Origin of the sequence: Flavobacterium sp. RSB2_4_14 (genome assembly GCF_051547085.1) — a bacterium.
Classification (GTDB): Bacteria; Bacteroidota; Bacteroidia; order Flavobacteriales; family Flavobacteriaceae; genus Flavobacterium.
Genome location: NZ_JBPTTL010000001.1, coordinates 346,030 through 403,700, shown reverse-complemented (window position 1 = coordinate 403,700; position 57,671 = coordinate 346,030). Strand labels below are relative to the sequence as shown.

The 57,671-nt window shown below is 33.5% G+C and carries 48 protein-coding genes (2 of these 48 only partly in view); 17 read left to right on the top strand and 31 right to left on the bottom strand.

Annotation, left to right across the window (positions count from 1 at the left end):
* Both rbfA and ACSVH2_RS01790 read left to right on the top strand, forming a co-directional pair.
* A protein-coding gene (rbfA, locus tag ACSVH2_RS01795) for a 30S ribosome-binding factor RbfA (RefSeq protein WP_438091451.1) crosses the window boundary here: on the top strand, positions 1–92 show its 3' end. Its footprint begins 301 nt before the window's first position; only the last 92 of its 393 coding nucleotides appear in the window; its start codon lies off the left edge, out of view; its stop codon occupies positions 90–92.
* 1 nt (position 93) lies between these two features.
* Entirely contained in the window at positions 94–1,296 is a 1,203-nt protein-coding gene (locus ACSVH2_RS01790; RefSeq protein WP_438091450.1) for an ABC transporter permease, read from the top strand.
* Here ACSVH2_RS01790 and dusB read toward each other — a convergent pair.
* The gene (gene dusB, locus ACSVH2_RS01785) at positions 1,293–2,285 is read right to left on the bottom strand and encodes a tRNA dihydrouridine synthase DusB (RefSeq protein WP_438091449.1); all 993 of its coding nucleotides are present in this window, start codon (positions 2,283–2,285) and stop codon (positions 1,293–1,295) included. The genes ACSVH2_RS01790 and dusB overlap by 4 nt on opposite strands.
* 179 nt (positions 2,286–2,464) lie before the next feature.
* Between dusB and ACSVH2_RS01780 the strand changes: the two genes are divergently transcribed.
* From ACSVH2_RS01780 to ACSVH2_RS01765, 4 genes are all read left to right on the top strand, one after another.
* Positions 2,465–3,445: a YihY/virulence factor BrkB family protein gene (locus ACSVH2_RS01780; protein WP_438091448.1), complete on the top strand. Its 981-nt coding sequence runs from the start codon at positions 2,465–2,467 to the stop codon at positions 3,443–3,445.
* A gap of 145 nt (positions 3,446–3,590) precedes the next feature.
* Complete coding sequence (gene lepA / locus ACSVH2_RS01775; RefSeq protein WP_438091447.1) at positions 3,591–5,387, top strand: translation elongation factor 4; 1,797 nt, start codon at positions 3,591–3,593, stop codon at positions 5,385–5,387.
* A 97-nt stretch (positions 5,388–5,484) separates the two neighbouring features.
* A complete protein-coding gene (locus ACSVH2_RS01770) occupies positions 5,485–5,706 on the top strand; it encodes a hypothetical protein (RefSeq protein WP_438091446.1) in 222 nt (73 codons plus the stop codon).
* 2 nt (positions 5,707–5,708) lie between these two features.
* The gene (locus ACSVH2_RS01765; protein WP_438091445.1) at positions 5,709–6,014 is read left to right on the top strand and encodes a type II toxin-antitoxin system RelE/ParE family toxin; all 306 of its coding nucleotides are present in this window, start codon (positions 5,709–5,711) and stop codon (positions 6,012–6,014) included.
* A 15-nt stretch (positions 6,015–6,029) separates the two neighbouring features.
* Here ACSVH2_RS01765 and ACSVH2_RS01760 read toward each other — a convergent pair whose 3' ends face one another.
* The 3 genes from ACSVH2_RS01760 to ACSVH2_RS01750 all read right to left on the bottom strand — a co-directional run bounded on the left by ACSVH2_RS01760 (position 6,030) and on the right by ACSVH2_RS01750 (position 11,571).
* On the bottom strand, positions 6,030–6,959 hold the full coding sequence (locus ACSVH2_RS01760; RefSeq protein WP_438091444.1) for a 1-phosphofructokinase family hexose kinase: 930 nt from the start codon (positions 6,957–6,959) through the stop codon (positions 6,030–6,032).
* Between the two features lie 87 nt (positions 6,960–7,046).
* Positions 7,047–10,694 carry a M1 family aminopeptidase gene (locus ACSVH2_RS01755; protein ID WP_438091443.1) on the bottom strand — a complete coding sequence of 1,216 codons (3,648 nt, stop codon included), beginning with the start codon at positions 10,692–10,694 and terminating at the stop codon, positions 7,047–7,049.
* Between the two features lies 1 nt (position 10,695).
* Complete coding sequence (locus tag ACSVH2_RS01750; RefSeq protein WP_438091442.1) at positions 10,696–11,571, bottom strand: ABC transporter ATP-binding protein; 876 nt, start codon at positions 11,569–11,571, stop codon at positions 10,696–10,698.
* A gap of 166 nt (positions 11,572–11,737) precedes the next feature.
* Between ACSVH2_RS01750 and thiL the strand changes: the two genes are divergently transcribed.
* Both thiL and ACSVH2_RS01740 read left to right on the top strand, forming a co-directional pair.
* Positions 11,738–12,784, top strand: a complete 1,047-nt coding sequence (gene thiL, locus ACSVH2_RS01745; RefSeq protein WP_438091441.1) for a thiamine-phosphate kinase — start codon at positions 11,738–11,740, stop codon at positions 12,782–12,784.
* Between the two features lie 69 nt (positions 12,785–12,853).
* The gene (locus tag ACSVH2_RS01740) at positions 12,854–13,381 is read left to right on the top strand and encodes a DUF3575 domain-containing protein (RefSeq protein WP_438091440.1); all 528 of its coding nucleotides are present in this window, start codon (positions 12,854–12,856) and stop codon (positions 13,379–13,381) included.
* A 202-nt stretch (positions 13,382–13,583) separates the two neighbouring features.
* Here the strand turns inward: ACSVH2_RS01740 and ACSVH2_RS01735 are convergent, their stop codons facing one another.
* The 5 genes from ACSVH2_RS01735 to ACSVH2_RS01715 form a co-directional block, all read right to left on the bottom strand.
* Entirely contained in the window at positions 13,584–14,249 is a 666-nt protein-coding gene (locus tag ACSVH2_RS01735; protein ID WP_438091439.1) for a response regulator, read from the bottom strand.
* Entirely contained in the window at positions 14,246–16,195 is a 1,950-nt protein-coding gene (locus tag ACSVH2_RS01730; RefSeq protein ID WP_438091438.1) for a tetratricopeptide repeat protein, read from the bottom strand. The genes ACSVH2_RS01735 and ACSVH2_RS01730 overlap by 4 nt, the downstream gene beginning before the upstream one ends.
* 191 nt (positions 16,196–16,386) lie before the next feature.
* Positions 16,387–16,653, bottom strand: coding sequence for a hypothetical protein (locus ACSVH2_RS01725; protein ID WP_438091437.1), 267 nt, complete (start codon positions 16,651–16,653; stop codon positions 16,387–16,389).
* Between the two features lie 249 nt (positions 16,654–16,902).
* Positions 16,903–17,781, bottom strand: coding sequence for a LytR/AlgR family response regulator transcription factor (locus ACSVH2_RS01720; RefSeq protein WP_438091436.1), 879 nt, complete (start codon positions 17,779–17,781; stop codon positions 16,903–16,905).
* A gap of 255 nt (positions 17,782–18,036) precedes the next feature.
* Positions 18,037–19,578 (bottom strand): glycine--tRNA ligase, encoded by a 1,542-nt coding sequence (locus ACSVH2_RS01715; protein ID WP_438091435.1) that lies wholly within the window; start codon positions 19,576–19,578, stop codon positions 18,037–18,039.
* A gap of 97 nt (positions 19,579–19,675) precedes the next feature.
* Between ACSVH2_RS01715 and ACSVH2_RS01710 the strand changes: the two genes are divergently transcribed.
* On the top strand, positions 19,676–20,359 hold the full coding sequence (locus ACSVH2_RS01710; protein WP_438091434.1) for a ComF family protein: 684 nt from the start codon (positions 19,676–19,678) through the stop codon (positions 20,357–20,359).
* Positions 20,360–20,434: 75 nt separating this feature from the next.
* Positions 20,435–22,033 carry an Ig-like domain-containing protein gene (locus ACSVH2_RS01705; RefSeq protein WP_438091433.1) on the top strand — a complete coding sequence of 533 codons (1,599 nt, stop codon included), beginning with the start codon at positions 20,435–20,437 and terminating at the stop codon, positions 22,031–22,033.
* Between the two features lie 25 nt (positions 22,034–22,058).
* Here the strand turns inward: ACSVH2_RS01705 and ACSVH2_RS01700 are convergent, their stop codons facing one another.
* The 9 genes from ACSVH2_RS01700 to ACSVH2_RS01660 form a co-directional block, all read right to left on the bottom strand.
* A complete protein-coding gene (locus tag ACSVH2_RS01700; RefSeq protein WP_438091432.1) occupies positions 22,059–22,823 on the bottom strand; it encodes a nitrilase family protein in 765 nt (254 codons plus the stop codon).
* A 52-nt stretch (positions 22,824–22,875) separates the two neighbouring features.
* Positions 22,876–25,644: a GH92 family glycosyl hydrolase gene (locus ACSVH2_RS01695; protein ID WP_438091431.1), complete on the bottom strand. Its 2,769-nt coding sequence runs from the start codon at positions 25,642–25,644 to the stop codon at positions 22,876–22,878.
* Positions 25,645–25,681: 37 nt separating this feature from the next.
* Positions 25,682–26,521: an endonuclease/exonuclease/phosphatase family protein gene (locus ACSVH2_RS01690; RefSeq protein WP_438091430.1), complete on the bottom strand. Its 840-nt coding sequence runs from the start codon at positions 26,519–26,521 to the stop codon at positions 25,682–25,684.
* A gap of 99 nt (positions 26,522–26,620) precedes the next feature.
* Complete coding sequence (locus tag ACSVH2_RS01685) at positions 26,621–27,385, bottom strand: succinate dehydrogenase/fumarate reductase iron-sulfur subunit (protein ID WP_438091429.1); 765 nt, start codon at positions 27,383–27,385, stop codon at positions 26,621–26,623.
* A 50-nt stretch (positions 27,386–27,435) separates the two neighbouring features.
* The gene (locus ACSVH2_RS01680) at positions 27,436–27,807 is read right to left on the bottom strand and encodes a four helix bundle protein (RefSeq protein WP_438091428.1); all 372 of its coding nucleotides are present in this window, start codon (positions 27,805–27,807) and stop codon (positions 27,436–27,438) included.
* A 26-nt stretch (positions 27,808–27,833) separates the two neighbouring features.
* Positions 27,834–29,843, bottom strand: coding sequence for a fumarate reductase/succinate dehydrogenase flavoprotein subunit (locus ACSVH2_RS01675; protein ID WP_438091427.1), 2,010 nt, complete (start codon positions 29,841–29,843; stop codon positions 27,834–27,836).
* 13 nt (positions 29,844–29,856) lie between these two features.
* Positions 29,857–30,522: a succinate dehydrogenase cytochrome b subunit gene (locus ACSVH2_RS01670; RefSeq protein WP_438091426.1), complete on the bottom strand. Its 666-nt coding sequence runs from the start codon at positions 30,520–30,522 to the stop codon at positions 29,857–29,859.
* Positions 30,523–30,683: 161 nt separating this feature from the next.
* Positions 30,684–31,556 carry a hypothetical protein gene (locus ACSVH2_RS01665; protein WP_438091425.1) on the bottom strand — a complete coding sequence of 291 codons (873 nt, stop codon included), beginning with the start codon at positions 31,554–31,556 and terminating at the stop codon, positions 30,684–30,686.
* A gap of 29 nt (positions 31,557–31,585) precedes the next feature.
* On the bottom strand, positions 31,586–32,440 hold the full coding sequence (locus tag ACSVH2_RS01660; RefSeq protein ID WP_438091424.1) for a ChaN family lipoprotein: 855 nt from the start codon (positions 32,438–32,440) through the stop codon (positions 31,586–31,588).
* Positions 32,441–32,501: 61 nt separating this feature from the next.
* Between ACSVH2_RS01660 and ACSVH2_RS01655 the strand changes: the two genes are divergently transcribed.
* Positions 32,502–33,794, top strand: a complete 1,293-nt coding sequence (locus ACSVH2_RS01655) for an aminopeptidase P family protein (RefSeq protein WP_438091423.1) — start codon at positions 32,502–32,504, stop codon at positions 33,792–33,794.
* A 168-nt stretch (positions 33,795–33,962) separates the two neighbouring features.
* Here the strand turns inward: ACSVH2_RS01655 and ACSVH2_RS01650 are convergent, their stop codons facing one another.
* On the bottom strand, positions 33,963–34,295 hold the full coding sequence (locus ACSVH2_RS01650) for a hypothetical protein (RefSeq protein WP_438091422.1): 333 nt from the start codon (positions 34,293–34,295) through the stop codon (positions 33,963–33,965).
* A gap of 391 nt (positions 34,296–34,686) precedes the next feature.
* On the opposite strand from ACSVH2_RS01650, the gene ACSVH2_RS01645 reads away from it, so the two are divergent.
* Genes ACSVH2_RS01645 through ACSVH2_RS01635 form a run of 3 tightly spaced genes read left to right on the top strand, consistent with a single transcriptional unit; the run spans position 34,687 to position 38,023 of the window.
* Entirely contained in the window at positions 34,687–35,808 is a 1,122-nt protein-coding gene (locus ACSVH2_RS01645; RefSeq protein ID WP_438091421.1) for a hypothetical protein, read from the top strand.
* Positions 35,809–35,824: 16 nt separating this feature from the next.
* Positions 35,825–37,195: an NYN domain-containing protein gene (locus ACSVH2_RS01640; RefSeq protein ID WP_438091420.1), complete on the top strand. Its 1,371-nt coding sequence runs from the start codon at positions 35,825–35,827 to the stop codon at positions 37,193–37,195.
* 45 nt (positions 37,196–37,240) lie between these two features.
* Positions 37,241–38,023: an alpha/beta fold hydrolase gene (locus ACSVH2_RS01635; RefSeq protein WP_438091419.1), complete on the top strand. Its 783-nt coding sequence runs from the start codon at positions 37,241–37,243 to the stop codon at positions 38,021–38,023.
* Positions 38,024–38,063: 40 nt separating this feature from the next.
* On the opposite strand, the gene ACSVH2_RS01630 is transcribed toward ACSVH2_RS01635, so the two are convergent.
* From ACSVH2_RS01630 to ACSVH2_RS01605, 6 genes are all read right to left on the bottom strand, one after another.
* The gene (locus tag ACSVH2_RS01630) at positions 38,064–38,477 is read right to left on the bottom strand and encodes a GxxExxY protein (protein WP_438091418.1); all 414 of its coding nucleotides are present in this window, start codon (positions 38,475–38,477) and stop codon (positions 38,064–38,066) included.
* Positions 38,478–38,554: 77 nt separating this feature from the next.
* Positions 38,555–41,311 carry a PD-(D/E)XK nuclease family protein gene (locus ACSVH2_RS01625; protein WP_438091417.1) on the bottom strand — a complete coding sequence of 919 codons (2,757 nt, stop codon included), beginning with the start codon at positions 41,309–41,311 and terminating at the stop codon, positions 38,555–38,557.
* Between the two features lie 63 nt (positions 41,312–41,374).
* The gene (locus ACSVH2_RS01620) at positions 41,375–42,802 is read right to left on the bottom strand and encodes an OmpA family protein (protein ID WP_438091416.1); all 1,428 of its coding nucleotides are present in this window, start codon (positions 42,800–42,802) and stop codon (positions 41,375–41,377) included.
* Positions 42,803–42,891: 89 nt separating this feature from the next.
* The gene (kbl, locus tag ACSVH2_RS01615) at positions 42,892–44,082 is read right to left on the bottom strand and encodes a glycine C-acetyltransferase (protein WP_438091415.1); all 1,191 of its coding nucleotides are present in this window, start codon (positions 44,080–44,082) and stop codon (positions 42,892–42,894) included.
* Positions 44,083–44,162: 80 nt separating this feature from the next.
* Positions 44,163–47,333: a UvrD-helicase domain-containing protein gene (locus ACSVH2_RS01610; RefSeq protein WP_438091414.1), complete on the bottom strand. Its 3,171-nt coding sequence runs from the start codon at positions 47,331–47,333 to the stop codon at positions 44,163–44,165.
* Positions 47,334–47,370: 37 nt separating this feature from the next.
* Positions 47,371–47,895 carry a GNAT family N-acetyltransferase gene (locus ACSVH2_RS01605; protein WP_438091413.1) on the bottom strand — a complete coding sequence of 175 codons (525 nt, stop codon included), beginning with the start codon at positions 47,893–47,895 and terminating at the stop codon, positions 47,371–47,373.
* A gap of 111 nt (positions 47,896–48,006) precedes the next feature.
* Between ACSVH2_RS01605 and ACSVH2_RS01600 the strand changes: the two genes are divergently transcribed.
* A complete protein-coding gene (locus ACSVH2_RS01600; RefSeq protein ID WP_438091412.1) occupies positions 48,007–48,615 on the top strand; it encodes a superoxide dismutase in 609 nt (202 codons plus the stop codon).
* A gap of 427 nt (positions 48,616–49,042) precedes the next feature.
* Here ACSVH2_RS01600 and ACSVH2_RS01595 read toward each other — a convergent pair whose 3' ends face one another.
* The 6 genes from ACSVH2_RS01595 to purN form a co-directional block, all read right to left on the bottom strand.
* The gene (locus ACSVH2_RS01595; RefSeq protein ID WP_438091411.1) at positions 49,043–50,941 is read right to left on the bottom strand and encodes an amidophosphoribosyltransferase; all 1,899 of its coding nucleotides are present in this window, start codon (positions 50,939–50,941) and stop codon (positions 49,043–49,045) included.
* Positions 50,942–51,019: 78 nt separating this feature from the next.
* Positions 51,020–51,946 (bottom strand): PfkB family carbohydrate kinase, encoded by a 927-nt coding sequence (locus tag ACSVH2_RS01590; protein ID WP_438091410.1) that lies wholly within the window; start codon positions 51,944–51,946, stop codon positions 51,020–51,022.
* Between the two features lie 237 nt (positions 51,947–52,183).
* Positions 52,184–54,247, bottom strand: coding sequence for a BspA family leucine-rich repeat surface protein (locus tag ACSVH2_RS01585; RefSeq protein ID WP_438091409.1), 2,064 nt, complete (start codon positions 54,245–54,247; stop codon positions 52,184–52,186).
* Between the two features lie 240 nt (positions 54,248–54,487).
* The gene (locus tag ACSVH2_RS01580; RefSeq protein WP_438091408.1) at positions 54,488–54,631 is read right to left on the bottom strand and encodes a hypothetical protein; all 144 of its coding nucleotides are present in this window, start codon (positions 54,629–54,631) and stop codon (positions 54,488–54,490) included.
* Positions 54,632–54,811: 180 nt separating this feature from the next.
* Positions 54,812–55,291 (bottom strand): ribonuclease HI, encoded by a 480-nt coding sequence (rnhA, locus tag ACSVH2_RS01575; RefSeq protein ID WP_438091407.1) that lies wholly within the window; start codon positions 55,289–55,291, stop codon positions 54,812–54,814.
* Between the two features lie 2 nt (positions 55,292–55,293).
* A complete protein-coding gene (purN, locus tag ACSVH2_RS01570) occupies positions 55,294–55,863 on the bottom strand; it encodes a phosphoribosylglycinamide formyltransferase (protein ID WP_438091406.1) in 570 nt (189 codons plus the stop codon).
* A 176-nt stretch (positions 55,864–56,039) separates the two neighbouring features.
* Between purN and ACSVH2_RS01565 the strand changes: the two genes are divergently transcribed.
* Positions 56,040–56,276 (top strand): acyl carrier protein, encoded by a 237-nt coding sequence (locus ACSVH2_RS01565; protein WP_007137004.1) that lies wholly within the window; start codon positions 56,040–56,042, stop codon positions 56,274–56,276.
* Between the two features lie 176 nt (positions 56,277–56,452).
* Positions 56,453–57,671, top strand: the 5' portion of a protein-coding gene (fabF, locus tag ACSVH2_RS01560) for a beta-ketoacyl-ACP synthase II (protein WP_438091405.1). It continues 35 nt past the right edge of the window; 1,219 of the gene's 1,254 nt are visible here — the first part of the coding sequence; the start codon lies at positions 56,453–56,455; its stop codon lies off the right edge, out of view.

The window sequence follows — 57,671 nt, the reverse complement described above, 5'->3', positions numbered from 1 at the left end:
TGGATTATATTGAGAAAATCGACAATGCATTAGCCGGTAAAGAAAATCCAATTGAAAACCGCGAACTTTTAGACAAACGCAAGAAATTTTAACTTGAATTTTTCTCTTTACATAGCCAAACGTTATCTTTTTAGCAAGAGTAAAAATAATGCTATAAATATAATAACTGGCATTGCTTCTATGGGAATTATAGTTGGCGCCATGGCATTATTTGTGGTGCTTTCTGTTTTTAGCGGTTTGCGCGATTTTAGTTTGTCTTTTTCTAATGATTTTGACCCCGATTTAAAAATTAATCCAACAACTGGAAAATCTTTTCAGGTTACTCTTGCTCAAGAAAATCAATTAAATAAAATAGAAGGGATTGCTTCTTACAGTAAAGTAGTTGAAGAGCGTGTGCTTTTCTTTTTTGATGGAAAAGAACAAGTAACTTACTTAAAAGGTGTTGACGCAAACTATACCAAAACCAACTTAATTGCTAAAAATAATATTTTTAACGGTAAATGGTTTAAACCAAATACGTATCAAGTTGTTGTGGGTTATGGGATTTCTCAAAAGCTATCTTTAGGACTTTTTGATTTTAATAATCCTTTTGAAGTTTATGTGCCTAGAAAAGGGAAAGGCATAATAGAGAGTGAAGCGGATGCATTTAACAAAACAACCTTAATTCCTATTGGAATATATGCAGTAAGTGAGGATTTAGATAGCAAATATGTTTTTTGTGACTTGACATTGACACAGCAGTTATTAGAACTTAAGGCAACTCAAGTATCAGCAATTGAAATTAAGTTGAAACCCAATGTTGATGAAACAGGTATTAAAGAAAGACTTAATAGTATCTTTGAAAATAAAGTTGAGGTAAAAAACCGAGCCCAACTTAACGCTACACTTTATAAGATGCTGAATACCGAAAACATTGCGGTTTATCTCATATTTACTTTAGTGATTATTATTGCGCTTTTCAACTTAATTGGCGCATTGATTATGATGATTTTGGATAAAAAAAGTAATTTAAAAACACTCTTTAATTTAGGTTCAGAAATCAAAGATTTGAAGAAGATATTTTTGCTTCAAGGAAGTTTATTGAGTGTTTTTGGTGGAATAATTGGGTTGGTTTTAGGAATAATAATTGTATTGATACAGCAACAATTCAATTTAATAATGATTAATGAAACCTTGGCTTATCCTGTAGTTTTTAGTATTCAAAATGTAGCAATTGTTTTTGCAACAATTATTTCTCTTGGAATACTATCTAGCTGGATAGCAAGTAGCCGAGTGAGTAAAAAATTATTGGATTAAACAAACTGATAGTTTGAATATACTTCCTGAATTTCATCCAAAGCTTTGAATAATGATTCAGCAGACTCAAGAGTTACTAATTTTAAACGGTGTTCTTTAAAATTGGAAACACCTTTGAAGTAATTGGTATAATGACGACGCATTTCAACAATGCCAAGACGTTCGCCTTTCCAATCCATCGACCAAGTTAAATGATTTCGTGCCGCTTCAATTCTGTCAGCCATAGTAGGTTGTGCCAAATGTTCTCCGGTTTTAAAATAATGCTTGATTTCATTGAAAATCCAAGGATAGCCAATAGCAGCGCGACCAATCATCATGCCGTCTAAACCAAATTTATTTTTATATTCCAAAGCTTTTTCTGGAGAATCAATATCGCCATTGCCAAAAATGGGCATGGTAATTCGAGGATTATTTTTTACACGTGCAATATGAGACCAATCAGAATGGCCTTTATACATTTGTGCTCGAGTTCTAGCATGAACAGTTAATGCTTGCACACCAATATCTTGTAAACGTTCGGCTACTTCATCAATATTTATCGAATTTTCATCCCAACCCAAACGAGTTTTTACCGTTACCGGAAGATTGGTTCCTTTTATAACTGCTTTGGTCAAACGCACCATCAAATCCACATCTTTCAAAACACCAGCACCAGCACCTTTGCAAACTACTTTTTTCACAGGACAACCAAAATTGATATCAATTAAATCGGGCTGAACGGCATCTACAATTCTTGCTGACATAGCCATAGCTTCTTCGTCACCACCAAAAATTTGTATACCTACAGGTCTTTCGTAATCAAAAATATCCAGTTTCATTCGGCTTTTTATCGCATCCCGAATTAATCCTTCGGATGAAATAAATTCAGAGTACATCAAGTCGGCACCATGTAATTTACACAGGCGACGAAATGGTGGATCGCTCACGTCTTCCATTGGCGCAAGTAATAATGGAAAATCTGGTAATTCGATGTTGCCAATTTTTGGCATAGTTCTATTTTTTATTTTGAAAAATTCAAACCTATTGGTTTTGGTCGACAAAATTACAATTTTTTATATTAACTAGAAATCATGATGCCGTTACTCTAAATTATATAACAATATCAAGAAATAGTATAATTTCTTTCTGCCTTAACTAAGTAGCTTTGTTATTGAATAATTATGCACTGATGGAAATAAGAATTACAATCAAGACCGCTCTGAGAATATTGAAAGACACTTTTCAAAGTTTTATAGACGATCGTGCATTGAAATTTAGTGCATCTCTTTCATATTATACGGTTTTCTCATTAGCGCCACTTTTGTTATTAATGATTTCATTAGCCAGTATTTTTTTTGGACGAGAAGCCATTCAAGGGAAAATTTTTGGCGAAATAAATGGTCTTATCGGTAATGAAGCAGCAGCCCAAATTCAGGATATTATCAAGAATATGGAGCTTTCAGGAAAAACAACTACAGCCATTATTATTGGTTCGGTAACATTGTTTATTGGTGCTACAAGCATTTTTGTTGAAATTCAAGACTCCATAAATAGTATTTGGAGAGTAAAAGCAAAACCAAAAAGAGGTTGGCTGAAACTAATCAAAGACAGATTACTTTCTTCTTCCTTAATTGTAGGACTTGGTTTCTTACTAATTGTATCTTTAATGGTAAACGGAGCTTTGCTTGCGCTAAGTGAGTGGCTGAAAAATTATTTCCCCGATGTCACGCTGATTATTTTCCAAATTGCCAATATCATTCTTAGTTTTATAGTAATTACAACACTGTTTGGAGTGATTTTTAAAGTGCTTCCCGACGCTAAAATTGCTTGGAAAGATGTTAGATCTGGTGCTTTTTTTACAGCTTGTCTTTTTATGCTTGGTCGTTTATTGATTGGGATTTATATCATTTTTACAAGCACAGGCTCAGCTTATGGCTCAGCGGGATCGTTGATTGTGATATTGGTTTGGGTGTATTACACTGCGGCAATATTATATTTTGGAGCAGAGTTTACAAGAGTTTATGCCGAGTATACTGGAGCAAGGATTGAACCGGCTGATTATGCGGTATATGTGGAACAATTTGAAAGAGAAAAAGAAGTAAACATTCTTCCAGATACAGCAAAACCAGATGCAAGTGTTGTCGTAAAACCAGATACAAAATCAGGTTAGAAAACTTCAACAAAATCTTAAAACAACAACAAAAAATTGCTTTACATGGAATTTACTTGCTTATCCTTTTAAATCAAAACTTTGCCTTATATTTGCCGATTAAATGCGTTAGCATTTTGCCCAAAAAATTGACAGATTTACGAAGATGAAGCATATTAGAAATTTTTGCATTATTGCACATATTGACCACGGAAAAAGTACGCTTGCCGATAGACTTCTTGGTGCGACACAAACCGTTACAGCTCGTGAAGAAAAAGCACAATTGCTAGACAACATGGACTTGGAGCGCGAACGTGGGATTACCATAAAAAGTCACGCTATTCAAATGGAATATAAATACAAAGGCGAAGATTATATTCTGAACCTAATTGATACTCCAGGACACGTTGATTTCTCTTATGAAGTTTCCCGATCTATTGCAGCTTGTGAAGGCGCTTTGTTAATTGTAGATGCAGCGCAAAGTATTCAGGCACAAACGATTTCAAATTTATACTTAGCTTTAGAAAACGACTTGGAAATTATTCCGGTTTTGAATAAAGTGGATTTACTAAGCGCTAATCCAGAAGAAGTTAGTGATGACATTATCGATTTATTAGGATGTAAATTAGAAGATATTATTCATGCTTCGGGTAAAACTGGTTTTGGGGTTGAAAATATTTTGGCAGCTATTATTGAAAAAATACCACCACCAAAAGGAGTTAAAGACGAACCGCTTCAAGCCTTGATTTTTGATTCGCATTACAATCCTTTTAGAGGAATTGAAGTTATTTTTCGTATAAAAAATGGTGAGATTCGCAAAGGCCAAAAAATCAAATTCATGGCAACGGGCAAAGAATATTTTGCCGATGAAGTAGGAACTTTGAAGTTAAATCAAGTGCCAAAAGATGTTATTTCTACTGGCGATGTTGGCTATTTGATTTCAGGAATAAAAGAGGCAAAAGAAGTAAAAGTAGGTGATACCTTGACAGATGCCAAAACACCAACGACTAATATGATTGTGGGTTTTGAAGATGTAAAACCAATGGTTTTCGCTGGAATTTATCCTGTTGATACCGAAGATTATGAAGAATTGCGAAATTCGATGGAAAAATTACAATTGAACGATGCTTCCTTAGTTTTTCTTCCAGAAAGTTCAGCTGCTTTGGGCTTTGGTTTCCGTTGTGGATTCTTAGGAATGTTGCACATGGAAATTATCCAAGAACGATTGGAACGTGAGTTTGATATGACTGTAATTACTACAGTTCCCAACGTTTCCTACATGGCTTACACCAAAAAAGATCCCGAGACACCTTTTGTCGTTAATAATCCATCTGATTTGCCAGAACCATCTCGATTAGACCGAGTTGAAGAACCATATATAAAAGCAACCATCATTACCAAAGCAGATTATGTAGGAAATGTGATGAGTTTGTGTATTGAAAAACGAGGTGTGATTACCAATCAAACCTATTTAACTACAGAAAGAGTAGAACTAAATTTTGACATGCCTTTGGCAGAAATTGTATTCGATTTTTATGACAGATTGAAAACAGTTTCCAAAGGATATGCTTCGTTTGATTATTCACCTATTGGAATGCGAACATCAAAATTAGTAAAACTAGATGTGTTGTTAAACGGGCAATCTGTTGATGCGCTTTCTGCTTTAATTCATGAAAGTAATGCGTATCACATTGGAAAAAAAATGTGTGAAAAACTACGAGAGTTAATTCCAAGACAACAATTTGATATTCCGATTCAAGCGGCAATTGGTGCTAAAATCATAGCTCGTGAAACTATAAAAGCATTGCGTAAAGACGTTACTGCCAAATGTTATGGTGGTGATATTTCGCGTAAACGTAAACTTTTGGAAAAACAGAAAAAAGGAAAAAAACGTATGCGTTTAGTAGGAAATGTTGAAATTCCACAAGAAGCGTTTATGGCAGTTTTGAAGTTGAATGATTAAGAAGTATTAAGATAAAAGTATTAAGTATTAAGACTGAACCCAATTACGAAAGTTGTTGGGTTTTTTGATTAGAAATAATTTTAGTAAATTTGTTACTATGGAAGCAATAAAACTAAATATCAACCTGAATATAAATCAGTTGGTTGAAGCAGTAAAACAATTATCTCCAAAAGATAGATTGAAAATTAACGACGCTATATGGAATGATGAAATCGAAATTCCAATAGAGCATCAAAAGATAGTTTTAAGCCGTGTTGCTAAAGCAGAATCAGACACGAACAGACTTTTGGATTGGGATAAAGTTTCTAAAAATTTATAATCTTGAGTTATAAATTAAAAATTGATATTGATGCTTTTGCGGATATTCAACAAGCACAAGATTGGTATGAACTTCAATTGAAAGGATTAGGAAAACGTTATACCAATCAGGTAAAAAAGCAAATTAATGCTCTGAAAAAAGATCCCTATATCTTCTCTATAAAATACAAAGAAATTCGCTGCAAGAAAATTGACAAATTTCCTTTTTTGATACATTATAAAATTAATGAAGAATTAAAAACGGTAAATATTTTTGCAATTTTTCATACTTCAAGAAATCCTGAGATTTGGAATAGAAATAATAAATAAAAGACTTGACGGAGTTTATCCCTTCATTTCCTCAAACAATCGCATCACATCTTCCACTTTAAAAAGCTGCGTTCCTTCGTTCATGGTAGCAGCAGTTCCACAACAAACGCCCATTTGAATTACTTCTTTCAGTGTTTTGTTTTGAGATAAAGCCCAAACCATGCCGCCAACCATACTATCACCAGCGCCAACGGTACTTTTCTTTTCAGCTTTTGGAGCTGCTACAAATTCGGTGATGTCTTTTGAAACTAAAATGGCACCTTCCGCTCCAAGGGAAACCACTACAATTTCGGCACTTCCTTTTTCGATTAAGGTTTGTGCTGCTTTTTCTACTTCGGGTAATGTTAATCGCTCAACACCAATTAGTTTTGCGAGTTCACCAATGTTTGGTTTGATTAAATAAACTCCCGTTTCTAGAATTTTTTGTAAAGGTTCTCCAGAAGTATCTACAATTACTTTTATATTGGAAGCTTTAGCGGTTTTTGCTATTTTTTGATAAAAATCTGTTGGTAATCCTTCATTCAAACTGCCACTTATGACTAAATATTCCGCATGTAAATTTGATATTACTTCGAGTATTTTAACTGCTTCATCTTCCAAAATTTCATTACCGGGAAATCCAAAACGATATTGCGATTTAGTCGAGTTTTCAAAAGCAATGAAGTTTTCTCTTGTCCAATTTTTGGTTTTTATAACGATGCTTTCTATTCCTTCCTTGTTGATTAATTCTTCTAACAATTCACCTGGAGAACCACCAGAAGTAAACACACAAGTGGATTTTCCACCGAGTTTTGAAATCGCTTTTGAAACATTAATGCCACCGCCACCAGCATCATATCTTGGTTTTTCGCAACGTATTTTTTGTTCGGATACTAGTAAAGGAAAATGAGTGCTTTTGTCCAAAGATGGATTAATGGTGAGTGTAACAATTGAAGTAGGTTTCATTTAAAGTTAAATTTTTAATTTATGGTTGAAGATGTTTTTCATTATAAAGATAAAAAAAGGTGAAGCTAAAACTCCACCTTTCTTACTTTATAATTCTCTTCTGTTGTCATCAGAATTGGTGTCAATCAATTTATTGTAGGGATCAACACCAACTTCAGTAGGTTTTTCGTTTACAATTATAGAAATAGAATTGTTGATTTTGTTGATTTTAATTTTCTTTAAGTACAATTCTTTATCTCTTTTTTCTCCTTTCACGGTTTGTTTACAGAAAACACCAATTTCAGTATAATCGTTTAACGGATAAGATTCTGAGGCAAACTTATCTCCTTTTTTGGTGTATGTTAACGTTTTGCCTTTTTTATCTTTAAAAATTCGTTTTCCAGTATCGTCTGCTTTGTATTTGGTTACTTCAAATTCGATGTCAACTTGGTATTTACCGTTAGGCAATTTTTTAGAAGTGGCTTTGCTTACTCTATTGTCATACAAAGTTATGGTTTCAAACATGTCATTTATTAGATATTGTAAACTATCGGGAGTTGCTGCTTTCAGTTCGTTTACAAGCTCAATAGAATTGGTATATGGCGCTTCTTGATAGGCTACTTTTTTAATATATCCTTTGAGCGCATCATTCATTTTTTTCTCTCCAATAAAATCACTCAAAGCATATAAAACTAACGAACCTTTATTGTAATGAATGTATTGTTGGTTTTCATTAAACATCAAGGGTTGTTCTTTTTTACTTTCAAAAGTTCTTCCTTGAAGGTAACTGTCCAAAGCATCTTTCAAGAATTTGCGCATTTGGGATTTTCCGTAAGTATGTTCTAAAACTTTTAGCGAACTGTATTCTGATAAACTCTCGGATAAAAGCGTTGCACCTTGCACATTGGCTCCAATTACTTGATGCGCCCACCATTGGTGCGCTACTTCGTGTGAAGTAACCGCAAAAGGATAATCAACTGCATCTGGGTTTTCATCGTCAACAGCAGCAATAAATCCTATAGCTTCAGAAAACGGAATGGTATTGGCAAATGACTGTGCAAATCCACCACCCGTTTTTGGAAATTCTATGATTCGAACTTGTTTGTGTTGGTATGGACTAAAATTGGTTGTGTAATAATCCAACGATTTTTTAACAGCAGCAATCATTCTGCCTACATTGTATTCATGTCCTTTGTGGTAATAAATTTCGATGTTTACATTTTTCCATTTGTCTTTTTTAACCTCATATTTAGCCGAATTGAAAGCATAAAAATTCAGCATTTTTCTATCCATTTTGTAATGAAAATAGTTTCTGCCGTCTTTTGTCCATTTTTTAGTCAAATAACCTGGCGCAATGGCTGTTTGATCTCCAGCCGTGCTCACAGTGGTTTCAAACGTAATCCAATCGGCATCACTACTTATATAAGTGTTTCTTCTCGCGATACTATCCATTGGAGTTGCCATTCTGTCTTTTGGTTTTAATCCATATTTTTTTCTAACATCATCATCAGTTAGTTCACCTTGGTCTGAATAACCAATGGAAGGAAACATTGAATTGTTCAAGAACGTTCCGTTGTAAATAACCGGAGAATTGTCATTGAAAAAATCATTAGGTTTATTTTTTACCGTAAAACTCATTTGAATAGAATCACCTGGCATTAAAGGTTGTTCTAGTCGATACATATCAAAATTCATAACGGTGTCTTTTGAAACTAATTTTGTTTTTACTTTAAAAGCTACTTTTGTGTATTTTCCATGGTTTACAAAAATGGTATCAATGGTTTGGGATGTTTTATTTTTTAAAGTATAAGTACCATTGGCAACAAAATTCCGCTCTTCTGGGAACAAATCCATGTCTACTTTTACATCCGTAATTCTTGGCTGGGCTTTGTTTTCATACTTTTTGTATTTCTTTTCCCATTGTGCCATTTCTTCTTCTTGCTCTTTTCCAGTCTTACTTTCGTTTACAATATTGTTTTCATAATAAATAGCACTTCCAATTCCTAAAAACACTAAAAAGGAAAGCGTCATTGGAATTACGACTTGTTTTTTCATTCGGTTGATAGCATCAGCAAAACGAAGTTTTACTGATTGACCCAAACCTCTTGTCCAAAATAATAACGACAAAGCAAAGAACACTAGGCCTAATGCTAACCAATAAAATTTATACAAATAGTAATATTTTAGGCCATGTCCGTAACCATTCATATCGGAATAATCAAAGCCAGGATCACTATTGAATTGGTAAATTTGTTGTTCTACACCAATAGCAGGCAAAAAGCTTAATCCTATTGATAGCAATAACAGCACAAAGAAACCTAACAAATAATTTTTGAAAAGTGTTTGAATAAAAATGGCCAAAAGTGCCCAAATGATGCAATGAATTAATTCGATACCATACAATTCAAACAAATAATGACCGATTTCGAAATTATAATACCCTTTATAAATTTGGAATAAAATCCCTGATATCATAATGACTGATAACAGAACGATTTGCATTTTTACAATGGCAATAAATTTTGAAGACAATAAAACCCAATTAGGTGTTGGTGTTACATCTATCAAATGATTCATTCTGGCAGTGGCACTGCGATGAATTAAAATTCCAGAAAAAAGGAAAGTCAATAAATTAATAAACAAACTAAATGTCGCACCAGGAATTTCTAACATTTGCCAGGTTACAGGATAGGTTTCGGTACCAAAAAATTGTCCTGCTGACAAGGAAGTGATCAGTATGAAAAGCATTCCAACAATAACAATACTGATGAAAACCCAATTCCTAACAATAAATTTAAAATCAACGTTTGATAAACTCCAAGCTGTTTTTAGGTTTTGTTTAGTGGAAAAATCGAAACTAATGTTGGGAAGATTTATTTTGGTAATGCCACCAAAGTTATTTTTGGTTACTCGTTCATTATTTCTGCTTCGTCCTAGCGTTAAAGCCGTTTGTGTAAACGAAAAATAACGATACATTAACCCTAAAATTAAAGTTGAAATTCCCAACCAAATAAGACGATTGTAGAGCACCACACCAGTGTAAGGAAGCAAATTTTCATTTTTTTCATACACTGTCCAATATTTTGTGTAATAATCCAAAGCATCGGAACCAAAAGGCTCTAAAAGTGCCACTATGTATCGATTATCTGCATCTTGCGTAAAGCTACTGATGATGCTTTGAATAAATAAAAGTAAAATAACCGTAATAAAACCTACCGAGATATTTCGGGTGATGGTTACCATTGAAAATACAATGACACCATAAAAAATTAAATTAGGAATTATGAAAATCAAATAACTTTGGATGTAAGCAATAAAACGATGTGGTCCAAGCAAATCCGGATTAACGCCAGGTAAAAAAGACGCTAAAAAAGCACCCAATCCCACAAACAAAGTAATGATAATAACAACCAATAACGAGCTTAAAAACTTGCTCATTAAATAATCCCATTTCGAAAACGGATAGGAAAATAAAATGGTGTGCATGTTGTATTTAAAATCACGGTAAACCGAAGCACCAACAATGGATGGCAATAAGAAATAAATGAAAACCGATAATCCGTTCAACATTCCGTTTAAAGCAATAGGCGAGTTGGCCATTGCATTTGAAGAAGTGGTGGTTTTAAAATTATCAAAAATCCCCAAACTACTTCCCATTAATAATAAAGAAAGACCAAAAAAGATGGCAACATAGATATAAAAAGATGGATTTTTCAACCACCTTTTTAATTCGAAGGTAAAAATGGTTCCAAACATGTTATTGATCGTTTTTTAGTGCAACAAAATAAACATCTTCCAGTTGAGGTTCGGCGGCAGCAAAACTGTCATTCGGTTTTTCATTTTGAAATACTCTAATGTTTAACGTGTTATCTTGATTGTAATTGGATGAAATGATATTGAATTCTTTCTCGTTTTCTTCAAGTGTTTCTCTCGTAATAACTTTAGTCCAAATTTGTCCTTTTAGAGCTTCTGTAGCTTCTTTTGGAGTACTATGGCTTAAAATTTTCCCTCCGTTTAAGATGGCCATTTCATGACACAATTCTTTCACATCATCAACAATGTGTGTTGAAAAAATAACGGTATGATTGGTTCCTATTTCACGCAAAACATTCAAAAAACGATGTCTTTCTGCTGGATCTAAACCTGCTGTTGGTTCATCAACAATAATTAATTTTGGATTGTTTAAAAGTAATTGCGCAATACCAAAACGTTGTTTCATTCCACCTGAATAACCATTTACATTTTTCGTTCTCACATCATACAAATTGGTTACTTCTAAAACCTGTTTCACAATTTCTTTTCGGTCATTTTTGGATGAAATACCTTTTAGTCTTGCGAAATAATCTAATAAATTTTCAGCTGACATGTTTGGATAAACACCAAATTCTTGTGGCAAATAACCCAAAACCTTTCTTAAATCCATTTGATTTTCTAGCACATTGATACCATCAAATTCAATAGAACCAGAATCTGGTTTTTGCAAAGTGGCAATCGTTCTCATTAAACTTGATTTTCCTGCACCATTTGGACCTAAAAGCCCAAACATTCCCGAACCAATTTCAAGATTTAAATTGTCTAGCGCTTTTACGCCATTACTATACGTTTTGCTTAAATTGTTTATTTTCAATTTCATAATGTGCTTTTTATAAATTTTACAGATGTCTATTTGTAGCTTTTACGATTGTTTGTTACAAATAATTACTTTTTTTTAAAAGTACTACATGAGAATTTAAAAAGCAAAAAAACATAAATTAAAAACATTGTACCTTTGCCACCTTAAACTTTGGAAAACAATAATCATGTTAGAAGATAAAACTCCACAACGAACACCGTTATCACAATTGGGCGAATTTGCCTTAATTAATCATTTGACCAAAAACTTTGATGTAAAACAACCCTCAACACTAAAAAGTATGGGCGATGATGCTGCAGTTCTAGATTTCAAAGACAAAAAAGTAGTTGTTTCAACTGATTTGTTGATTGAAGGCGTTCATTTTGATTTGTCCTATATGCCTTTGCGTCATTTGGGCTACAAAGCGGTTGTGGTCAATGTTTCAGACATTTGTGCTATGAATGCCACTCCAACCCAAATTACAGTCTCAGTAGCGGTTTCTAATCGTTTTCCGCTAGAAGCTTTGGAAGAGTTGTTTGACGGAATTGCATTGGCGGCTAAATTTTATAATGTAGATGTTATTGGTGGCGATACTACTTCTTCCCAAAAAGGTTTGGTTATTTCTATTACGGCTATAGGCGAAGCCAATGAAGACGAAATTGTGTATAGAAACGGCGCAAAAGATGGTGATTTGTTAGTGGTTACAGGCGATTTAGGTTCGGCTTACATGGGCTTACAAGTTTTGGAACGCGAAAAACAAGTGTTTCAGGTAAATCCCAATAATCAGCCCGATTTAGATGCCTATACCTATTTAATTGAACGCCAATTAAAACCAGAAGCGCGTCACGATATTCGAATTTTATTAGAAAAACTAGAAGTAAAACCCACTTCTATGATTGATATTTCGGACGGATTGTCTTCGGAAATTATTCATATTTGCAAACAAAGCAAAGTGGGTTGTAATTTATATGAAGAAAAAATTCCGGTTGACCCACAGTTTATCAATGTATGTGAAGAATTTAATATCGACAGTACCACTGTTGCTATTAATGGAGGCGAAGATTATGAATTGCTTTTTACCATTGCTTTAGATGATTTCAACAAGATAAAAGCCAATCCTAATTTCACGGTAATTGGACACATGGTTCAAGAAAGCGAAGGAACACATTTAATAACAAGAGCTAATACCAAAATTCCTTTGAAAGCTAGAGGTTGGGATGCATTACAAGAATAATAAACTTTGAAAAGAAGTGTTAAAATATTTTTTATCACCATTTGAATTGATACTTTTAAAGAAAAAAACATGAGAAAATTAATAGTACTTTCATTTTTGCTTTGTTCACTATTTGCGTTTAGTCAAGAAACACAGAGTCAAGATTTTAAAAGAAACGAATTAAAAGGCAATGCCTTATTTTTAGTTTTAGGAAGCTTTGAATTTTCCTATGAAAGAATTTTAAATGAAGAATCGGGTGTTGGAATTGCTGTTAATTTGCCTTTTGACAGTGATAATTGGGATATCAATTACACTTTTACAGGATACTATCGATATTATTTTGGCAAGAAACCTGCATCAGGATTTTTTGGAGAAGCTTTTGGAATGTTGAATAATGTTGATGATTATGTTACTGATGAACCTGATTATTATTATGAACAAAAAACACTCACCGATTTTGCTCTTGGAATAGGTTTAGGAGGAAAATGGGTTACCAAAAAAGGATTGCTTTTGGAAATAAATACTGGTATTGGCCGAAATTTGTTCAACAATCAATATGATGATAGAGATTATGAGCTAATTGGAAGAGCTGGCATTACAGTAGGTTACCGATTTTAAAAGACACAAAATAAAAAGCCGCCTCAAATTTTGAGACGGCTTTCCCCCTTTTTTTAAGCTTCGTAAACGAATAGAATTTTTTCAAATTACTACTCTTGCATCTACAAAACTAACCCTGTAATCATAGCGCTAAAGTAGTCAGTGTGGGTTATTAGTTTGTTACGGTTTCCCGCATATTTCATTACGGTTTCCCGTATAATCGTTAAATGACACCTTTATGCTTGGCTTCGCGAATTAAATCAATATCACTTCCACCTTTTACCTCCAATATTTCACGAATATTCAACTTGCGTTTCTCAATGGCACTAAGCGATAGCGGAATATATTGTGGTAAATCTTTAGTTTTTACTCCTTTTGATAAATGAAATAAGATTTGTTTATCAAAAACATCCAATTCGATGTTATTGTATTGTGCTTGACCAACCAATTTTATTACAGTTTGACTATAATAACTCTCGTTTTTGATGATTTTATCAAAGGCAAAAAGCAATTCGTCAAAGGTTAAATCGTTTTTGATAATTAAACCGCTTGGATTGATGTTTTTGATGATATTGTTTATTTTCAATAATTCCGTGTGCATGGTCAAAAGTATAATTTTACACTCGGGCATTTCCGTTTTCATAAGCATAGCCAAATCTTCTCCCGAATAAATCCCTTTTTCGGCATATTCGGGCATACTGATGTCAAAAAATGCAATGTCAAAAGGTTCTGTTGCTTCAACTATGTATTCATAACCCGCTTTGCAGTTGCCTGCTTGCGTTATCATAAACTCTTGTCCTTGCTGACTGTATTTGTTGATGGCATTTTTGTAGGCTTCAATTATAAATGGATGATCATCTACAATTAAAATATTCATTAGTTTTTTCATGCTTCTTCTACAATTAGTTGTTTAGTTTGTAATGGAATAGTTATCACTATTTGGGTTCCGTTATCTTTTTTAGAATTGATGTCAATAATTCCCTGGCAATCATGTGTTCTAGAAATCATATTTTGCATTCCAATACCTTTGCTTTTTTTGTTGACATCAAAACCAATTCCGTCGTCTTTAATTTTTAAATATAAATTTTCTTTATCGCCTTTTATCTCAACCGAAATATTGCTTGCATTCGCATATTTATTAATGTTCTGCAAACCTTCTTGCAAGATACGGTACATATTGATTTTTATAGCGTTATTGACTTTGTCCCAATTAACATGGTTGTCAATCGTATATTTCAAATTGGCCTGATAAGAAGCGCGTTGTTCTTCTAATAAATTATGAACGATGGAAACAAAGTTATTAATTAAAACTTGTTTTTCTCTGTTTAAATCATGCGAAATTTCACGAATGTCTTGTTCTATGGTTTTTAATTCGTTTAACAATTCAAATCTTCGTTTGACAGTTTCATCATCGTTATTATTGTTTAAACTATCCAAATTTAAACGCAAACCAAACATTCTTCCCAAAACACCATCATGTAAATCCTGCGCTAATCGTTTCTTTTCTTTATCTCTGCTCTCGTCAATAATGGATTGTTGGGACATCATCAAATTAAAAATATCTTCATTGGCTTTTTGTTGCGCTTGTTTGTATAATAATTCTCGAGTTCTAGCCCTTTGTGCTCTTACTACAAATAATAATGATGTTAAAATAATAGTGGTTACAAAAATGTAGAGGAGTTTGCGGTTGCGGTCTTCGAGGACGTCTTTTTCTTGAATTATTTCATCAGTTTCTAGAGAAATTCTGGCAAATTTTTCTTGAGATTTTCGTTCTTTTTGTTGTAAACTGTCATTAATTCGGATGTAATCTTGAGAATATTTTTTAGCTTCATCCGATGGAAAAACCAAGGAACTTTGTTTCAACGCACTTAAGATATCAACGGGTAATTTTGTGATTTCAGCAAGTTTCATGGCTCGTTCTGAGCATTTTCGGGCGTTTTCTAAATCATTTTTCTCGGCATAAAACTCAGATAGGTGATTTAAACTATAAATAGAATTGGAATACAATTTAAGACTGTCACTAATTTTTAAGGACTCTAGAAACATTCCAGGCAAACTGCTATAGTCTTTTATTTTTAATTTACAATAGGCAAGATTGTCTAAGAGCAAAACGTATAAATCGGGAGTATCGTTTACTAATTTTTTGTTTTCTAACGCCAGATTGAAATAGTTTATCGCTTCTTTGTAATTTTTTTGAAGTTTATAGGTGTGACCAATGTTGTTAAGCGCAGTGGCTCTTGGATGTTGGTCATTATCAACATCATATTTATCTATGATTTCTAATGCTTTTTTGTGGTAGTCAAGTGCCTTGTCATAGTCACTAAGTTCATTATTTATATTACCTAGAATTGTGAGAATAATGTAAATTTTGTATTTATCATCAAGATTTTTAAGAATATTGTATGCTCGTACTCCAGTTACATCCGCTCTTAAAAAGTCATTGGCAAAATATTGTGTTGTACTTTTGTTGAGTAATACATTACCATAGCCTTCATCATCATTAAGATTTTTATAAAGTTCTTCAGATTTGCCATAAAAGTAAAACGCGCTGTCATATACTGCATTATTTTTTAAATAGCTCGCTTTATAACGATAAGCATTCGCAATATTTAAGGAATCTTTTGCCGAAATAGCATTTTCAAGTAAGGTTTTGTAGGCATAATCAAACCGATAATAGTCTTGATTAAGCACTTGAAAAGTAATCACATTAAGAAGGGCATCTCTTTTAGCTTGACTATTTTCTTTTTTTTCTGCAAGTTCTATAGTTTTTTTTGAAGCAGCTGTTTTGAGTTCAAAGCTTTTTTTATCATCAGATAATAGCTTACTATATAACACTAGACTATCATTAGATTTTAAAATATCTGAATTAGAAGTCTTTTTTTGATTGCAACTAAAAAAAAGAAATGCCAGCAGTATAAACGAACTTTGTTTCAAAGTAAATATTTTTCTTAAAAAGGTAAATATATACAATAAAAAAAAAGCTATCAAAATTTTGATAGCTTTTGTGTGATGAAATATTTTATGTATTAGTTAGTAGCAGGCATTATTGAACCTCTTTCAAGGTTAAAACCAAAACCACCTGGAGTTCTTCCTCCTGTTTCAGAAGCTATACCGAAACCACCTGGAGTTCTTCCTCCTGTTTCAGAAGCTATTCCAAAACCACCTGGAGTTCTTCCACCTGTTTCAGAAGCTATACCGAAACCACCTGGGGTTCTTCCTCCTGTAGGAGTTGTAAATGACGTCACTACAAGCATTAAAGCTAATAATCCGAAAGTTGTTGCTAATTTTTTCATAATTTGAGACTTTTTATTGTTTATGTTTTTGTTTCGTTATAATGTGTATACCCTAAACTTGATTTGAGGCTTGTGGTACTTTCACGATGTAAAACTAAAAAGGATGTCTTTGTAAATCCCCATGAATAAAGGGGTTTATGGTAGAATGCTATCGTTTGATAGTGAATGATAGCCAAATCGGGGTGAATGGTTTTTGCGTTTTTGCCATTTTTTGTTGATAATTGGCAATACTTGTGGATAACTAAGGTTTTAAATCTCTAAATAGTTGCCTCCAGCAATACGGCTGATGATTAAATCAACATTCTCTTTATAGGATTTAGAGAATGGAAGTTTGGTAGTAGAATTTTTAATATAACAAACAGTGTTTCCGGTATGAATTCTGGAAACTTGATTTACATTAATAATGTAACTATTATGAATGCGTAAAAATTGTAGTTGTGGTAAAACCGTTTCAAAATGTTTTAAGGTTTTAAACGCGGTAATCATTTCGCCATTGTTCAAATGAATATCAGTGGAGTTATTATCGGCTTCAAAATAAAGTATGTCAGTTGAGTCAATGTAGCGATAATCGCCATAGGATTTAACACAAATGATGAGCGATTGTTCTTTTTGAACTACAATTGGTTTTTCAGAAGTTGGAACCGTTTTTATTTCCACCTCGTTTTCTGTTTCCAAATCTTCCACTAAAGTTTCGTCTAACACTTCAAAAGTAGCCACGGGATTTTTAACTTCTGAATGTGGTAAGTTGGATTTTATAGCTCTGTCAAATTTTAGAATGGCTTTTCTAAAATCATTTACGTCTAATGGTTTTAGCAAATAATCAATGACTTCATATTTCAGCGCATCATAAGCCAACTCTTTTTTACTGGAAGTAATGATGATTTTTGGAACTACCGGCAGAAAGCGATACAATTCATTAATTAAGCTTAAGGAAAGATTACTCTTTTTATCAGAAGGATCAATTTCGAGGAAAACAAGCTGAGGTTGGTGTTCAAGGATTAGATTTACACCATCGTCATAATTATTGGCGGAAGCCAAGAAAGACAAATTGTGAAAACGCTCAGCAATGGCCTGAGTTTTCGTGACATCGTCTTGATTGTCATCAATAATTATAAAAGTGTGACTCATGTAGCTTTCCTTATAATCCTGGAAAGCATCAATAGGTGAAAACAGGTAGTTTTGGGGGAAACTTTTGTGTTTTTCGTTAGAACGAAAATAGAAGTTGGAATGTTATTTTGTAAAAATTGTTGACAGAAATGGCAATACTGTTAATATGTGCTTATTTATTGTTATAAATACTTACAAAAAATAAAAATCCCAAATTCATTCGAGACTTCGGGATGAATTTGGGATTGAGTTGTTTCCTTTCGCTAAGAATATTTTTTAGATTTTCATCAACCAATTTTTCATAGAAACTTCGTTTCCTATAATAGTTTTTAAATCTGCTATTTTAACACGGTCTTGAGCCATAGAATCTCGATGACGAATGGTTACGGTTTGGTCTTCCAAAGTTTGGTGGTCAACCGTGATGCAAAATGGTGTTCCCAATGCATCTTGTCTTCTATAACGTCTTCCTACAGCATCTTTTTCATCATAGGCAACATTGAAATCCCATTTTAAATCGTCAATTATGCTTTGAGCGACTTCTGGCAAACCATCTTTTTTAACTAATGGTAAAACAGCTGCTTTTGTTGGTGCTAAAACACTTGGTAAACGTAAAACTGTACGTGTTGAACCATCTTCCAAGGTTTCTTCTTGCAATGATGTAGCAAAAACCGCCAAGAACATTCTGTCCAAACCAACCGATGTTTCCACTACATAAGGAACGTAGCTTGAGTTGGTATCATTATCAAAATACTGTAATTTTTTACCAGAATATTGTTCGTGTGCTTTTAAATCGAAGTCGGTTCTGGAGTGAATTCCTTCTAATTCTTTGAAACCAAAAGGGAAATTAAATTCAATATCAGCAGCAGCATTAGCATAATGCGCTAATTTTTCATGATCGTGAAAACGGTAATTTTCCTTTCCTAAACCTAATGATAAATGCCAGTTTAAACGAGTGGTTTTCCAGTATTCATACCATTTCATTTCTTCGCCTGGTTTTACAAAGAATTGCATTTCCATTTGTTCAAACTCGCGCATGCGGAAAATAAATTGGCGCGCTACGATTTCGTTTCTAAATGCTTTTCCGGTTTGTGCAATTCCAAAAGGAATTTTCATTCTACCAGTTTTTTGCACGTTTAAGAAATTGACAAAAATTCCTTGAGCAGTTTCTGGGCGCAAATATAAATCCATGGCAGTATCTGCAGAAGCTCCTAATTTTGTTCCAAACATTAAGTTGAATTGGCGTACTTCAGTCCAGTTTCTAGAACCCGTTTCTGGGTCGGCTATTTCTAGTTCTTCGATTAATGCTTTTACATCTTCTAAATCACCATTTCCCAATGAACGTCCCATTCTTTCTAGAATTTCTCTTTCTTTCGAAAGATATTCCATCACGCGAGGATTGGTGGTTTTGTATTGTTCTTCGTCAAAAGAAGCGCCAAAACGTTCTCTTGCTTTTTCGATTTTCTTTTTGGCTTTTAGGTTTAATTTTTCGGCATAATCCTCAATTAAAACATCGGCTCGGTATCTTTTTTTAGAGTCTTTGTTGTCTATCAATGGGTCGTTAAACGCATCAACGTGACCTGAAGCTTTCCATGTGGTTGGATGCATTAGGATTGCGGCATCAAGGCCAACAATGTTTTCGTGCATTTGCACCATAGCTTTCCACCAATATTCTCTAATATTCTTTTTTAGTTCTACTCCGTTTTGCGCATAATCATAGACTGCGCTCAATCCATCATAGATTTCGCTTGACGGAAAAATAAATCCGTACTCTTTTGCATGCGAAACTACATTCTTAAATAAATCTTCTTGTTTTGCCATAATGGTGCAAAAATATAAAAAGGGAATGTAAAAAAATGTATTTAAAGCGATTAGAATGGAATTTTTTTATAATTTTATGTAAGAAAATCTCTTTTTTATGTTGCAACATCTTGTAAATTTATTTTTTCCAAAGTCTTGTGCTGGTTGTCATTCCTTTTTATTGCGTGATGAAATGGTGATTTGTACACTATGTCGTCACGAAATCCCTTTGACCCATCATCATACAATGGAGAATAACGAAGTGGTTCAAAAGTTTTATGGTAGAATTCCGTTGGAGTTTGGTTCCTCATTATTTTATTTTCATAAAAAAGGGATTGTTCAGGAAATGATGCACAAGTTAAAATATAAAGGACATGAAGAAATCAGCGATATGGTTGGTCATTGGTATGCCGAAGAGTTACAGCATTTGGCACAAATAAAAGCTGTTGATTACATCATTCCTGTTCCGTTGCACAAGCGTCGATTGCGCGAACGAGGTTATAATCAAGCGGAAGGATTTGGGAAAGCATTGTCTGAAAAACTTAAAATTCCTTATGAAGACACCATTTTACATCGGAAAGTGTATACTAAAACACAAACCAAAAAAAATCTTTTGGGAAGAACGGAAATTGGTGAAACCATTTTTGATGTTACATTCTCTGAAAACCATCACGGAAAACATTTTTTATTGATTGACGATGTGATTACCACAGGTTCTACACTTGAAGTTTGTAGCAGAGCATTGCTTAAAATTCCTGATGCCAAAATTAGTATCGTTTGCATGGCCATGTCACACAGCTAATATGTTAAGTTTCCTCAAAAAGATTTCATTCGCACTAAATATAATTGTTATTTTGTGCTTAGAAAAAACAGCGCTATGCCAAAATCTATTTTCAAGTTACTTTCTTTCGTTTTTGTTTTAGCATTGGTAAGTTGTGCCAAGCGCGGTTCTATTACTGGTGGCGATAAAGACACGATTGCGCCAGTTTTAATGGCTAGTTTTCCTAAAAACTTTTCGACCAATTTTAACGGAAAGGAAATCAAATTGGTTTTTAACGAATATGTGAAGTTGAAAAACCTGAACAAACAACTGATTGTTTCGCCACCATTCAAAAAACAGCCCGAAGTTTTACCATTGAATGCAAGTAAAACACTTACCATCAAACTAAAAGATACTTTGTTGCCAAACACCACGTATAGTTTCAATTTTGGACAAAGTATTGAAGATAATAATGAAGGAAATCCGTATTCGCAATTCAAATATGTTTTTTCCACCGGAAGTTATATTGATTCTTTGGCATTGAATGTCAAAATAAAAGATGCTTTGGAAAAGAAAGTAGACAATTTTGTTTCGGTGATGTTATATGAAATCAACGAAAAATTTAATGATTCTACTATTTATAAGGAATCACCTCGATATGTGACTAATACTTTGGATAGTTTGCAACTAGTTAAAATAGAAAATATCAAAGCGGGGAAATACCTTTTGGTAGCTTTGAAAGACAATGGGAATAATAAATTTGATCCAAAATCGGATAAAATTGGGTTTCAAAAAAATTATATTTCCGTTCCAAACGATACTATTTTTGAAGTAGAATTATTCAAGGAAGAATTGCCTCTCAAAATAGTAAAACCAACTCAAGCTTCTAAAAACAGACTGTTAATGGGTTATGAGGGAAAACCAAAAAACGTAAAAGTTTCGGTTAAAAATGGTTCCGAAATCATTCCTTCGGTGATTACACAAATGCCAAAAAAGGATTCGCTTCAAATTTGGTTTAAACCTATAAAAGTCGATTCGCTAAACGTTTCGGTTCAAAAAGAAAGTTATAACAAGGAGTTTACCGTAAAAATTAAAGACCAAAAAAAAGATACCCTTTCCATAAATACCGATTTTAATGGTAATCTTCCATTGCGTGAAAAATTTGCGTTGAATAGTTCCATTCCTTTGGTAAAGGTGGATAAATCTAAAATTAGTATCAGAAACAAAGACTCTCTTGTGGTAGATTTCACTACAGCATATGATGATTTTAATCAAAAGTTATACTTGGATTTTAAAAGAGAACCTTTAGAAAAATATACTATAAGTTTATTGCCAAGTGCTTTAACCGATTTTTATGAAAACGTGAATGATACTTTAAATTATGCTGTAGCTACTAAAAACAGTTCGGATTATGGGAATTTAAAAGTTATTTTAGAAAACGTAAAAAAGTTCCCCATTATTGTTGAACTCACTGATAAAGACGGAAAAGTGAAAGCAACGGAATACTCAGAAAAAAATAATGTTATAGAATTTTTAGCATTGGAACCTAATAAATATACACTGCGAATTATTTATGATGACAATAAAAATGGTGTCTGGGACACGGGAAGTTTTATGGAAAAACGCCAAACGGAAGAAGTCATTTATTTTCCAAAAGAAATTGATGTTCGGTCTAATTGGGATGTGGAACAACCATTTAATTTAGGTACAAAGTAAAAAGTACGAGATACGAGGAATGAACTTAGATTATTTCAAAATTATCTTTATCATTTAGAAATGCCAATTTGCTTCTGGTTTCAAGCAGTTGTTTTTTATCAACATTTACTATAAAAACACCTTCACTTTGTTGCGGTTTTAGCACATAATTCCCAAGAAAATCAACCGCTTGAGAATGTCCAACATAGTCATGATTGTTATTATCGGTTCCTGTTCTGTTTACGCCAATAGTGTAACACATATTCTCTACAGATCGTGCTTTGAGTAAAATGTCCCATGCGTTAATGCGCGGTTTAGGCCAATTGGCAACATAAAGTAATACATCATATTCTTCTAAATTTCTAGAAAAAACAGGGAAACGCAAGTCATAACAAATGAGCGGACAGATTTTGTACCCTTTATATTCTACGATTAATTTTTCTTTTCCAGCAGTATAAACTTTGTCTTCGCCAGCCAACGTAAACAAATGGCGTTTGTCATAATGCTGAATTTTACCATCAGGAAAAATAAAAACCAAACGGTTGTATAAATTTCCTTTTTCTTCAATGACCAAACTTCCTGTAATCGCACAGTTTTTGGCTTTCGCCAAATGTTGTAACCAAGAAATTGTTTCGCCTTGCATGGTTTCGGCAACGGTTTTTGGGTTCATTGTAAATCCAGAGGAAAACATTTCGGGCAAGACAATCAAATCGACGTCTTCCATAAAACCGGTAATTTTTTGTGCCAATTGGCTTCGGTTTTCTGTTGGGTTTTCCCAGATTAGGGAAGTTTGGATTAGGGCTATTTTCATTTTTTAGATTAGTCTAACCCTAACAGGGTTTCAAACCCTGTTAGGGTTGGGTTTACTTAATAGTTATTTCATCAATAAAAATAAACGCATCGCCACCAAAACCTTGATGCCATTCAGGCAATTTGCCGAAGTTATATGCCTTGACTTTTACGTATCGAGCATTTATGGGTTTTGAAGTGAAGCTGAAATCTTTAATACTATTTTCTTCTTGTTTTGGGTTTACATCATTACTAATCGAAGCCACTAAAGTAAAAGTCACATTATCTATCGAAGTATAATAGTCAACTTTGGTTGGCATTAAAATCCATGAACGACTGTCTTGCAAATAATTGGAATGCAATTCAGAAAAAGTTTTTGGTTCTTGTAAATCGACAATCGCCTCAAAATCCTGACTTTGATAGCCTTGCCAATCGCCTTTTCGCCAATTGGTCGTGCCAAAAATGCCATCTAGCAAACCATCATTTCCGCCTGCATGATATTGCGGATTGTATTTTGATTTGATGTCGATGCTGTAATTGTTTGGTTTTTTGAAGAAGGTTGCGGAAACAACATTCGTTTTTCTAACAGCATCATTGCAATAAGCAAAAATTTGACATGATTTATCAATTTCTATAGGTTGATTGTATTTCTGAAAACTCTTATTATCAAACGAATAAAAAATTTCATAAGCTGAATTTGATTTAATTATCTCAACTTTCATTTTATCTCTGAACGATTTACTTTCTGCTTGAATTATTGGAACGGGAATGATTTTTTCATATACAATATCGTTATCTGATATTTCGGGGATTTCAAATCCGAAATACTCTCTTTGTTCTATACTACTTTTAACAGTAATTTCTTGAGATTTTTCATTTTCTAAATTTATTTTTATTCTTTCAAAAGATGGTTTAGTTAATGTCCATTCTGGATATCCGGGCGTATCTGCATAAATCCCCATCGAACTCAACACATACCAAGCGCTCATCTGTCCGCAGTCTTCGTTTCCTATTAAACCATCGGGTGTGTTTTTGTAAAAATTGTTTAAAATATAATGAACTTTTTCAGTGGTTTTTTCTGGTTTTCCAATGTAGTTGTACAAATACGCCATGTGGTGACTGGGTTCGTTGCCGTGAGCATATTGTCCAATTAATCCGGTAACATCTACTTGTTCTCTTCCTGTAGTTTTACTTTCGGAGTTGAACATTTCGTCTAGTTTGGCTTCAAATCTATCGTTTCCGCCATAGGCATGAATCATTTCTTCAATATCTTGTGGTACAAAAAACGAATATTGCCATGAATTTCCTTCGGTGAAATTATTATTGATTTCTCGAGGATCAAAAGGTTTGTCCCAACCTCCATTTTTCTTTGGTCGCATGAAACCAGTATTCCAATCGAAGACATTTTTCCAATTTTGGGAACGTTTCATGAAGTATTCGTAATCTTCTTTTTTATTTAAAATCATTGCCATTTGAGCAATACACCAATCATCGTAAGCATATTCTAAGGTTTTGGAAACGCTTTCGTGTTCGTCATCCATGGATATAAATCCGTTTTTCTTGTAAGCTCCCAATCCCAAATGGTCTAACATAGCCGAATGTTTGGCAGCTTCGAAACATTTTTCATAATCAAAACCGGTAATTCCTTTTGCCATAGCATCAGCCATTACAGAAACCGAATGATAGCCAATCATACAATCAGTTTCATTGGACGCTAATTCCCAAACGGGTAATCTTCCGCCTTGTTCGTATTGTTTTAGAAAGGTGTTGATAAAATCGGCAGTGCGTTTCTTTTCAATCAACGTATACAAAGGATGTGCTGCTCGAAACGTGTCCCAAAGCGAGAAAACGGAATAATAATCAAATCCTTCGGCTTGGTGAATTTTATTGTCTCTTCCACGATATTTCCCATCAACATCTTGTGCGACATTGGGTTGCACCATGGTGTGGTATAGTGCTGTGTAGAAAATTAACAATTTATCCTTATCAGCTTCTGTTACTTCAATTTTAGATAATTGTTTGTCCCAAAGTTGTTCGGCCTCAGTTTTAACCTTATTGAAATCCCAGTGTTTGATTTCGGAACTGTTTAATTTTGCTCCTTCGTAACTGGTTGGCGAAAGCGACACTTTAACCAATATTTTTTCTTCTTTTTTGACTTTTTTTGAGAAACTCATTCCGGTAATTTCAGTTGTTTTTGAATTTGATTTGTTCGTTTTTGAAATTTTCATAGGAACATTAAATTCAATTCGAGCATATACATATTGGTTTCTTGCCCAACCTTCACTTCTTCGTAAAACCTCAATAGTTTTATCATCAATAACTCGAATGCTTCCTTCCAACAATTTATCTCGATGATTTAAATCTAAAATGATATTGGCCAAACCGCTTTCGTTAAACTTATATTCATGAAAACCAACTCGAGTTGAAGTTGTTAAACGCACATCAATATTATGTTTATCTAACTTCACGCTATAAAATCCTGCTGAAGCTTTTTCATTAGTATGAGAAAATGTAGAAGAATATACTTTATTGTCAAACGATGGTTCGCCCATGGTTGGCATCAGCATAATATCTCCATAATCCGAAACGCCTGTACCGTTAAGATGTGTATGTGAAAATCCGTAAATTATAGAATCTGAATAATGATAACCTGAACAACCGTCCCAACTTCCATCAATTCTAGTATCGGGAGAAAGTTGAACCATTCCAAACGGAACTGTGGCTCCAGGATACGTATGACCATGACCACCAGTTCCAATCATAGGATTGACATGCTGATGATAACTTTGACTGAAAGCAATGAGAGAAATGTGTAATAGTATTATAGAAAATAGTTTTTTCATGGAGTTATTTTGTTTACATCAAAGATAAAAAATGCAATTAATTAAAAGTCAATTCAACATAAACCGGCAAATGGTCTGAAGGGTATTTCAAGTCTTTGGAATCACTTAAAACAGCATATTTTTTTACTTTAAAATGATTTTCTTTTGACAAAAAGATATAATCAATTCTTTTGGTTACGGCTTCATTATGCTTAAACCCATTGAAAGTTCCGGTTAGACCAAAAGGCTTTTGTTCTGAAATCTCTTGACTGTCAATCATTATTTTTTTCAAATTAACAATACGTTCTTCTGTAGGTTCTGAATTGAAATCTCCCATAAAAATCACCGGATAATTTTTGGTGTTTAGCGTTTTGATTTTAAAGAGAATTACATCTATTCCTTTGGTTCTGGCTATTTCGCCTTGATGATCTAAATGAGTGTTGAAAACCCAGAAGGATTGCTTTGTTTTTTTGTCTTTTAATAGGACGTAAGTACAAATCCTATTGAGTGCTGCATCCCAACCTTTTGAAATAATTTCTGGAGTTTCAGATAGCCAAAAGGTATTTTCTGTTAGTAATTCAAATCGTTCTTTATTGAAAAAAATAGTGGACGACTCTCCTTTTTCTATTCCATCTCGACCAATTCCAACACAGTTATATATTGGCAAAGCCGATTTAATATCGATAACTTGATTGGGCAACGCTTCTTGAATTCCGAAAATATCAGGTTCATAAAAAGCCAATTGTGCACAAAGAAATTCATTTCGATTTACCCAAGTATTTTCTCCATCATTGGGATTGTCAAATCGAATATTATAGCTCATTACTTTAATGGTTTGAGCATTTATTGTTGAAATAGATACTAAATTTATTAGAATGAGTAAGACTTTTGTTTTCATTTTTAAAACCTATTTTGATAAGTAAAGATAGTATATAAAACAAAAAACGCATCCAAATTAATGAATGCGTTTAGATTGCTTCGTTCCTCGCAATGACTTTTATCCTTTTAAACTTGCTGATAAATACTCTCTGTTCATACGAGCAATATTTTCCAAAGAAATTCCTTTTGGACATTCTACTTCGCAAGCACCAGTATTGGTACAGTTACCAAATCCTTCTTCATCCATTTGACGAACCATGTTTAATACACGCTCGGTAGCTTCTACTTTTCCTTGTGGTAACAATGCGTATTGCGACACTTTAGCACCAACAAACAACATAGCAGATCCATTTTTACAACTGGCGACACACGCACCACAACCTATACAAGCAGCAGCCATGAATGCTTTATCAGCATCATCTTTTGGTATTGGAGTAGCATTAGCATCGATTGTTCTTCCTGAAGTATTTACAGAAACAAAACCTCCAGCTTGTTGAATTCTATCAAAAGCAGAACGATCAACAACTAAATCTTTTACTACTGGAAATGCTTTGCTTCTCCAAGGTTCGATAAAGATTGTATCACCATCATTAAATTTACGCATGTGCAATTGACAAGTTGTTGTGCCTGTTTCTGGACCATGTGCTCTTCCGTTTATATACAAAGAACACATGCCGCAAATTCCTTCACGACAATCGTGATCAAAGGCTACAGGTTCTTTTTTATCATTGATTAATTGTTCATTTAATTGGTCTAACATTTCCAAAAATGAACTCGCAGTAGAAACATTATCTAATTTATACGTTTCTATGTTTCCTTTGGCTTTAGCGTTTTTTTGACGCCAAATTTTCAGGGTTATATTGATGTTTTTTGCTGCACTCATGTGTTTTTTTATTTAGCCAAAAGCCAAAAGGCAAAAGGCATTAGTAGTTATTATTTACTTGACTCTAATTTGTTTATAAACGAATTTAGCATTTTACTTTCTTCTGTAATTTGGTTCATTAATTCAGAATACAAAGTTTCATTTTTAATGAATTTTAATCTTTTGGCAACTATCAATTGAGTTTCTAGTTCGAATAAAGATCCTCTTGAAATACTTACGAAATGAATATAGCTTTGAGTTGAATTTCTTCCATAACCTTCTGCAATATTTGAAGGAATTGAAATAGAAGCTCTTTTTAACTGACTTACTAAAGCATATATTTCTTCTCTCGGAAAATCTTCAACCAATTCGTATAAATTAATGACTATATCAATTCCTTTTTGCCAAATTAATAAATCTTTATATGATTTTATTTCACTCATTCTATTGCCTTTTTACTATTGCCTAATTACTTATAATTTCTAGCTGCAATTTTAATAAACTCGTATTTCAATTCCTCTTTGTGTAATACTTCTTGATTGATATCATAGCCCATGTATTCCCATGCACTAACAAAAGAGAAATTCTCATCATCGCGAAGCGTTTCTCCTTCGGAGTCTTGATATTCTTCACGGAAGTGTCCACCACAAGATTCTTTACGTTGTAACGCGTCCATCGCCATTAATTGACCTAAATCAATAAAGTCGGCAACACGAAGTGCTTTTTCAAGTTCAGGATTCAATTCATCTGAACTTCCTGGAACGTAAACGTCTTTGTAGAACTCTTCTTTTAAGGCTGCAATTTCTACAATAGCTTCTTTTAATCCCTTTTCATTTCTTCCCATTCCAACTTTATTCCACATAATTAAGCCAAGACGTTTGTGGAAATGGTCAACTGTTTTGGAGCCATTGTTGTTTAAGAATGTATCAATTGTTGTTTTAACATTATTTTCTGCTTCCGCAAATTCAGGGGTATCAGTTGAAATTTTTCCTGTTCTGATTTCGTCTGCTAAATAATTGGAAACGGTATAAGGTAATACAAAATAACCATCTGCTAAACCTTGCATTAATGCCGATGCACCTAATCTATTGGCGCCATGATCTGAAAAATTAGCTTCTCCAGCAACAAAACATCCTGGAATAGTGGATTGTAAATTATAATCTACCCAAACACCACCCATAGTGTAATGAACAGCAGGATAAATTTTCATTGGCGTTTCATATGGATTCTCGTCAGTAATTTTTTCATACATAGCGAAAAGATTTCCATACTTTTCTTCCAACCATTGTTTTCCTAATTTGGTAATTTCTTCTTGAGTAGGGTTGTGATTTCCTTTGGCATAAGCAGATTGTTTTCCTTTCGTTTGTATTTCTGAAGAAAAATCTAAATACACACCTTCATTGGTATCATTTGATTCAATACCATGGCCAGCATCACAAACTTCTTTTGCAGCTCTTGAAGAAATATCTCGCGGAGCAAGATTTCCATAAGAAGGATATTTTCGTTCTAAGTAATAATCTCTATCTTCTTCTTTTAAATCGGTAGGTTTTAATTTTCCAGCACGGATTGCTTCGGCATCTTCTTTTTTCTTTGGCACCCAAATTCTACCTGAGTTACGCAATGACTCCGACATCAGAGTTAATTTGGCTTGGTTAGTTCCGTGAACAGGAATACACGTTGGGTGAATTTGTACAAAACAAGGATTAGCAAATAATGCACCTCTTTTGTGTACTTTCCAGCTTGCGGTTACATTACTTCCCATAGCGTTAGTAGAAAGGAAGTATACGTTTCCATAACCACCAGAAGCTATAACCACAGCATGAGCCGAATGTCTTTCTAATTCTCCAGTAACCAAGTTACGTGCAATAATTCCACGAGCTTTTCCGTCAACTTTTACCAAATCTAACATTTCGTGACGGTTGTACATTTTTACGCGACCCAATCCAATTTGTCTTGATAAAGCAGAATAGGCACCCAATAATAATTGTTGTCCTGTTTGTCCTGCAGCATAAAAAGTACGTTGTACTTGAGTACCACCAAAAGAACGGTTGTCCAAAAGTCCACCATAATCTCTCGCAAAAGGAACACCTTGTGCCACACATTGGTCAATTATATTAGAAGATACTTCGGCTAAACGATGAACATTAGCTTCGCGCGCTCTATAATCACCACCTTTTATGGTATCGTAAAATAATCTATAGGTACTATCACCATCGTTTTGGTAATTTTTTGCAGCGTTAATTCCTCCTTGAGCAGCAATAGAGTGCGCTCTTCTTGGTGAGTCTTGAAAACAAAATGCTTTCACATTGTAGCCCATTTCCCCTAGAGAAGCTGCGGCAGATGCTCCAGCTAATCCAGTTCCAACAACAATTATGTCGATTTTTGGTCTATTGTTTGGAGCAACTAACTTTAAATGATCTTTATAATTAGTCCATTTGTCCGAAATTGGACCTTCAGGTGTTTTTGAATCTAGTTTCATTTATAACTTGAAATTAATGATTAAAATGATGAAACAATGCAATAAAAATAAATCCGAAAGGAACTATTATTGCAAATGCGTATCCTAATTTATGAAGTGCTTTCGAATACTTGTTGTTAAATCCAACAGATTGAAAAGAAGAGTTAAAGCCATGCCACAAGTGTAAGGACAGTAACAAGAAAGACAAACAATAAATTCCTGTTCTAATTGGACTTTCAAATTTGTGTACTAATTCTTCATAGTATCTTGTTGGCTCTTCGGGGTTAGATTCAACATATTTGTAAACCATCTCTGGAAACCAAAAATCATAAAAATGAAGTCCAAGAAAGGCCAAAACCACTGCACCCGAAATAATCATATTTCTCGATGCCCATGATGCGTTTGCTGCACCATTGTTTTTGGCATAAGAAATTGGTCGTGCTGCTCTATTTTTAAAATCTAAAACAAATCCCATTACAAAATGAAAGATAACACCCGCAACCAAAATAGGTTGCATTACATACTGAATTAAAGGGTTGTATCCCATAAAGTGGGAACCAGCATTAAAAGTTTCTTCACTAAATACAGAGGTTAAATTCATACTAAAGTGAAGCGCTAAGAACGAAATTAAGAATAGTCCAGAAAGTGCCATGGCGACTTTTTTAGCAATGGACGAACTCAAAACAGAAGATTTTGCCATAAGGTTGTATAATTTATTTAAAAAAATCACACAAAAATACGGCAAATTGGTCTTAACTACAACCTTTTCGGAGTAATTTATAATGAATTTAAAATGAGTTTAACAGTTGTTGACTCTCAACTAATTAAAACGCAATTTTCCTTCAAAAAAGTTAAACGAAACTACTTAATGTATGTTGGTATCAATCCGCGTAATCCCATATCAACAACAGTTTCGCCTACTGAAGGTTCATATTTTCCATCGGTATTAATTTCATGCCATTCAAAACTATGGTTTACAGAAAGTGACAAGGTTATGGTTACATCTCTTGTTTCATTACCGTTTATGACAAGATTGTTCGCGAAATTTCCAGTTACAACACAAGAACCTTGAGGGATTGGTGATGTTGATGCAATAGGATTTGGAACTGTAGTTGCATTGGCTGGCGCTTGACCAGAAGAAGAGTAGGGTTGGTTATTCAGGGCAAAAGCCCAATAACCTTGTAATCTATTGCCATTTACGGGAAAAATATTGTTTCCGATGTTAAAAGTACTAAGGTAAGTGTTGAAACCCACAAAACTCGCTAAAGTTCCTGCATAATCAACACCTTGGTGACGAATATTGATTTGATAGTTTTGATAAGACAGCGAAACACGCATCCATTGATAACTTCCTGCAGCAACTTGACTTAGTGGAATTTTTAGAAAAGTTTCGCCTTCGGAAACAATTTTAGATTGACTGAAATCTATGGCACTAGAACCGCCCAAAGTAGTTTCGGGTGCATGATATACAATAGTTCCTTGACCTATTTGGGTATTAGCATTTGGTGCCAATTCAATATAATGTGCAGAAATGGAGTTAAAAATTGGAGATTGTGCGGCGTTGCCAGCAGGAATGGTTGATGGTTGTCCTAAATTATTCAGTCTAGTTTGATTTTCATCAAATTTGAATTTGATGATTAACATCGGTTCTTCATTTGAAGCATTGTCATTACTACACGAAAAAAACGGAATAATTATGGCTAAAAATAGGAGGACGATTATTGCTTTTTTCATTTTGGTTTGGTTTAAAACATAAGACGTAATCAATATGTTTTTGTTACATCTTCATCTATAACGAGAATATAGTCTGCTTTAGTATAATTTTCGGCAAGTATTTTTTCTACATCTTTTTGTTCAACAGTGGCAATGGTAATGATATCTAGACTTGGTGATGCTTTTTTCAAATACCAATATATTCCCTCGAAATTATCTGAATGATAGGTTCCATTGTAATGAATAAAAACAGAATTAGATTGTAAATTCTTTTGAATAAAATAAGCCATTGTAGCATCTTTTATAGCTTGTGCTTTTGGCATATTTGGGCTGGTATGTTCACCCATCATTTTCATCATTTCTACATAACCTGGCAAATTAGCATCATAAACAATAGGCAACGGCGCTATCCAAGTTTTCTCTTCAGATGTTAAATTATCTAATGCTTCAAAACCTTTTTTGGAAACCATGGAAGCATATCTTCTGGGAATATTGGTAGCAATGAAAGGAATTTGGTTTTCTTTTGCAAAATCAACTAGTGGTTTATAATCGGTTTTATAATTGGGCCAAAGTCTTGCTGTGGAATCTAACTTTTTCTGATTGATTTCGTCTTTCAAATATTGATTAAGTTGTTTTTGATTGTCGGCTTCGAACATTTCTGCACCCAAAACAATTTTCTTTTTGCTTGCTACATCTTTAGCTAATTCAAGTTCCAACCAATGTGCTATCGCATTATTATGATACTCGCCAAATAATACTACTTGTGCATTTTCGGCAGCGTTCAATAATTTTTCATAAGATACTTTCTTTCCTTTTTTATCAAAAAGTTGGTACGCTTTTTTTTCTTGCGAGATTCCAATGATAGAAATTGATAAAAAAAGAGTGGTAAAAATTATTCGTTTCATAGCTGTTCATTTTTAATCCCAATGTTTTAACTTTGGAACATACAATATTAATCATTTCATTATGAAATACCATCAAATTGACCGTCAACTGTTCATTAAAAACAGAGCAAAATTTACCGCACAAATGAAACCAAACAGTGTAGCTGTTTTCAATTCTAATGATATTTATCCCGTTTCTGCCGATAGCACTTTGCCATTTGCACAACATCGCGATATTTTTTATTTAAGTGGAGTGGATCAAGAAGAAAGTATTTTGTTGCTTTTTCCCGATGCACCTTATGAGCATTTGAAAGAAATTCTTTTTTTGAAAGAAACCAACGAACACATTGCTATTTGGGAAGGTGAGAAGTTGACAAAAGACCGCGCTTTTGAAGTTTCTGGAATTAAATCTGTGATTTGGTTGCAAGATTTTCACAAAACGTTTAAAGAGGTAATGACTTACGCCGAAACAATGTATATCAATACCAATGAACATTATCGTGCAGTGATTGAAACCGAAACCCGCGAAGCTCGATTTGTAAAATGGTGGAAGGAAAATTATCCAGCACATAAAGTGGAAAAAGCCAATCCTATTTTGCAACGAATACGTTCCATTAAAGAAAGTGAAGAAATTGATTTGATTCAAACCGCTTGTGATATTACTGAAAAGGGCTTTCGAAGAATTCTAAATTTTGTGAAACCCAACGTAATGGAATATGAAATCGAAGCCGAGTTTGCACACGAATTCTTGAGAAATCGTTCTAAAGGTTTTGCTTATACACCTATAATTGCTTCGGGAAATAACGCTAATGTGTTGCATTATATTGAAAACAACCAACAATGCAAAGCTGGCGATTTGATTTTGTTAGACGTAGGTGCAGAGTATGCCAATTATTCTAGTGATATGACTCGTATGGTTCCTGTTTCGGGACGATTTACGGATAGACAAAAAGAAGTTTACAATGCGGTTTTGCGTGTAAAAAACGAAGCGACTAAAATGCTGGTTCCAGGAACTTTGTGGAAACAGTATCACATTGAAGTGGGTAAAATTATGACTTCTGAATTGTTAGGTTTAGGATTAATCGACAAAGCCGATGTGCAAAATGAAAACCCCGATTGGCCAGCATACAAAAAATATTTCATGCACGGCACGTCACACCACATGGGATTAGACACTCACGATTATGGATTGTTGCACGAACCAATGCAAGCCAATATGGTCTTCACGGTTGAACCTGGAATTTATATTCCGGCGGAAGGTTTTGGAATTCGAATTGAAGATGATATGGTTATTCAAGAAAAAGGCGAAGCATTCAATTTAATGCGCAATATTCCTATTGAAATAGAGGAAATTGAGAGTTTGATGAATAGTTAGTTCTCAGTCAAAGTCACAGTTTACAGTTAAAAACGGTTCAATATAATGAGCCGTTTTTTTTTGTTTAAATTTTTAAACGTAAACTTGTCATTCCGAGGAACGAGGAATCTCAAAGATGCTTCTCTCGTCCTAAAAGACGAGACAGCATGACAAATTCACCATCCACCATTATCCTCTCACCCTCAACAAAATCTCATTCTGAATTTTCAAGACCTTGTTTTCTTCTTGCAATTGGGCTATGAGTTGGTCTTTTTCGTTGATGAGGGTTTTGTCTTCGGGTTTGGTGATGGTGTAATCATCGGGTAACTGGTCGGCAATGTCTCTGAAGAAGTTGTGTTTTGTGGCGTGTGATAGGCTCAACAAAATTCCAGTTTGTATGCTTTTATTTCGAGTATAGTTCAAAATAGAAAGTCCGTTGCGACCAATCTTATTGCCAATTTCTGTTTTGGATAAGCGATTGTTGGTGATGTAATCGAGTATCATTTTGCCTGTGTCTATCATAGTCATATAGTTTATAGTAACAAAGATATAAAAACAATTAAATTTGATATACAAATAATTATATGTTATATAGTAAATATGTAATTATATATAATAAATATTATATTAATCATATAAAATATAATATTAAGCATAATAAATATTAAAAATAATATTATAATAATTATAAAAGATGTTATTATTATTAAAATTGATATATAATTTATTATATGTGATATATATAATATCAAATTAAAGCTGTTTCTCTTTTATATATGGAGACTATATACTAAAACTTGTCTCATTCACGTTATTAAAGAAGCAAATAAAATCTTATGTTAAAGTATTGCACTACAAATTCAATTTTAGTATTTTGCAGTATGTAATTAAACAATTAATTTACAACAGAGCTATGCGTTTTATCTTCCATAGAGTTTTGAACTCAAAATCTAGTCCTGTCACCTACAACCTGGGGAAAATAATGCTTTATTATTTGGGTGAAAAAATTCATTTATCAGGATTAAGTGAGTCGTACTTTTTTTATGATAACTATTTTCAAAGTGATGATGTTATTTTTAAACTAAAAGTCTTAATCAAAACTACAAACGGAGAAATTCAAGAACAATATATTGAGGCTTTAAAGGATATAAAGGCATATCCAAAAATCAAAAACAAAAACTCTGCATTGATTGTAAACTATAATAAGTTGAAAAATGAGATTTCAAATCATTTTGAAAATCATATAAAAGAGCATTATTTACTATTAGCTAAATTATTTGATTTGCATTTTTACAAAGAATTGATAGACCATGATAGGGTTAATTTTTATCATTTAGAAGAGTCTCACAGTATTTTTAGCAATCCAAAAATAACTGCCTTAAACGATATTTTATCACTACAACTTCCAGAAGAAGATGGCGAGTGTCCAATTCTTTTTTTAACAAATAACGATACAAAAGGAGAAATTAATTATGAGTTTGAATGTGTTTCCTATGATAATGAAAATGCAGATGTATTAACGGCTAGTTATTTGACAGATGTATTTCAGTTTCCTGCTGTTTTGGGCATTCCTAAAATAATTATGGAGGCAATAACTCATGATTTTTCAAGTAAAACCGTTCCTATAAAAGAACAGCTACATCAATGGGCAAAAACATGTTATGAAAGTCCTAATTCAACAGTGGGTATCACCTATTTTAGAGAACACATTGCTCCCATTATAGAAGATTATAAAAAAATATGTCTTGAAACAAAAATGGGTAAACAATTACTTGAAACTAGTATTCCTGATAATTATGGATTTATACAATTTGGTGAAATGCCTATTACAAAAATATGGGAGTTGATGCTAGCTAATGAAAACTGCACAGAGGAAGAATATCAAGAATTATTAAAACTGAAAGAAACACAAGCTCCAAAATATGACGGCAGATGGCCAGTAGCTTTTTTTAAAGAAATAGGAATGGATAATCGTCGAAAAGAAGAAGAGGATACTAAAACACCTACCACAAGAAAAACTTTAGATATTGATTAATTAAAACTTTAAAATTATGAAAACAGTAAATCTCCAATATTTAGAAGCAAATCTGCAAAACATAGCAACTAAAATAGAAATTTTACACATTGCTGATTTTTGTCAGCTCATAGAAAAACATCACATTAAAGAAGTTTTTTTGTTAGAAAGAGAGGATAGTTTTGCCATTGCTTACCATAATTTTTTGTTAACTATATCAAGAAGTGGTTATAAAAACTTAGAGGATTATAGAATTGCGGTGCTCAATAATTTTGAACAGGCTATTGATTATTATGAAGCTCAATCTCTCAATATTAAAACCAATGAAAGTTACCAGTTAATGAAAAATTGTGGTGTGCAAGACCCTGAACTTTTCAAAATTATGGAAAGTAAAAACTTCATGGAAGGATACAATCGATTTGTTGATTATTTAAAAGAGAATAAGAACACCACCCTTTCTTTCAAAAATCCACATGAACTTTACACCTTTGCAAAAGAGAATCACTTTGAAACTTTCGACCAATTCTTTGAATCATTTCAAAATGGTTTTACTAATTTATTAGATCATAGCATTGCAAAAGAAAGAGGCTTTTCGTTAGCTTCTGAATACAACGAAGCACTGGAGAAGGGATTTAAAGATTATGAAATCTATAAAGAAGCCAAAGATTTAGGAATTGAATCTATCAATGAATATGAAAAAAAATATCATCTTGAAAACGATGACGAAAACTGCATCCATGATCAGAAGGTTTTATTGCTTTTGCTCAATAAAATAGACCAAGGCAAAAAAGTGAGTTTTAATAAACTAAAAAGTCTTTTTGAAGAAGAATTAAAGCATTATAGCAATAGTAATCATGAATTTCCTTCTTGGTTTAAGGTTACACTAAAAGATGATGACTCATTAATTGAATTTTTAACAAAAAATGAAAAAGCAATTAAGATTGGAGATTATGATTCTGATGGAGAGTTTTTTGAAATAAAACCTCTCAATGATAGAAATGTCGTGATAGATGCAAGTAATGTGGCTCATAATAGTCAAGGCAGTGGTGACAGTAAACCACACTTGCAAAATATAATTACCATGGTAAAGTTCTTAAAGAAAAAAGGTTTTACTGAAATAGTAGTTATAGCTGATGCCTCTTTACGACACAAAGTTGATGATAATGAAAAATTAGAAGAATTAGAAAATGAAACCACTTATATTGTAGCACCTGCAGAAACTTCTGCCGATACATTTCTTTTATCAATGGTCAAATCAAAACATTGTTTGTTGATTAGTAACGATACCTTTAGAGAATATAAAATGAAAGACACCTGGTTGGCTGCCAATATTGATTATTTCAGATTAACTTTTATGATTACTCAAGATGGAGTGATTATGCCTGAATTAGAAAAACAAAAAGGATAGCCAATAATAAAATAAATGCTAAACTTGTAACCTGAAACCTTACACTTGAAACAACTCCTTTATAAAAACACCAAAATATCCTATACCGATGAAGGTAAAGGAACAGCATTGGTTTTTCTGCATGGTTTTTTGGAAAACAAATCCATGTGGAATGCTTTTGTCCCAGAGCTTATCAAGAAATACCGTGTAATCACCATCGATTTATTGGGTCATGGCGACACCGAGTGTTTGGGTTATGTTCACGCTATGGAAGACCAAGCGGATATGGTTTTTGCCCTTCTATTGCATTTAAAAATCAGGAAAGTGGTTCTCATAGGTCATTCCATGGGCGGTTATGTGGCATTGGCTTTCGCCGAATTATTTCCTGATAATGTCAAAGGATTATTCCTTTTAAATTCTACTTCCAGAGCTGATAGCGAAGAACGTAAAATTAATCGCGACCGAGCTATTGTGGCGGTGAAACAAAATTATGCTGCGTTTGTCCGAATGTCAATTGCTAATTTATTCAGTGTAGACAATCAAGAACGATTAACAAATGAAATTGAAAGTGTAAAAAAGCAAGCACTCAAAACCCCATTGCAAGGCATAGTTGCTTCACTCGAAGGCATGAAAATTCGGAAAGACCGTGAAGTGATTTTGCATTTTGCACAGTTTCCAATGCATTTAGTTCTAGGAAAAAAAGATAGCGTTCTTAACTATGACGATAATCTGGATCAAATAGAAAATACTAAGGTGGCACTCACTACCTTTCCAGATGGACACATGTCACATATTGAAAATGAAAAGGAATTGTTGGAAGTGTTTTTGAGTTTTTTGAAAAAGGTTTAACCACAAAAGACACAAAAGGAAACAATTATTTTTGATAATTTTAATCTTCTAAACTTCTAAAATACTCATTTACCAGAGTCATTTGTCCTTGTTTATATAAATTTACAGAATTGAAATTATATAAAATCCCTTTTGGAGCTTCAAGTAATTTCATGTAAGTCAACAATTGCGCTTGATGAATAGGCGCAAATTCATCAACAGTTTTAAGTTCTAAAACAATACAATTCTCAATGAATAAATCACATCTTAAATTAGTATCTATATCTAAACCCTTAAAATTAACCGGAACTAGTAATTCTGACTTAAAGGAAATCCCTCTAAAATCCAGTTCTTTCTTGAGACATTTATGATAGATACTTTCAAGTAATCCTGGACCAAGAAATTGGTGCACCTCAATGGCAGCTCCGTTTATTTGATAAGTCAAATCTTTTAAATATGATTTTGTCAAAGCCATTTAAATTTTCTTAAGGGTTAGTTTTATTACGTTACAATTTTTGAAAATTATTTGTTTTTCTTTTGTGCCTTTTGTGGTTATAATTTCTCCTCAAAAGCCTTTTCAAAACTCAAAATCTCTTGAAGCAAAATCACAATCTGTTCTAAATATTTCTCCATAATTTCAGATGTAATAATCTCAAAACTTTCTTTTTCGGGTTTGAAATTAAAAGGCAAAAATCCTGATTTCAAATTCTTAAACGAAATAATTCCGGCTTCAATTTCACGATTTTTAGCTTCTTTTTCAAACATAAACGCGTACGCTAGCACTTGGATGATTTTGTCATTCTTGATGTCTTCCGTTAAACCATTCCAATTTTTTAGTGTAACATTATTTTTTTCTACTTTGCCTGTTTTGTAATCAATAATTCGAATTTTGCCATTTCTAAGTTCAATTCTATCTACATTTCCTTTTATGAGAACAGGAAAAGGCAAACGGACATCTTCGAGCAGTCTTTGAAATGTTTCTTCCAAAGCGATGATTTGAACTTCATCACCATTTTCTAGTGACTCTTTTTCAAGTTTTAAGAAATTAAACACATTGCGTTTTGCTACTTCAAAAGCCAATAGGTTTCTTCCTTTTTTAATTTCACCTTCTTTGTACACTAGTTTGAACTGGTTTACTACTTCGGCATCCATTATTTGAAAACAACTTTCGATGTCTGCAATCGTTAATACTCTTCCAATGAAAGGTTTGTATAATGCTTCCAATGCACCATGAATAATGGTTCCAAGTGTGTTAACCGCAATGTTTTCCTCTACTTCATCTGTTTCTCTTATGCGCAAGACGCGTTGGAAATAGAATTGTATTGGATTGCGGATATAAGTAGTTAAGGAAGAAGGCGAAAAACCTTGCTCGGCTATTTCCTTTAATCTAACCATAATGCTTTCCGTTTTTGGAACTACAATGGGTTGATTGGCAATTGCAGGAACATCAGGATTGTAAAATTGTAATGACAGGTTGTGGTTGGGTTGTTTTTCCACCTCTAATTGTGTGATAAAACGACTTTTTTCTCCTGCATCAAAACCTTCGCTATCTGAATTATAAATTAAATAAATGTTTTTAGCACGTTGTAATAAATGGTAGAAGTGATAAGTATAAATAGCATCTTTTTCCTTGAAAGTAGGCAAGCCGTATTCTTTTTTTACATCATACGGAATAAATGAATTAGTACTTTTTCCAGATGGAAATTTTCCTTCGTTAACCGATGTAATGATAACCGTTTCAAAATCGAGCACACGACTTTCTAAAACGCCCATTATTTGCAATCCATTTAAAGGTTCGCCTTCAAAAGACACTTCTGCTAAATCAATCACTTGTTTGTATATGGCATGCAAAGTCTTGATGTTGTCAATGTTTTGATGTGCAGAAAAGTGAGATATCATTTTATTAATGACTTTGAATATTGAATAGACAAAAGCGTTGGTAATCTTTTCTTCTTCATTATCTCGACTTAAATTGGCTTTAATTTTAAGTAAAATTTGAGAAATAGTTTCTAATACTGTGACCGAAGTTGTATCCCATTTTTGGAATAACAGTTGAAATAATTCATTGCCATCAGCATGAAGTTCTTCTAGTTTTTTGTGCGTAATGAAGGTATAATTGTTTTTGTTAATTATTGTGACCAATCCTTCAGCTTTACAATATGGCTCTACTAAAGGATGTGTCAAAATATCTAGCACATCTTTATAATACAATACGTAGTTCGACGCATTTCTTGTCAAAGCATTACTGTGAAGTTTAAAAAGTTTTGAGATTAACAATTGTGCAGGATTGTTTTTGCTAGTAAACCCCATTGTAATGTTCAGGGCATTAACATTAGCTGGTAAAGAATGTAAAATAGGTAATAATAGGTTTTCTTCTCCAAGGACTAAAGCCACATTTTGTAAGTTGGAATTGGAAAGACTAGCCTGTTTTTCAATAATACTTCCGGCAATTTTGGCTTGTCCAATTGATTTTGAAGTGGCAATTACTTCAATGTTTTTGGTTTCCGAAAAGTCTTTAGTTATCCATTCATAAGGATGGGTTTTATAATACGACCATTGTGATTTGAAACGACGTTGAAATAGTCCAGCATCATGAAAGCTGTCATGAAGTAACGTTTCATCAATATCCCAATATATTTTGGCTTTGTCTACTGCAAGTAGATGCTGAATTATTTTTTCTTCTGCTTGATTAAGAGCATTAAAACCGGCAAATATGAAATTATTGGAATTGTTTTCGGAGAAGTGATTGAGATTTTCAACGGCTTCTCGATAAATTAGCCCTTGATAACCAATTCCTTTGTTGTATAAATAGGAGTATAAGGCATGATAATACTCAGGAAGTTTTTTCCAGAATAGTAAATAGTTTGCAATTAATTCGGTTTTTTTGTTGATATCAACTGACCAATGTTCTATTTCCTTGATGTTTTCAAGGTATTTTAAAATGGTGTCTGGATTTAATAAATAACGGTCAATTTCGTTAAAATCTTGTAGCAATGTTTTTGCCCAATTGGCAAAAGTTTCAAAAGTTTCTTGTTTATTTTTTTCAGTTATCGAAAGATATACTTCATAGAACTCAAAAAGCAATTCAACACTGTCTATACTTCTTATTCCAGCCACATCTTGAATAAAATCTTCGATGCTAATAATTTCTGGAGCAAAAATATTGTTGATAACTAACTTTTTTAGTTCATCTAGCAAAAAGACTTTGGCTCTTTTGTTGGGTAAAACAACAATCAACTCTGATAGTTTTTCTGAGTGATTTTTTAAAATTTCTTGTGCTAGTTGATGGAGGAAAGTTGGTTTGGACATTGTATAAAAATAAAAAAAGCCATTCAATTAAGAATGGCTTTTTAAAATTATTTTAAAAGTAAATTACAATTTACCTTCATATTTAGAACCAACGTGTCTTACTTCAGTTCTTCTGTTTTGAGCTTTACCTTCTTTAGTTTTGTTGGTAGCAATTGGTTTGCTTTCTCCAAATCCTACAGCAGTTAAATTTTCTGGATTAACACCTTTTTCAATCATAGCGTTTCTCACTGCGTTAGCTCTGTCTTCAGAAAGTTTTTGGTTGAATTTATCAGAACCATCGCTATCAGTATGTCCTTCAATGCTAAATTTAGCGTTTGGATAGTTTTTAAGAATTTCTCTCATAGCATCTAAACTTGTAATAGTAGCTGCATCTCCAGTTTTGAAAGTAGATTTACCTGAATTAAAGAATACAGATCTAGCTTGAATTTTAAGTTGTTCAACAACTTCTGGAGTTACTTCTGGACATCCTCTATTGCTAGCTGGACCAGCTACAGTAGGACAATCATCTTCTAAATCTGGCACACCATCTTTATCAGCATCTAAAGGACGAGGACAACCTGCGTTATCTTTTGGACCTGCAACAGTAGGACACTTATCATCTTTATCTTGTGTACCATCACCATCAGTATCAGGACATCCGTTGAATTCTTTCAAACCTTTAACATCAACACAAGCGTCAACGTTATCAGAAATTCCGTCACCGTCAGTATCAGGACAACCATTGAATTCAACTGGACCAGCAACTTCTGGACAAGTATCTTTACTATCTTCGATTCCATCACCATCAGTATCAGGACAACCGTTGAATTGTTTTAAACCAGCAACTTCTGGACAAGCATCGTCTTTGTCATATATTCCATCATTATCTTTATCTGATCCACCAAATTTGAATGTAAGACCAGCAAAGTGTTGCATGTGTGATGGCATATCTTCACGCACATCTTCAAAAGATTGTTTGTAAGTAGCACGGTAAGATAAACCTACGAATTCATTGAACCAATAAGTAAGGCCTAAACCTCCATTTAAAGTACCTGCACTTATATCATCACCAATCCAACCATAACCTCCACCAATGTGAACAGATGGATCAATTGTTTTAGATTTAATTAAGTTCATTAAACTATAGTTAATTACAGCATCTACAGCATAATAATTTAAATCACCAGGATTAACAACAGTGTAATCTGCATTGTTAACTCTAGGAAGTACGTATCTATTTATTCTGTTGAAAGATCCAGTTACTCCAAAAGAGAAATTGTCCCCAACATATCTTGATACGTTTACAAAAGATACAGCTGGTACAATGTTCCAATTGTCATTAGCATTGAAAAATTCAGAGAATTGATCTTCTAATTTTGATGCAGCACTAACTCTAGTGTCTACTGCGTTAACCCCAAAGGATATTGCCCAAGGGTTGTTGCTGTCTTGAGCTTGAGAGCTGAAACCAGCTAACATTAACATAGCAACTAATAATTTGTTAAGATGTTTCATACTTGATTTGATTAGTTATATAAATTTATTTGAAGCAAAAGTAATACGATTTACTATAATATCAAAATATTTTGTTAAAATATAATAAATTAAATGATTTTCAGGCTTTTTCCAACCTCGGTGAAAGCTAAAATTGCTTTGTCAAGATGGGCTGTAGAATGTGCTGCAGAAAGCTGCACTCGTATTCTAGCTTTGTCTTTTGGCACAACCGGATAAAAGAATCCAATGACATAAATTCCTTTTTTCAACAATTCATCTGCCATAGTTTGTGATAATTTGGCATCATACAACATAACAGGAACAATTGCTGAATCACCATCGATAATGTCAAAACCAGCTTTTTTCATTCCTTCTTTGAAATAATTAGTATTCCATTCTAATTTATCTCTAAGCGTAGTATCTTTTTCCAAAAGTTCAAAAACTTTTATTGATGCTCCAACTATTGCTGGCGCTAATGAATTGGAAAATAAATAGGGTCTTGAACGTTGACGTAAAATCTCAATAACTTCTTTTTTTGCAGTAGTATAACCACCCATTGCCCCACCAAGAGCTTTTCCTAGTGTTCCTGTGATGATATCAACTCTTCCCATAACACCTTTTGCTTCCATTGTCCCTTTTCCAGTTGCGCCAATAAATCCAGCCGCATGACATTCATCCACCATAACTAGGGCATCATACTTATCTGCTAAATCACAGATTTTGTCTAACGGCACGACTAATCCATCCATCGAGAAAACACCGTCAGTCACAATCAATTTAAAACGATGTCCTGCCTCAACTGCTTTTTTCAATTGGTTTTCCAAATCTTCCATGTCCGAATTGGCGTAACGATAGCGAGCTGCTTTACAAAGTCTAACGCCATCAATAATAGAAGCATGGTTCAAACTATCCGATATTATACAATCTTCCTCACCTAATAATGGTTCGAAAACGCCACCATTGGCATCAAAAGCTGCAGCATACAAAATGGTATCCTCAGTTCCATAGAAATCTGCTATCTTTTTTTCTAATATTTTATGTATGTCTTGTGTTCCGCAAATGAAACGTACGGATGACATTCCAAAACCATGCGAGTCTAAAGTGTCTTTTGCCGCCTGAACTACTTCTGGATGAGAGGATAAACCCAAATAATTGTTGGCGCAAAAATTTAAAACTGTTTCGCCATTTACTGTGATTTCTGCACCTTGAGGTGAAGTGATGATGCGTTCTTTTTTAAAAATACCGTTTTGTTCAATGGTATTTAATTCGTTTTGTAGGTGTTGTTGAATTTTTCCGTACATTTTGTTTGGTTTAAAGTTTCGAGTTTAAAGTTTATCTGAAATCTTTACTCTTTTTTCTATTCTTTTTTTCTTCTAAAAGTTTACAAATTTACTACATTGATTGTTTCCCCAATATAAACCAAAGCTTTTTTAGTGACTTTAAATCCCATTTTTTCAATGGCATTTTGGTAATTTTCTAATTGCTGTTTGTATTTGGCCTGATTTTCACCAGTTTTATAATCGAGTAAATAGATTTCATTTTTATTTGTGATAACCATTCTATCCGGTTTCACAAGACCACCATCTTTTTGAATAATGGTTTTTTCATTGAGTATTTTGTTGTTTTCTGAAAAAAAATCAGAAAGCTCGTGATGCATTACAATTTCCCGAATTGCTTTTTTTACTTCTTCTTGTTGCGATGAAATAATTAATCCATTCTCGATGGCTTTTGTCAACGCTAAATCAATATCGTTTTCCGTTTTGACAAAGGATAAAATCTCGTGAATGATATTGCCATATTCAATTGCTTTTTGCTGAGTTGTATTCCACATGAGACTTTCTCGCTGTGCAATTTTGATGTTTTTTGGGTTTAACGTAGCTTCTAACTGCGGGATGCATTTTGTATTTTTTGATATTATTTTTTCAACGGAAAGTTTTGCATTGGCACCAAATTCATAATGCAATTTGTCTTCATCAAATTGGTGTTTACTTTGTAAAAACTTAATGAAAAGTGTAGCCATATTATTTGGATATTCTCCTGAGGTTTTGCTTTTTGCTTGCATTTGTGAAATCACATATAACTGTTCTTCCGCTCTTGTTAAGGCAACATATAGGATGTTGATATTGTCCAACAAATCTTCTTGTTTTTTTTGATTGTATGTTTGTGACGCTTCCTCGCCAAAACTTTCTATTTTACTACTTTTATCAACTAAAACTTTGGGTAAACCCATGGTTTGTTCATCGGCATTAATCCATATTTTTTCTCTTGGTCCTTTGCTGTAATTTTCATTGGCAAAAGGAAAAATAACTACAGGAAATTCCAATCCTTTCGATTTGTGAATGGTCATAATTCGGATGGCATCATTTCCTTCGGGAGAAGGAATACTCAATTTTTCTTTTTGAGTTTCCCAATACGACAGAAAATCAGCAACGCCAACTTGATTTTTCAAATCGCGTTCCACAACAATGTCTAGAAAATACTGCACATAAGCGTTTCTTTTGTCAACGTGTATCAATTTTGAAATTACAATTTCTACAGCTTCATAGAGCGACTTCTTGCGAATAGTTGCAAAAGAAATCTCAAACCCAAATTCAGAAAGCCAGTGTACAAAATCTACTTCCTGTTTTTGCTCCATGCCTTGCGCAATAAAATCGTGAATAGGAATTTTTTTGGCATTCGTTTGGGCTAAATAATATAGAAAATGTGCTTTGGATTCTAAATCACTATTGTTTTTTAAATAATATAAAAAATGAACAATAAACTGCACTTCCGAAGAGGAACCGAGTAATAAACTTTCGGACGACAAAATTGGAATCCCATTTTCGGTCAAAAAATTGGCAATCGCAGTTCCTGGTTGTTTCTTTCGGGTTAGAATTACAATTTCTTTATTGGTAAAACCTTTCTTTTTGACATCTTGAATAGTTTTGAACGTTGCCTCAAGAAATAGTTCGTTTGTTTCTAAATTCTCTTCCTCTGCTTCTTCTGGATTGTATTCTGGTTTTTCCACTTTAGGTAGAAAGGAAATAGTCACATAGCCACCTTTTTTATCATTGTGTAGTTGATGGCTATGATTGGCATATAAATCTTTGTAATTGTCATTTTCAAATTCATTGGACAAAAATTTAAAAAATTTATTATTGAAATCAATTACTTCAAAATAACTTCTCCAATTGGTTTCCAGCGGAAAAAGTTTCCAATCGGGATTGACAAACGGATTTTTACCTTTACTCAAATCAATAAATTGCTCTGCTTTTCCGCCACGCCAACGGTAAATGGATTGTTTTGGATCGCCAACAATCATCAACGAGCCTCGTTCACCGTTCAAATCTTCGCTGGAAAGGGAATTGTCGATTAACGGAATCAAGTTTTGCCACTGCATTTCAGAAGTATCTTGGAATTCGTCAATAAAAAAATGACGGTATTTTTCGCCTAAACGTTCATAAATAAAAGGCGCAGGTTGGTTTTGAATTTGTTCGAAAATCAATTTATTGAATTCTGTGATGGATAAAATTCCCTGTTCTTTCTGAATTTTGTTCAATTCATTGCTCAATGTGTTGAGTAAGGAAAGCGGTGTGATATTTTTTAGAAAAGCATCATAAAAATTTTTCTTTTCCATTTTAGTATAAACAGAATTCAAAATTTCAAGCAAATCAGGAATTATACTTTCAATGATAGCGGTATCTTTAGCCGTTTTATTGATTTTTATATCTTCAAATTCGTGATAGGTTTTATTGTTTGGATTGAATTTTTTCTCTTGAATATTAACCAAATGTTTAGGGAAATAACCGCCAGAAAACGACTTGAGGTCAATTCCTTTATTTTTAATTAATGTCAGTGCTTCAATGGCTAAATTGGCACATTCTTCCTCGAGTTGTATGCTAAGTTCAGTGAGTTTATTTTTGATTTCGACAAACTCGGTAATGGTTTTATTGTTAAAATGGGTGATTTCTTCGCGATTATTTTCGTTCAAAATCAACTTACCCGTTTCCATAATTTCTTTGGAAATATCCCATGATTTATCATCATCGGTTTTTTCCATTGTGAAATCTATTAGTAATTTGGTTAAGATTTCATCGTTTCCAGCTTCTGCAATGATAGCATCTACAGCTTCGGTTAACAGATTTTCAGTATCGAGCGAAACATCAAAAGTTATGGGTAAATTTAAATCGTGGGCAAAAGCACGAATTACTTTGTGAGTGAATTTATCAATAGTTGAAATATCAAATGAAGCATAATTGTGAATTAAATTTTTGATAATGCTTTTTGCTTTTTCGGTAATGTTAGCCACACTCAAACCCGTTTCCTTGTGAATATTCTGCATCAAAAGTTGCCCTTTTTCGCTAGGATTTTCTTTTGCAAATTCTGATAAACTTTCCACCACACGACTTTTCATTTCGTGAACCGCTTTGTTAGTAAACGTAATGGCTAGAATATTGCGATAGGCATCTGGTTTTTTGGATAAAAGAATAATTTTCAAATATTCTTTTACCAAAGTATAGGTTTTTCCAGAACCTGCAGAAGCATCATATATGGAGAAAGCTGGTTTTTGCATTGGTTTTTATATTTTAACCCTGTTAGGGTTTCAAACCCTAACAGGGTTTTGTTATCATGTAAACAAAATTCAACTTACTTTCTTCACCATAATAGGTAACTTCAAATTCATCGACTTTTACGGCTCCAATTTTTTCAATGGACTTTTGTGAACGAATGTTGAACGCGCCAATGTGAAAATAGACTTTATCAACATATTGAAAAGCGTAATCTAACATAATTTTCTTTAGTGTTTTGTTGTAATTCTTTCCCCAAAATTTGCGTCCAATGAAAGTGTAGCCAATTAATATGGAGTTTTCTTTTTCGTTATAGTCATAATATCTACTACACCCAATTGTTTCATTGGTTTTGCTATCACGAATTATAAAAGCACCTTTGGAAAGCATTGCACCTTCAAAAAAGTTTTGAAAAACAGCACGTTGATATCGAAGTTTATTAGGATGTTGTTCCCAAAGCAATTCATCATTAGCAACAGCATATAACGCTGAAAAATCAGTTTCTTGGAGTGGAAGCAAATGAATTACATCGTTTTTTAAATCAATTGGCTGAAGATTAAAACTCATTGAGGTTACTATTTATTTTTTTAACGGAATTTTATAAAAATAGTATTTCTTTTTACAAAGTTAAATGTATAAATTTGAATTCAATTTATTAATAACTAAAATAAAAATATCATGGCTTTTGAATTACCACAATTACCTTACGCATACGATGCGTTAGAACCACATATTGATGCTAGAACAATGGAAATCCATCATTCAAAACATCATAATGCATACACTACCAACCTAAATGCTGCCATTGCAGGAACAGATATGGAAGGTAAAACTATAGAAAATATTCTAATTAATTTAGACATGAAAAACATGGCCGTTAGAAATAATGGCGGTGGATTTTATAATCACAATTTATTTTGGAGAATTATGGCGCCTAACGCTGGCGGAAAACCAACAGGAGAATTAGCAGATGCTATTGATGCTGCTTATGGTTCTTTTGAAGAATTCAAAGCGCAGTTTGCCAAAGCTGGTGCAACGCGTTTTGGTTCAGGTTGGGCTTGGCTTTGTGTTCACAAAGGCGGAAAAGTAGAAGTTTGTTCAACGCCAAATCAAGATAATCCATTAATGCCTGACACAGCTTGTGGCGGTTTTCCAATCCTTGGAATGGATGTTTGGGAACATGCTTATTATTTGCATTATCAAAATCGCCGTCCTGATTATATCGAAGCTTTCTTTAATGTAATCAATTGGACTGAAGTCGCTCGATTGTATGCATTAGAAAAATAAAATTTATTTTTAAAAGTTAGAACACCGATTGTGAAAGCAATCGGTTTTTTTATTTAGGAAAGAAGTAAAAAATAAACAGGCGGAATTGCTTCCACCTGTTTGCCCCAAATCTACCATAAACTTAACCTACACTAAATACTATGGTAAAACAAAATTACTTACAACATTTTAAATAATGTTAATTTTTAACGAAAATATATTGGAATGATAGTCAAATGAGAGTGAAACCTTCTTTTTTATTGGTTTTCAAAGTAATATAAAATAAAAAAGGTGAAAATTTCTTTTCACCCTTTTTGCCCCAAATCTACCATAAACTTAACCTACTAATGCTATGGTAAGGTCAAATGTAAGAGGATTTACATTTCCAAAACAAATATTTTAGATGAACTGCACTAAAAATCGTTAAAAGACAAAAAATGTTAAATTTTTAGTAAGCTCGAGCATCTTTTCCTTCATAAAAATTCATAAATGCCTTATTTACAACTCTATTTCCTCCTGGAGTTGGATAGTCACCCGTAAAGTACCAGTCGCCTAAATTTTTTGGGCAAGCAATATGTAAATTCTCTACGGTTTGGAAAATAATTTTTACTTCAGCATTAATGTCTTCTGGATGCAATAATTCAGCAATTTTATTGGAAATTTCAGTGTCGCTAAATGAGGAATAGATTTCGGTTACAAAATTTACTACATCAGCATCTTTTAGGTTTTCCTGAGATTTGCATTTTTTATAAACATCGTCAACGATATGATATTGGTCTCTTTCTTTCAATAATTCAATTGCAGCTTGAAAAGCAACTAATCCTTCCAATTTTGCCATATCAATACCATAACAATCGGGATAACGAATTTGTGGCGCAGAGGAAACAACAACAATACGTTTTGGGTTTAGTCTTCCCATCATTCTGAGAATACTTTTTTTCAAAGTAGTTCCGCGAACAATACTATCGTCAATAATTACCAAATTGTCCGAAGGTTTAATTACGCCATAAGTTACATCATAAACATGAGCTACTAAATCATCGCGACTACTATCTTCGGTAATAAACGTTCTTAATTTAGCGTCTTTTATAGCAATCTTTTCGGTTCTTATTTTTACAGAAAGTATTTCTTCTAGTTTTTCTTTAGTCAATGTTTTTCTGTTGTTCAGGATAAACTGGTTTTTTCTTTGGTTCAGAAAATCATTGGCGGCTTCAACCATTCCATAAAAAGAAGTTTCAGCCGTATTGGGAATAAAAGAAAAAACAGAATTATCAGTATCATTTTCTATTGCATCAAGAACAGCTGGTAAAATCAATTTTCCCAATTTTTTTCTTTCCTGATAAATTTCCGCATCGCTACCACGAGAAAAATAAATACGTTCAAAAGAACAAGCTTTTTTAACGGTCGGGATTATTATTTCTTGTTGAGTAACTGTTCCGTTTTTTTTCACAATTAAAGCATGTCCAGGTTGTAATTCCTGTACTTTTTCAAAAGGAACATTGAACGAAGTTTGTATTACAGGTCTTTCTGAAGCTACCACCACAATTTCATCATCTTCGTAGAAATAGGCTGGACGAATTCCCGCTGGATCACGAAACACAAAAGCATCACCATGGCCTAATAATCCAGCCATAGCATAACCACCATCCCAACCTTTGGAAGCGCGTTTTAAAATTTTGGCAATGTCTAATTTCTCAGCAATAACGGGAGAAGCTTCTCTTTTTGATAATCCGTTATTTTTACATTCTTGGTACAAATCAGTAACTTCATCATCTAGAAAATGGCCTATTTTTTCCATAACTGTGACCGTATCTGCCATTTCTTTTGGATGTTGACCGAGTTCAACTAAACTATTGAAAAGTTCCGTTACATTGGTCATGTTGAAATTGCCTGCTAAAATGAGATTTCGATGCATCCAATTATTTTGACGCAAAAACGGATGCACACTTTCAATACTGTTTTTGCCAAAAGTTCCATAACGTACATGGCCTAAAAACAATTCACCGATATAAGGAATGTTTGCTTTTTGTTTTGCCACATTTTCTTGGTATTCGGGATGAGATGTTAACTCATCATTAATTCTTTCATTGATTTGAGCAAATACATCTTGTATGGCTTGCGCTTGATTGGAACGAACGCGACTGATATATCTTTCACCTGGATCAACATCTAATTTAATGGAGGCAAAACCTGCACCATCTTGTCCGCGGTTGTGTTGCTTTTCCATGAGAAGATACATTTTTTGTATCCCATAAAAAGCCGTACCGTATTTTTCTTTGTAGAATTCTAACGGTTTTTTTAATCGTAAAAGGGCTATCCCACATTCGTGTTTAATGGCGTCGCTCATAGTAGTTGTTGTGTTGTTGTAGTTGTTTGTAATGTGTATTTTTGAATAAAAAATGCCCCGAAATTTCGAGGCATAAATTTATTGTAATTCTATTTCAAATTGTGTTAAAGCTTTGAATTGTTTCAATCGCTCATTCACTTCTTGTTTTGTTAGTGAAAGCATTCTTTCGGTTCCAAATTTCTCAACACAAAAAGAGGCCAAGTTAGAGCCGTGAATAATGGCACTTTTCATATTCTCAAACGAGATATTTTCGCTTTGCGTTATAAAACCAGCAAATCCTCCTGCAAAAGTATCACCTGCACCAGTTGGATCAAAAACTTCTTCTAATGGTAAAGCCGGAGCAAAGAAAACTTCTTTGTTGTGAAATAATAACGCACCGTGTTCTCCTTTTTTAATCACTACATATTTTGGACCCATCGTGTGAATTTTTGCTGCTGCTTTCACCAAAGAATATTCTCCTGATAATTGACGCGCTTCCTCATCGTTGATAGTTATTACATCCACACGTTTTATTACTTCTAATAATTCTGGCAAAGCACAATCCATCCAAAAGTTCATGGTATCTAAAACCACTAATTTTGGTGTTGAAGTCATTTGATCTAAAACCGAACTTTGTACCAATGGATGCAAGTTGCCTAGCATCACTACGTCAGCAGTGGTGAAGTTTTGAGGAACAACTGGTTTGAAATCAGCTAAAACGTTTAGTTCAGTAGCCAAAGTATCGCGAGAATTCAAATCGTTGTGGTATTTTCCACTCCAGAAAAATGTTTTTCCTTCTTTTACTATTTCAAGACCAGAAATATCAATATTTCTAGCGGTCAATAAATCTAAATATTCTTGAGGAAAATCACCACCAACAACCGAAACGATAGCCGATTGTAAATTAAAATGTGAAGCGGATAAACCTATGAAAGTTCCAGCACCACCTAATATTTTATCTGTTTTTCCGAAAGGCGTTTCGATAGCATCAAAAGCAACCGTTCCTACTATTAAAAGTTTGTTCATTCTTTGCGTTTCAAATTAAAGGTGCAAAGATAGGTTTTTAGTTTAAAAGTTTAAAATGGTATGTGGTTTAAGTTTTCATACACTCCTCATACACTATCCATGCTTTATCTATGGAGTATCTATACTTTATCTATAGCATAACATTAACAGAAGACCAATTCTGAAATAGCTATACAAGTTAATTGATGTATTTTTTTCAAATTAAAAAGAAATTGTCTATCGTAAAATTTTGAGAACTTATTGCTTCATGATTTTAAATTCTCGTGATAAGTTCTCTGATTTTACTTTAATCATGTATATGGAGTTTGGTAATTCATTTAAATCAATTGAAATGTCGGTGTCATTGAATCGCTTGTTAATCAAAAGTTGTCCTAAAAGATTATAAACTTCAATATTTTTGATTGTATTACTAGCTGAAATAGTCAAAATAGAACTAACGGGATTTGGGTAATATTTAAAAGATAAAAAATCATTATTATCAACACTTAAATTTAAAGAAACGGTTACAGAAAAAGGTTGACTTCTGCACTGTCCGTTGTCATTCACAGCATAATAAGTAAATCCGTTTTGTAATAGGGTATTTAAAGGCAACGGATTTGTGTCGGCAATGGCATCTTGCGAAGAGGCATACCACAATATAGTAGCTGGACCTACTACAATATCTGCTATTGTACTATTGGCATTAAAAGATTGATTGGCATTTCCAGTTGGGATAGGGAAAGGATTTATGTTAATTGTTAATGCTGAAGTTGTAGCACATTGACCAGCTGTTGGCACAAAAGTGTATGTTGTAGTTTGACTTGAATTTAACTGAGGAGACCAAACACCTATCACACCTTCTTCAGAAATTGTTGGTAAACTAGGAATTGATGCTCCTTCGCAATAGGTGTTATTTAAGTTAAATTGTGGTGTTACACTAAAGAAATCGTGTCCAGAAAAACCCCAACCTTTATTGAAGATTAAATTATTTATAGCCGCTACAGCTTCTGGACCATATTCCATAAATGTAGCACCTAAAACTTTATTATTTGGTGTATTTGGGTTATTGTTCCACCCAATGATAGTTTTAGAATAATTTTTACAATCTAAACCTGAACGATCCAACATTTCCACTAAATTAACATTAGAGTTTAACGCCCAATTACCTAAATTACGGTTGAAATTTTCGGCTTTAAAAAACATTTTTGACATGTCTGTTACATTGGAAGTATTCCAGTTTTCAATGGATGTACTTCCGCCATTGTTAAAAAGAGAAATTGTAGCAAAAGGCGCAGTAAAGCCCACAAAATCAGATCTAAACATACTAGACATATTTGTAACACTAGAAGTATTCCAATTACCAATATTTTGGTTGAATGAGAAAGCTTGATTAAACATATCTGACATATTAGTTACGTTTGAAGTATTCCAATTACCTATGTTTTGGTTAAATGAAATTGCTCCTTTGAACATACCTGACATATTGATTACATTCGCAGTGTTCCAATTGCCTATATTCTGATTGAATGCAGACGGGAAACCAGAAAAAATAGTACTAAAAAACATTTCAGACATATCGGTAACGCTTGCTGTATTCCAATTACCAATATTTCTATTAAATGCCGATGCATCTTTAAACATTTTGCTCATATTGGTTACGTTGCTTGTATTCCAATTACCTATATTTTGATTAAAATTTTGTGCGCCTTCAAACATGCTCGACATATCAGTAACATTAGAGGTATTCCATAAACTTAAAGCTTGGTTAAAACTCTGACAGCCTTTAAACATGCCAGAGAGATTGGTCACGTTTGAAATATTCCATGAATTAATATTGAATGGTGAATTTAATGCTACACTTCCTGAAAACATATTCGCCATACTTGTTACGTTGGATAAATTTGGAATATCCGTTGCATCTACCAATTGAATACCATTTGAAAAAGGATTTATAGAAGTAAATGCATTTTCCATACTTATCCATTCTACAGTTCCCCATTGATTGATTTCCGATATGCTATATGAAAATCCAGCTCCAAGAATTCTTTTAAAATTTTGAGGTTGAATGGTTAAACGAATCCTTGAATCCGCAGGTAAACCTGAAATAGTAACATTTGGTCCCTGAAAAGTACCAGAGCCAGAGGCGGGAGTTGCAGGAGGTAAAGAAACCCAAGAATAGGATACAGGACCAGTTGTAACTGTTCCAAAAGAAATACTTGTATTGCCAAAAAATGGGCTCCAAGTTGAAATAAAAGGTTGTTGAGCAAATGTCACTAAATTCAACAATGACATACAAACGATTAAAGTAAGTTTTGTTTTCATAGTTTTTTCTTGAAATTATTCATAAAAAGTTAACACTGTGATGATTTAACAGAATTTTTACAATCGTTTGACGTAAAAAAATTTTAACTTCAATAAAAATGAAAACTAACCGTTACTAAATTTTATTTCTGATTAACAGAAAACCTCAAACTAGTTTGTGCTTTTATCACAACAACTTCCCTTCTTCCTTTTCATAAAAAGCATCAATCGATAAACTTGTTATCTTTGAAACAATTTAAACTACAAAATAATCTCCTTCCAACTCATTACTTTTCCTAATGTTCGTTCTTGTTGGAACAATCCTGTGTGAACTATTGCCTTACTTTGAATTAAATCGGGTTTTAATTTTTCAAAATAGGTTAATCCTTTAAACATATCTGGCATTATGGTTTCAGTTGCTTTGATTTCAACTAGATTTAGTTCTTCTATTTGAACTCATAATAAAGGTTTTACAGCCATAAATGTGTAACTAATTTTGAAATTACACTATATTCAACTTTGAAAATACACTATAGTTGACTTTGAAAATGCACAGTACTTTATTTTAAAAATGCACAACAGTTTTTACAACAGTTTCTTATCTTCCTTTTCATAAAAAGCATCAATCGATAAATTAGGCAAGCCCGAAGCATAAACGGCTAATTCATCGCAACGTTCGTTTTGAGGATGATTGTTGTGTCCCTTGATCCACTTGAAATCTACTTGGTGTTTTCGATAGACTTTTAGGAAGCGCATCCATAAATCGGGGTTTTTTTTACCAGTGAAGTTTTTCTTTTCCCATCCAAAAACCCATTTTTTTTCCACAGCATCAACTACATATTTGGAGTCAGAAATAACCAAAACTTTCATGTTGGGATTTTTTAGTTTTTCCAAACCTACAATTACGGCTAACAATTCCATGCGGTTGTTTGTTGTAAAACGAAAGCCTTCATAGAATTCTTTTTTGTGATGCGAACCAACCAATTCCATGACTACGCCATAACCACCGTTTCCGGGATTTCCTTTGGCTGCGCCGTCGGTGTAGATGTGGACTTCGTGTTGCATTGTTAAGAGTTACGAGTCAAAAGGTTTTCAATCACTTCGGGGAAATATTGGTATTCTAAAACGTGAATTTTATTGGCAATTTCCTCTGCAGTATGGCAATCTTCGATGTTTACTGATTTTTGAAAAATGAATTCCCCTTCGTCGTAATGCTCGTTTACATAATGGATGGTAATTCCCGTTTCTTTTTCATGATTTTCCAAGATGGCTTGATGAACATGCATTCCATACATTCCTTTTCCACCATATTTTGGCAATAAAGCTGGGTGAATATTGATAATTTTATTGGGATACTTTGCTACAATAGTTTCTGGAAACTTCAAAAGAAAACCAGCTAAAACAATTAAATCGGGTTGTGAGGATTTTATTTTTTCCAAAACCACACCTTCTATAAGTTCCTCTTTGTTAAAAACAAAAGATGGAATGTTGTGGGATTTTGCTTTTTCCAACACTTTGGCGTTGGCATTGTTACAAAACACGCCAACAAAAGCAACTTTATCGTTGTTTTTGAAGTAGTTAACGATATTGTCCACATTAGAGCCATTGCCCGAGGCAAAAAATAAAATCCTTTTCATGTAAAAATCAGATTGGTTAGCACAAAAAAAAGAATAATAACTTGAATTAAAACCATGATTATGTAAGATTTTGAAATAATTTTTTTATTTTCGTATTCACATTTAGTAACAAAAATGTTGTTTTAAAATAAAGTTTTTTATTTTTGCCAACAATTTAAAATTTAAAATTAGAAATTATGTCAGACATTGCATCAAGAGTAAAAGCGATTATCGTAGACAAATTAGGCGTTGACGAAAACGAAGTTGTAACAGAAGCAAGCTTCACAAATGATTTAGGCGCTGATTCACTAGACACAGTTGAGCTTATCATGGAGTTCGAAAAAGAATTTGATATTCAAATTCCAGACGACCAAGCAGAAAATATTGCTACTGTAGGTCAAGCTATTTCTTACATCGAGGAAGCTAAAAAATAATAATTAAATTACCCGTGAAGAATTTCTGTTTTTCACGGGTTTTTATTATTTTTAATGAAAGAAAAACAGATTGATATTCAATCTCAAAAATATTGAAATACCCCTGTCTCTTTAATGATTTAATTTGAAGATTACATGGGTATTATTTGTTTAAATACAGTTGAAAAAATAACATTATGACATTAAAGCGAGTTGTAGTAACAGGATTGGGAGCACTTACTCCTATTGGGAACAATATTCAAGAATATTGGGATGCTCTTATAAACGGCAAAAGTGGTGCTGCTCCAATTACCTATTACGATACCGAAAAACACAAAACCAAGTTTGCTTGCGAAGTAAAAAACTTCAATATTGAAGATTTTATGGATCGCAAAGAAGCTCGAAGAATGGATAAATTCGCTCAATATGCTGTTGCTGCTAGTGAAGAAGCCATTAAAGATGCCGGAATTACAGCTGATAATGTTAACAAACATAGAGTAGGTGTAATTTGGGGCGCAGGAATTGGCGGGTTAGAAACTTTTCAAGATGAGGTTATCAGTTATGCACAAGGAGATGGAACACCAAGATTCAATCCTTTCTTTATTCCAAAAATGATTGCTGATATTGCTCCTGCTCATATTTCGATGCGCAATGGTTTTATGGGACCTAATTATACTACTGTGTCTGCTTGTGCGTCTTCTGCCAATGCTTTGATTGATGCCTTTAACTACATTCGTTTAGGAATGTGTGATGTTATTATTTCTGGAGGTTCAGAAGCGGCTGTAACTATTGCAGGAATGGGAGGATTTAACTCCATGCAAGCTTTGTCAACAAGAAATGAAAGTCCAGAAACCGCTTCAAGACCATTTGATGCGACACGTGACGGATTTGTTCTTGGTGAAGGTGCTGGAGCTTTGGTTTTAGAAGAATACGAACATGCAAAAGCGCGTGGTGCCAAAATATATTGTGAAGTTGGTGGTGGCGGAATGTCATCTGATGCGTATCACTTAACAGCACCACATCCAGAAGGAATTGGTGTAATTGCTGTTATGGAAAACACTTTGCGTGATGCTGGAATGAAACCCGAAGATATTGACCACATCAATACTCACGGAACATCAACACCACTTGGAGACGTAGCCGAATTGAAAGCCATTACGGCGGTTTTTGGTAGTCATGCCAAAAACATTAATATCAATTCAACCAAATCAATGACAGGTCATTTACTTGGAGCTGCTGGAGCTATAGAAGCTATTGCCTCCATTTTAGCAATGAAACATGGTATTGTTCCTCCAACAATTAACCATACTGTTGTAGATGAAAATATAGATCCAAGTTTAAATTTGACCTTGAACAAAGCACAAAAAAGAGAGGTTAAAGTAGCCATGAGTAATACTTTCGGATTTGGAGGTCACA

Coding starts and splice junctions, on each gene's coding strand:
- dusB (WP_438091449.1), bottom strand. CDS start 2,285: ATGCCAAAAATTGGCAACATCGAATTACCAGATTTTCCATTATTACTT.
- ACSVH2_RS01780 (WP_438091448.1), top strand. CDS start 2,465: ATGGAAATAAGAATTACAATCAAGACCGCTCTGAGAATATTGAAAGAC.
- lepA (WP_438091447.1), top strand. CDS start 3,591: ATGAAGCATATTAGAAATTTTTGCATTATTGCACATATTGACCACGGA.
- ACSVH2_RS01770 (WP_438091446.1), top strand. CDS start 5,485: ATGGAAGCAATAAAACTAAATATCAACCTGAATATAAATCAGTTGGTT.
- ACSVH2_RS01760 (WP_438091444.1), bottom strand. CDS start 6,959: ATGAAACCTACTTCAATTGTTACACTCACCATTAATCCATCTTTGGAC.
- ACSVH2_RS01755 (WP_438091443.1), bottom strand. CDS start 10,694: ATGTTTGGAACCATTTTTACCTTCGAATTAAAAAGGTGGTTGAAAAAT.
- ACSVH2_RS01750 (WP_438091442.1), bottom strand. CDS start 11,571: ATGAAATTGAAAATAAACAATTTAAGCAAAACGTATAGTAATGGCGTA.
- thiL (WP_438091441.1), top strand. CDS start 11,738: ATGTTAGAAGATAAAACTCCACAACGAACACCGTTATCACAATTGGGC.
- ACSVH2_RS01740 (WP_438091440.1), top strand. CDS start 12,854: ATGAGAAAATTAATAGTACTTTCATTTTTGCTTTGTTCACTATTTGCG.
- ACSVH2_RS01735 (WP_438091439.1), bottom strand. CDS start 14,249: ATGAAAAAACTAATGAATATTTTAATTGTAGATGATCATCCATTTATA.
- ACSVH2_RS01725 (WP_438091437.1), bottom strand. CDS start 16,653: ATGAAAAAATTAGCAACAACTTTCGGATTATTAGCTTTAATGCTTGTA.
- ACSVH2_RS01720 (WP_438091436.1), bottom strand. CDS start 17,781: ATGAGTCACACTTTTATAATTATTGATGACAATCAAGACGATGTCACG.
- ACSVH2_RS01715 (WP_438091435.1), bottom strand. CDS start 19,578: ATGGCAAAACAAGAAGATTTATTTAAGAATGTAGTTTCGCATGCAAAA.
- ACSVH2_RS01710 (WP_438091434.1), top strand. CDS start 19,676: ATGTTGCAACATCTTGTAAATTTATTTTTTCCAAAGTCTTGTGCTGGT.
- ACSVH2_RS01705 (WP_438091433.1), top strand. CDS start 20,435: ATGCCAAAATCTATTTTCAAGTTACTTTCTTTCGTTTTTGTTTTAGCA.
- ACSVH2_RS01700 (WP_438091432.1), bottom strand. CDS start 22,823: ATGAAAATAGCCCTAATCCAAACTTCCCTAATCTGGGAAAACCCAACA.
- ACSVH2_RS01695 (WP_438091431.1), bottom strand. CDS start 25,644: ATGAAAAAACTATTTTCTATAATACTATTACACATTTCTCTCATTGCT.
- ACSVH2_RS01690 (WP_438091430.1), bottom strand. CDS start 26,521: ATGAAAACAAAAGTCTTACTCATTCTAATAAATTTAGTATCTATTTCA.
- ACSVH2_RS01685 (WP_438091429.1), bottom strand. CDS start 27,385: ATGAGTGCAGCAAAAAACATCAATATAACCCTGAAAATTTGGCGTCAA.
- ACSVH2_RS01680 (WP_438091428.1), bottom strand. CDS start 27,807: ATGAGTGAAATAAAATCATATAAAGATTTATTAATTTGGCAAAAAGGA.
- ACSVH2_RS01675 (WP_438091427.1), bottom strand. CDS start 29,843: ATGAAACTAGATTCAAAAACACCTGAAGGTCCAATTTCGGACAAATGG.
- ACSVH2_RS01670 (WP_438091426.1), bottom strand. CDS start 30,522: ATGGCAAAATCTTCTGTTTTGAGTTCGTCCATTGCTAAAAAAGTCGCC.
- ACSVH2_RS01665 (WP_438091425.1), bottom strand. CDS start 31,556: ATGAAAAAAGCAATAATCGTCCTCCTATTTTTAGCCATAATTATTCCG.
- ACSVH2_RS01660 (WP_438091424.1), bottom strand. CDS start 32,440: ATGAAACGAATAATTTTTACCACTCTTTTTTTATCAATTTCTATCATT.
- ACSVH2_RS01655 (WP_438091423.1), top strand. CDS start 32,502: ATGAAATACCATCAAATTGACCGTCAACTGTTCATTAAAAACAGAGCA.
- ACSVH2_RS01650 (WP_438091422.1), bottom strand. CDS start 34,295: ATGATAGACACAGGCAAAATGATACTCGATTACATCACCAACAATCGC.
- ACSVH2_RS01645 (WP_438091421.1), top strand. CDS start 34,687: ATGCGTTTTATCTTCCATAGAGTTTTGAACTCAAAATCTAGTCCTGTC.
- ACSVH2_RS01640 (WP_438091420.1), top strand. CDS start 35,825: ATGAAAACAGTAAATCTCCAATATTTAGAAGCAAATCTGCAAAACATA.
- ACSVH2_RS01630 (WP_438091418.1), bottom strand. CDS start 38,477: ATGGCTTTGACAAAATCATATTTAAAAGATTTGACTTATCAAATAAAC.
- ACSVH2_RS01625 (WP_438091417.1), bottom strand. CDS start 41,311: ATGTCCAAACCAACTTTCCTCCATCAACTAGCACAAGAAATTTTAAAA.
- ACSVH2_RS01620 (WP_438091416.1), bottom strand. CDS start 42,802: ATGAAACATCTTAACAAATTATTAGTTGCTATGTTAATGTTAGCTGGT.
- kbl (WP_438091415.1), bottom strand. CDS start 44,082: ATGTACGGAAAAATTCAACAACACCTACAAAACGAATTAAATACCATT.
- ACSVH2_RS01610 (WP_438091414.1), bottom strand. CDS start 47,333: ATGCAAAAACCAGCTTTCTCCATATATGATGCTTCTGCAGGTTCTGGA.
- ACSVH2_RS01605 (WP_438091413.1), bottom strand. CDS start 47,895: ATGAGTTTTAATCTTCAGCCAATTGATTTAAAAAACGATGTAATTCAT.
- ACSVH2_RS01600 (WP_438091412.1), top strand. CDS start 48,007: ATGGCTTTTGAATTACCACAATTACCTTACGCATACGATGCGTTAGAA.
- ACSVH2_RS01595 (WP_438091411.1), bottom strand. CDS start 50,941: ATGAGCGACGCCATTAAACACGAATGTGGGATAGCCCTTTTACGATTA.
- ACSVH2_RS01590 (WP_438091410.1), bottom strand. CDS start 51,946: ATGAACAAACTTTTAATAGTAGGAACGGTTGCTTTTGATGCTATCGAA.
- ACSVH2_RS01585 (WP_438091409.1), bottom strand. CDS start 54,247: ATGAAAACAAAACTTACTTTAATCGTTTGTATGTCATTGTTGAATTTA.
- ACSVH2_RS01580 (WP_438091408.1), bottom strand. CDS start 54,631: ATGCCAGATATGTTTAAAGGATTAACCTATTTTGAAAAATTAAAACCC.
- rnhA (WP_438091407.1), bottom strand. CDS start 55,291: ATGCAACACGAAGTCCACATCTACACCGACGGCGCAGCCAAAGGAAAT.
- purN (WP_438091406.1), bottom strand. CDS start 55,863: ATGAAAAGGATTTTATTTTTTGCCTCGGGCAATGGCTCTAATGTGGAC.
- ACSVH2_RS01565 (WP_007137004.1), top strand. CDS start 56,040: ATGTCAGACATTGCATCAAGAGTAAAAGCGATTATCGTAGACAAATTA.